Annotated in this window: 59 protein-coding genes and 1 pseudogene (2 of these 60 cut by a window edge); 35 read left to right on the forward strand and 25 right to left on the reverse strand. The window is 41.2% G+C overall.

The genetic code is table 11. The features are described from left to right. The 7 genes from HYD28_04320 to HYD28_04350 form a co-directional block, all read right to left on the reverse strand. Nucleotides 1–350, reverse strand: partial view of an RNA polymerase factor sigma-54 gene (locus HYD28_04320; protein ID QLE08247.1) — the start only. 1,147 nt of this gene lie to the left of the window's left edge; only the first 350 of its 1,497 coding nucleotides appear in the window; the start codon lies at nucleotides 348–350; the stop codon falls past the left edge of the window. A 117-nt stretch (nucleotides 351–467) separates the two neighbouring features. Then, nucleotides 468–1,193, reverse strand: a complete 726-nt coding sequence (gene lptB, locus HYD28_04325) for an LPS export ABC transporter ATP-binding protein (protein QLE08248.1) — start codon at nucleotides 1,191–1,193, stop codon at nucleotides 468–470. Beyond that, complete coding sequence (gene lptA / locus HYD28_04330; protein ID QLE08249.1) at nucleotides 1,190–1,711, reverse strand: lipopolysaccharide transport periplasmic protein LptA; 522 nt, start codon at nucleotides 1,709–1,711, stop codon at nucleotides 1,190–1,192. Before lptA ends, lptB begins: the two co-directional genes overlap by 4 nt. Further along, on the reverse strand, nucleotides 1,701–2,255 hold the full coding sequence (lptC, locus tag HYD28_04335; GenBank protein ID QLE08250.1) for an LPS export ABC transporter periplasmic protein LptC: 555 nt from the start codon (nucleotides 2,253–2,255) through the stop codon (nucleotides 1,701–1,703). Before lptC ends, lptA begins: the two co-directional genes overlap by 11 nt. Further along, nucleotides 2,252–2,803 carry a 3-deoxy-manno-octulosonate-8-phosphatase KdsC gene (kdsC, locus tag HYD28_04340; protein QLE08251.1) on the reverse strand — a complete coding sequence of 184 codons (552 nt, stop codon included), beginning with the start codon at nucleotides 2,801–2,803 and terminating at the stop codon, nucleotides 2,252–2,254. Before kdsC ends, lptC begins: the two co-directional genes overlap by 4 nt. 3 nt (nucleotides 2,804–2,806) lie before the next feature. Further along, nucleotides 2,807–3,778 carry a KpsF/GutQ family sugar-phosphate isomerase gene (locus tag HYD28_04345; GenBank protein ID QLE08252.1) on the reverse strand — a complete coding sequence of 324 codons (972 nt, stop codon included), beginning with the start codon at nucleotides 3,776–3,778 and terminating at the stop codon, nucleotides 2,807–2,809. A 3-nt stretch (nucleotides 3,779–3,781) separates the two neighbouring features. Further along, a complete protein-coding gene (locus tag HYD28_04350; protein ID QLE08253.1) occupies nucleotides 3,782–4,750 on the reverse strand; it encodes a calcium/sodium antiporter in 969 nt (322 codons plus the stop codon). 248 nt (nucleotides 4,751–4,998) lie between these two features. Between HYD28_04350 and HYD28_04355 the strand changes: the two genes are divergently transcribed. The 7 genes from HYD28_04355 to murA are packed head-to-tail and all read left to right on the forward strand — an operon-like array spanning nucleotide 4,999 to nucleotide 9,655. After that, the gene (locus HYD28_04355) at nucleotides 4,999–5,817 is read left to right on the forward strand and encodes an ATP-binding cassette domain-containing protein (GenBank protein QLE10483.1); all 819 of its coding nucleotides are present in this window, start codon (nucleotides 4,999–5,001) and stop codon (nucleotides 5,815–5,817) included. After that, a complete protein-coding gene (gene mlaE / locus HYD28_04360) occupies nucleotides 5,810–6,589 on the forward strand; it encodes a lipid asymmetry maintenance ABC transporter permease subunit MlaE (protein QLE08254.1) in 780 nt (259 codons plus the stop codon). The genes HYD28_04355 and mlaE overlap by 8 nt, the downstream gene beginning before the upstream one ends. A gap of 13 nt (nucleotides 6,590–6,602) precedes the next feature. Further along, nucleotides 6,603–7,151 (forward strand): outer membrane lipid asymmetry maintenance protein MlaD, encoded by a 549-nt coding sequence (gene mlaD / locus HYD28_04365; GenBank protein ID QLE08255.1) that lies wholly within the window; start codon nucleotides 6,603–6,605, stop codon nucleotides 7,149–7,151. 2 nt (nucleotides 7,152–7,153) lie between these two features. Continuing rightward, complete coding sequence (locus tag HYD28_04370) at nucleotides 7,154–7,831, forward strand: ABC transporter substrate-binding protein (GenBank protein QLE08256.1); 678 nt, start codon at nucleotides 7,154–7,156, stop codon at nucleotides 7,829–7,831. Beyond that, nucleotides 7,824–8,117 (forward strand): STAS domain-containing protein, encoded by a 294-nt coding sequence (locus HYD28_04375; protein QLE08257.1) that lies wholly within the window; start codon nucleotides 7,824–7,826, stop codon nucleotides 8,115–8,117. The genes HYD28_04370 and HYD28_04375 overlap by 8 nt, the downstream gene beginning before the upstream one ends. Nucleotides 8,118–8,122: 5 nt before the next feature. After that, nucleotides 8,123–8,380: a BolA family transcriptional regulator gene (locus HYD28_04380; protein QLE08258.1), complete on the forward strand. Its 258-nt coding sequence runs from the start codon at nucleotides 8,123–8,125 to the stop codon at nucleotides 8,378–8,380. A gap of 15 nt (nucleotides 8,381–8,395) precedes the next feature. Beyond that, complete coding sequence (gene murA, locus HYD28_04385) at nucleotides 8,396–9,655, forward strand: UDP-N-acetylglucosamine 1-carboxyvinyltransferase (GenBank protein QLE08259.1); 1,260 nt, start codon at nucleotides 8,396–8,398, stop codon at nucleotides 9,653–9,655. Between the two features lie 230 nt (nucleotides 9,656–9,885). Here the strand turns inward: murA and HYD28_04390 are convergent, their stop codons facing one another. The 3 genes from HYD28_04390 to HYD28_04400 all read right to left on the reverse strand — a co-directional run bounded on the left by HYD28_04390 (nucleotide 9,886) and on the right by HYD28_04400 (nucleotide 12,986). Next, complete coding sequence (locus HYD28_04390) at nucleotides 9,886–10,968, reverse strand: trypsin-like peptidase domain-containing protein (protein ID QLE08260.1); 1,083 nt, start codon at nucleotides 10,966–10,968, stop codon at nucleotides 9,886–9,888. A gap of 98 nt (nucleotides 10,969–11,066) precedes the next feature. Further along, on the reverse strand, nucleotides 11,067–12,419 hold the full coding sequence (locus HYD28_04395; protein QLE08261.1) for a DegQ family serine endoprotease: 1,353 nt from the start codon (nucleotides 12,417–12,419) through the stop codon (nucleotides 11,067–11,069). A gap of 123 nt (nucleotides 12,420–12,542) precedes the next feature. Then, nucleotides 12,543–12,986 (reverse strand): YhcB family protein, encoded by a 444-nt coding sequence (locus HYD28_04400; protein ID QLE08262.1) that lies wholly within the window; start codon nucleotides 12,984–12,986, stop codon nucleotides 12,543–12,545. A 219-nt stretch (nucleotides 12,987–13,205) separates the two neighbouring features. Between HYD28_04400 and HYD28_04405 the strand changes: the two genes are divergently transcribed. From HYD28_04405 to rpsI, 3 genes are all read left to right on the forward strand, one after another. Continuing rightward, entirely contained in the window at nucleotides 13,206–14,294 is a 1,089-nt protein-coding gene (locus HYD28_04405; protein QLE08263.1) for an AFG1 family ATPase, read from the forward strand. A 327-nt stretch (nucleotides 14,295–14,621) separates the two neighbouring features. Next, the gene (gene rplM / locus HYD28_04410; GenBank protein ID QLE08264.1) at nucleotides 14,622–15,050 is read left to right on the forward strand and encodes a 50S ribosomal protein L13; all 429 of its coding nucleotides are present in this window, start codon (nucleotides 14,622–14,624) and stop codon (nucleotides 15,048–15,050) included. 8 nt (nucleotides 15,051–15,058) lie between these two features. Then, entirely contained in the window at nucleotides 15,059–15,451 is a 393-nt protein-coding gene (gene rpsI / locus HYD28_04415; protein ID QLE10484.1) for a 30S ribosomal protein S9, read from the forward strand. A 134-nt stretch (nucleotides 15,452–15,585) separates the two neighbouring features. Here rpsI and HYD28_04420 read toward each other — a convergent pair whose 3' ends face one another. Continuing rightward, nucleotides 15,586–16,245, reverse strand: a complete 660-nt coding sequence (locus HYD28_04420; GenBank protein ID QLE08265.1) for a DUF1707 and DUF2154 domain-containing protein — start codon at nucleotides 16,243–16,245, stop codon at nucleotides 15,586–15,588. A gap of 318 nt (nucleotides 16,246–16,563) precedes the next feature. Here HYD28_04420 and HYD28_04425 point away from each other — a divergent pair, with 318 nt between their 5' ends. The 3 genes from HYD28_04425 (at nucleotide 16,564) to HYD28_04435 (ending at nucleotide 17,807) form a co-directional block, all read left to right on the forward strand. Next, nucleotides 16,564–17,130 (forward strand): BON domain-containing protein, encoded by a 567-nt coding sequence (locus HYD28_04425; protein ID QLE08266.1) that lies wholly within the window; start codon nucleotides 16,564–16,566, stop codon nucleotides 17,128–17,130. 55 nt (nucleotides 17,131–17,185) lie between these two features. Then, nucleotides 17,186–17,344 (forward strand): YqaE/Pmp3 family membrane protein, encoded by a 159-nt coding sequence (locus HYD28_04430; protein ID QLE08267.1) that lies wholly within the window; start codon nucleotides 17,186–17,188, stop codon nucleotides 17,342–17,344. 253 nt (nucleotides 17,345–17,597) lie between these two features. Further along, nucleotides 17,598–17,807, forward strand: coding sequence for a hypothetical protein (locus tag HYD28_04435; GenBank protein QLE08268.1), 210 nt, complete (start codon nucleotides 17,598–17,600; stop codon nucleotides 17,805–17,807). Here the strand turns inward: HYD28_04435 and HYD28_04440 are convergent. Next, nucleotides 17,792–19,819, reverse strand: coding sequence for a methyl-accepting chemotaxis protein (locus tag HYD28_04440; protein ID QLE08269.1), 2,028 nt, complete (start codon nucleotides 19,817–19,819; stop codon nucleotides 17,792–17,794). The two genes, HYD28_04435 and HYD28_04440, sit on opposite strands and share 16 nt — an antisense overlap. A 113-nt stretch (nucleotides 19,820–19,932) precedes the next feature. On the opposite strand from HYD28_04440, the gene HYD28_04445 reads away from it, so the two are divergent. Beyond that, complete coding sequence (locus HYD28_04445; protein ID QLE08270.1) at nucleotides 19,933–20,703, forward strand: NADP-binding protein; 771 nt, start codon at nucleotides 19,933–19,935, stop codon at nucleotides 20,701–20,703. Here the strand turns inward: HYD28_04445 and hutC are convergent, their stop codons facing one another. Next, nucleotides 20,704–21,411, reverse strand: a complete 708-nt coding sequence (gene hutC / locus HYD28_04450) for a histidine utilization repressor (protein QLE08271.1) — start codon at nucleotides 21,409–21,411, stop codon at nucleotides 20,704–20,706. A 142-nt stretch (nucleotides 21,412–21,553) separates the two neighbouring features. On the opposite strand from hutC, the gene HYD28_04455 reads away from it, so the two are divergent. After that, on the forward strand, nucleotides 21,554–22,795 hold the full coding sequence (locus HYD28_04455; GenBank protein QLE08272.1) for an imidazolonepropionase: 1,242 nt from the start codon (nucleotides 21,554–21,556) through the stop codon (nucleotides 22,793–22,795). 118 nt (nucleotides 22,796–22,913) lie between these two features. Continuing rightward, a complete protein-coding gene (locus tag HYD28_04460) occupies nucleotides 22,914–24,590 on the forward strand; it encodes an EAL domain-containing protein (GenBank protein QLE10485.1) in 1,677 nt (558 codons plus the stop codon). 233 nt (nucleotides 24,591–24,823) lie between these two features. Here HYD28_04460 and HYD28_04465 read toward each other — a convergent pair whose 3' ends face one another. After that, nucleotides 24,824–25,873, reverse strand: coding sequence for a formimidoylglutamase (locus tag HYD28_04465; GenBank protein QLE08273.1), 1,050 nt, complete (start codon nucleotides 25,871–25,873; stop codon nucleotides 24,824–24,826). A 5-nt stretch (nucleotides 25,874–25,878) separates the two neighbouring features. After that, the gene (rraA, locus tag HYD28_04470) at nucleotides 25,879–26,376 is read right to left on the reverse strand and encodes a ribonuclease E activity regulator RraA (GenBank protein QLE08274.1); all 498 of its coding nucleotides are present in this window, start codon (nucleotides 26,374–26,376) and stop codon (nucleotides 25,879–25,881) included. Nucleotides 26,377–26,588: 212 nt separating this feature from the next. On the opposite strand from rraA, the gene HYD28_04475 reads away from it, so the two are divergent. From HYD28_04475 to HYD28_04485, 3 genes are all read left to right on the forward strand, one after another. Continuing rightward, nucleotides 26,589–27,125 carry a phosphatase PAP2 family protein gene (locus HYD28_04475; protein ID QLE08275.1) on the forward strand — a complete coding sequence of 179 codons (537 nt, stop codon included), beginning with the start codon at nucleotides 26,589–26,591 and terminating at the stop codon, nucleotides 27,123–27,125. Beyond that, nucleotides 27,122–28,171: a glycosyltransferase gene (locus tag HYD28_04480; GenBank protein QLE08276.1), complete on the forward strand. Its 1,050-nt coding sequence runs from the start codon at nucleotides 27,122–27,124 to the stop codon at nucleotides 28,169–28,171. Before HYD28_04475 ends, HYD28_04480 begins: the two co-directional genes overlap by 4 nt. 105 nt (nucleotides 28,172–28,276) lie before the next feature. Beyond that, a complete protein-coding gene (locus tag HYD28_04485) occupies nucleotides 28,277–30,157 on the forward strand; it encodes a methyl-accepting chemotaxis protein (GenBank protein ID QLE08277.1) in 1,881 nt (626 codons plus the stop codon). Between the two features lie 241 nt (nucleotides 30,158–30,398). Here the strand turns inward: HYD28_04485 and HYD28_04490 are convergent, their stop codons facing one another. The 5 genes from HYD28_04490 to priA form a co-directional block, all read right to left on the reverse strand. Then, entirely contained in the window at nucleotides 30,399–30,773 is a 375-nt protein-coding gene (locus HYD28_04490; GenBank protein ID QLE08278.1) for a DUF971 domain-containing protein, read from the reverse strand. Between the two features lie 76 nt (nucleotides 30,774–30,849). Next, nucleotides 30,850–32,178 (reverse strand): HslU--HslV peptidase ATPase subunit, encoded by a 1,329-nt coding sequence (hslU, locus tag HYD28_04495; protein ID QLE08279.1) that lies wholly within the window; start codon nucleotides 32,176–32,178, stop codon nucleotides 30,850–30,852. Between the two features lie 11 nt (nucleotides 32,179–32,189). After that, nucleotides 32,190–32,708, reverse strand: coding sequence for an ATP-dependent protease subunit HslV (gene hslV / locus HYD28_04500; protein ID QLE08280.1), 519 nt, complete (start codon nucleotides 32,706–32,708; stop codon nucleotides 32,190–32,192). Nucleotides 32,709–32,788: 80 nt separating this feature from the next. Then, nucleotides 32,789–33,316, reverse strand: a complete 528-nt coding sequence (locus HYD28_04505) for an SPOR domain-containing protein (protein QLE08281.1) — start codon at nucleotides 33,314–33,316, stop codon at nucleotides 32,789–32,791. Between the two features lie 15 nt (nucleotides 33,317–33,331). Beyond that, a complete protein-coding gene (priA, locus tag HYD28_04510; GenBank protein QLE08282.1) occupies nucleotides 33,332–35,512 on the reverse strand; it encodes a primosomal protein N' in 2,181 nt (726 codons plus the stop codon). A gap of 233 nt (nucleotides 35,513–35,745) precedes the next feature. Between priA and rpmE the strand changes: the two genes are divergently transcribed. Then, nucleotides 35,746–35,961: a 50S ribosomal protein L31 gene (gene rpmE / locus HYD28_04515; protein QLE08283.1), complete on the forward strand. Its 216-nt coding sequence runs from the start codon at nucleotides 35,746–35,748 to the stop codon at nucleotides 35,959–35,961. Nucleotides 35,962–36,533: 572 nt separating this feature from the next. Next, a complete protein-coding gene (locus tag HYD28_04520; GenBank protein ID QLE08284.1) occupies nucleotides 36,534–37,775 on the forward strand; it encodes a malate dehydrogenase in 1,242 nt (413 codons plus the stop codon). Between the two features lie 99 nt (nucleotides 37,776–37,874). On the opposite strand, the gene metJ is transcribed toward HYD28_04520, so the two are convergent. After that, the gene (gene metJ / locus HYD28_04525; protein QLE08285.1) at nucleotides 37,875–38,195 is read right to left on the reverse strand and encodes a met regulon transcriptional regulator MetJ; all 321 of its coding nucleotides are present in this window, start codon (nucleotides 38,193–38,195) and stop codon (nucleotides 37,875–37,877) included. 224 nt (nucleotides 38,196–38,419) lie between these two features. On the opposite strand from metJ, the gene metB reads away from it, so the two are divergent. Next, nucleotides 38,420–39,679: a cystathionine gamma-synthase gene (gene metB / locus HYD28_04530; protein QLE08286.1), complete on the forward strand. Its 1,260-nt coding sequence runs from the start codon at nucleotides 38,420–38,422 to the stop codon at nucleotides 39,677–39,679. A gap of 5 nt (nucleotides 39,680–39,684) precedes the next feature. Then, nucleotides 39,685–42,030: a bifunctional aspartate kinase/homoserine dehydrogenase II gene (gene metL / locus HYD28_04535; protein ID QLE08287.1), complete on the forward strand. Its 2,346-nt coding sequence runs from the start codon at nucleotides 39,685–39,687 to the stop codon at nucleotides 42,028–42,030. Between the two features lie 83 nt (nucleotides 42,031–42,113). On the opposite strand, the pseudogene HYD28_04540 reads toward metL, so the two are convergent. Beyond that, nucleotides 42,114–44,625, reverse strand: a pseudogene (locus tag HYD28_04540) (PBP1A family penicillin-binding protein). Nucleotides 44,626–44,757: 132 nt separating this feature from the next. On the opposite strand from HYD28_04540, the gene HYD28_04545 reads away from it, so the two are divergent. The 9 genes from HYD28_04545 to HYD28_04585 all read left to right on the forward strand — a co-directional run bounded on the left by HYD28_04545 (nucleotide 44,758) and on the right by HYD28_04585 (nucleotide 53,715). Further along, nucleotides 44,758–45,837 (forward strand): pilus assembly protein PilM, encoded by a 1,080-nt coding sequence (locus tag HYD28_04545; GenBank protein QLE08288.1) that lies wholly within the window; start codon nucleotides 44,758–44,760, stop codon nucleotides 45,835–45,837. Further along, entirely contained in the window at nucleotides 45,825–46,397 is a 573-nt protein-coding gene (locus HYD28_04550; protein ID QLE08289.1) for a PilN domain-containing protein, read from the forward strand. The genes HYD28_04545 and HYD28_04550 overlap by 13 nt, the downstream gene beginning before the upstream one ends. Next, nucleotides 46,387–46,992, forward strand: a complete 606-nt coding sequence (locus HYD28_04555; protein ID QLE08290.1) for a type 4a pilus biogenesis protein PilO — start codon at nucleotides 46,387–46,389, stop codon at nucleotides 46,990–46,992. The genes HYD28_04550 and HYD28_04555 overlap by 11 nt, the downstream gene beginning before the upstream one ends. Continuing rightward, on the forward strand, nucleotides 46,989–47,525 hold the full coding sequence (locus HYD28_04560; GenBank protein ID QLE08291.1) for a pilus assembly protein PilP: 537 nt from the start codon (nucleotides 46,989–46,991) through the stop codon (nucleotides 47,523–47,525). The genes HYD28_04555 and HYD28_04560 overlap by 4 nt, the downstream gene beginning before the upstream one ends. Continuing rightward, entirely contained in the window at nucleotides 47,512–49,605 is a 2,094-nt protein-coding gene (locus HYD28_04565; GenBank protein QLE08292.1) for a type IV pilus secretin PilQ family protein, read from the forward strand. The genes HYD28_04560 and HYD28_04565 overlap by 14 nt, the downstream gene beginning before the upstream one ends. Before the next feature lie 179 nt (nucleotides 49,606–49,784). After that, nucleotides 49,785–50,303, forward strand: coding sequence for a shikimate kinase AroK (aroK, locus tag HYD28_04570; GenBank protein QLE08293.1), 519 nt, complete (start codon nucleotides 49,785–49,787; stop codon nucleotides 50,301–50,303). Between the two features lie 27 nt (nucleotides 50,304–50,330). Continuing rightward, nucleotides 50,331–51,401 carry a 3-dehydroquinate synthase gene (gene aroB / locus HYD28_04575; protein QLE08294.1) on the forward strand — a complete coding sequence of 357 codons (1,071 nt, stop codon included), beginning with the start codon at nucleotides 50,331–50,333 and terminating at the stop codon, nucleotides 51,399–51,401. Further along, nucleotides 51,401–52,819: an AAA family ATPase gene (locus tag HYD28_04580; GenBank protein ID QLE08295.1), complete on the forward strand. Its 1,419-nt coding sequence runs from the start codon at nucleotides 51,401–51,403 to the stop codon at nucleotides 52,817–52,819. Before aroB ends, HYD28_04580 begins: the two co-directional genes overlap by 1 nt. Before the next feature lie 53 nt (nucleotides 52,820–52,872). Beyond that, nucleotides 52,873–53,715, forward strand: coding sequence for a Dam family site-specific DNA-(adenine-N6)-methyltransferase (locus HYD28_04585; GenBank protein QLE08296.1), 843 nt, complete (start codon nucleotides 52,873–52,875; stop codon nucleotides 53,713–53,715). On the opposite strand, the gene HYD28_04590 is transcribed toward HYD28_04585, so the two are convergent. Both HYD28_04590 and HYD28_04595 read right to left on the reverse strand, forming a co-directional pair. After that, nucleotides 53,687–53,872: a DUF2970 domain-containing protein gene (locus HYD28_04590; protein QLE08297.1), complete on the reverse strand. Its 186-nt coding sequence runs from the start codon at nucleotides 53,870–53,872 to the stop codon at nucleotides 53,687–53,689. The two genes, HYD28_04585 and HYD28_04590, sit on opposite strands and share 29 nt — an antisense overlap. Nucleotides 53,873–53,877: 5 nt before the next feature. Further along, nucleotides 53,878–54,174: a hypothetical protein gene (locus HYD28_04595; GenBank protein ID QLE08298.1), complete on the reverse strand. Its 297-nt coding sequence runs from the start codon at nucleotides 54,172–54,174 to the stop codon at nucleotides 53,878–53,880. Nucleotides 54,175–54,507: 333 nt separating this feature from the next. On the opposite strand from HYD28_04595, the gene rpe reads away from it, so the two are divergent. Genes rpe through trpS form a run of 3 tightly spaced genes read left to right on the forward strand, consistent with a single transcriptional unit; the run spans nucleotide 54,508 to nucleotide 56,911 of the window. Next, on the forward strand, nucleotides 54,508–55,194 hold the full coding sequence (gene rpe / locus HYD28_04600; GenBank protein QLE08299.1) for a ribulose-phosphate 3-epimerase: 687 nt from the start codon (nucleotides 54,508–54,510) through the stop codon (nucleotides 55,192–55,194). Continuing rightward, on the forward strand, nucleotides 55,191–55,856 hold the full coding sequence (locus HYD28_04605) for a phosphoglycolate phosphatase (protein ID QLE08300.1): 666 nt from the start codon (nucleotides 55,191–55,193) through the stop codon (nucleotides 55,854–55,856). The genes rpe and HYD28_04605 overlap by 4 nt, the downstream gene beginning before the upstream one ends. A 50-nt stretch (nucleotides 55,857–55,906) precedes the next feature. Further along, nucleotides 55,907–56,911, forward strand: coding sequence for a tryptophan--tRNA ligase (gene trpS, locus HYD28_04610; GenBank protein QLE08301.1), 1,005 nt, complete (start codon nucleotides 55,907–55,909; stop codon nucleotides 56,909–56,911). Between the two features lie 127 nt (nucleotides 56,912–57,038). Here the strand turns inward: trpS and HYD28_04615 are convergent, their stop codons facing one another. Then, on the reverse strand, nucleotides 57,039–57,144 hold the 3' portion of the coding sequence (locus HYD28_04615) for a TraB/GumN family protein (GenBank protein ID QLE08302.1). 788 nt of this gene lie beyond the right edge of the window; 106 of the gene's 894 nt are visible here — the last part of the coding sequence; its start codon lies off the right edge, out of view; it ends in the stop codon at nucleotides 57,039–57,041.

Raw genomic sequence — 57,144 nt, forward strand, 5'->3', positions numbered from 1 at the left:
GTTGATGGAGCGGCACTCATGTACTCATCCCATGTAACATCCATGGCTAAATCGTCACTTACAGTGTCTTTATTTAGAGCATCACTGCTTTCTTGTTCATATTCGCTAGGTGCTTCGTCTGCAGAAGCGCTGACTTGCACATCGTCAGATTCAGCTTTTTGCTCATTTTTGCCGATGCTTTCTTCGTTGTAATCCGCTTCTTCCACTTCAAGTAAAGGGTTACTATCTAGCGCCTCTTGAATTTCTTGTTGGAGATCCAATGTACTGAGCTGCAACAAACGAATAGCTTGTTGCAGTTGTGGAGTCATTGTAAGTTGCTGGCCCATGCGCAGCTGTAATGATTGCCTCATGTATCCCTAACAATCCTTTTTTTAAGTTATCGATAACTGTGCAAAGACAGTTAAGTTATTATCGATTTATTGTCATTGTTATAAGTCTAGCAGATGCTCTAGTCGGTGGCGTAATGGTTACAGCCTAAATTGCTCGCCTAGATAAACATCGCGTACAGTTTGGTCAGCTAATACGTGCTCAGGTGTGCCTGATGCAATTAGCTCCCCATGAGAAACAATGTAGGCTTTTTCACAAACATCAAGGGTTTCTCGAACATTATGGTCAGTAATTAGTACACCAATACCACGATTTTTTAGGTGCTCAATAATTTTCTTTATATCTAACACTGAAATTGGATCAACACCAGCAAAAGGCTCATCTAAAAGGATAAATTTAGGATTAGCGGCTAATGCGCGAGCAATTTCAACGCGGCGACGTTCACCACCAGATAGCGCCATACCTTGACTATCACGGATGTGTTGGATGCTAAATTCATCTAATAAGCTATTTAGAGTTTCTTCCCGCGTGGTTTTATTTAAATCTTTACGAGTCTCTAAAATAGCCATCAAGTTTTGGTAAACTGTTAACTTTCGAAAAATCGAAGATTCTTGCGGTAGATAACCAATACCCAACCTCGCACGGCTGTGCATTGGCAAAAGGGTAATATCGTTATCATCGATGCTAATTTTACCTTTGTCGCTCGGAACTAGGCCTACAATCATGTAAAAAGTCGTGGTTTTACCAGCACCATTTGGGCCAAGCAAGCCAACAATACTGCCAGCTTCAACTTCCAGACCGACATTTTTAACCACTTGGCGGCCTTTGTAGCTCTTAGCTAAAAGCTCTGCTTTTAATGTGCTCATGGTTGGCCTTTATTGTCTTTTTTATTTTCAACAGGTACTAAAATAGTGTGTACACGATCTGATGAGTTTTCGTCTTTTTCAGCACTGATAAGCTGCTGAGCCATATCATAGGTAATGCTTTTCGCTGTTACTTTTTGACCAGCTTGGGTAACTTCAGCTTCACCGTTTAAGGTTAAGAAGCGTTTCGCAACATCATAACGAACTTCTTCAGCACTGGCGCTCATTACGGAACCATCCGTTTGTTTTTCTTCGAAGTAAGCTGGTTTGCCTGTTGCAATAATTAGCTCTACTGTACCTTCGGTATCACCGCCGTGTGCTTCAAGACGTTCTGCTGTAATACGACGATTACCATGCACGATCTCTACGTTACCTTCAAATATGCCAACGCCATCTTTTAGTTTACCAACTTGGCGATCTGAGCTAATGCTAATTTGTGCGCCAGTTTGCTCGGCAGCGGTGCCGGAAAACGCAATCAATAAGCTTGGGATCAGGAGTAATTTCTTCAGTTTATTGGTCATAGTATATGGTTCGTGTATGGTTAGTTAACTCAACAATTTCGGTTTTTAAATCGGCTTTTAAGCCTTTACCGGTAATCTTTAAATTCGGTCCTGTTAGTGTTACAGGTTGCTTTGAAAACATGGTCATTTTATTAATGTCGACATTAATGTTTTCTGCTTTTATATCTTCGATCATACCGTTATGGGTTAAGTTTTTAGCAACTACATCCCCTTCAAAAATCAGCTGATCATTTTCGTATAAAGTGGCTTCTTTGGCTTTTACTTGCCAAACCTGCTGGTCGCCATAAATAGTAAATACAGGTTGCTCAAAAAAGGTAAACCCTAATTGTTGATACAACTCCATTTTAGCCGCAGCTACTTTATGACTGATTTTTCCTTGCTCGTCATAAGCAGTTTGCTTTAACGCCACCGCAGTGTAATCAGGCGTTGCAATGATCTCGTCTTCACTAGTTATTGTGTCTGCTGATTGATTAAAGTACGGATACCACAACCACACCATGCAACAAACAAAAACAACACTCAGTAAAATACGGGCTATATTCATGCGCTGGTTCCATCGCTAGTTAACGGCTTACCGTTTTCTAACATCAGTAAATCAGTTAATTCACGCACGGCTCCAAAGCCACCTGGTAATAATGTGGTGTAATGAGCCAGCTTTTTAATTAGTGGGTGTGCGTCGTTAACAGCAACAGCAAACCCTACTTTTTCCATTACTGGTAAGTCTGGACCATCATCACCAATATAGGCAATTTGCTCATCAGTTAGCCCCAGTTTATCCTTTAACTCTTGATAAGCAATTAGCTTATCTTCTTGTCCCTGATAAATGTGCTGAACTGTTAGGCTAGTCATTCGCTGCTGAACTATTTGTGAATGGCGGCCAGTAATGACTGCCACTTCAAAACCACTATTTATGAGCGCTTTAATACCAAAGCCATCTTTTGTATTGAATGCTTTAAGTTCTTCGCCATCATTGCCTAAATAAATTCGGCCATCAGAAAAAACACCATCAATATCGCAGATTAGCAATTTTACTTTTTGTGCGCGCTGACTCACATCAGGGCTAAGAGGCTGGTAAAGCTCGGCGAATGTCATTGCTTAAAGAACTCCTGCTTTTAATAGGTCTTGCATATTAAGGGCACCAATAGGCGTATTACTATGATCTACCACAATTAAACCATTGATACGTTTACGTTCCATAATGTTCAATGCCTCAGCTGCAAGCATGTCAGGGCGCGCAGTAGTACATGAACGAGTCATCACTTGACTAATAGCAGTACTATGGATATCAATGCGCTGCTCTAAAATACGGCGTAAATCACCATCGGTGAATAATCCGGCTAACTTTTTGTCTGCACCTATTACCGCAGTCATACCAAGGCCCTTGGCTGACATTTCAATTAACGCATCTTTAATGCTTTGCGTTTCGTTAACGATTGGGGTGGCATCGCCTGCGTGCATAACATCATCTAATGTTAGTAATAAACGTTTACCTAGACTGCCACCAGGATGCGAAAGTGCAAAATCGTCAGCTGTAAAACCACGCGTTTCAAGTAACGCAACGGCTATTGCATCGCCCATAACTAATGTTGCTGTTGTACTAGCAGTTGGTGCTAGGCCTAACGGGCATGCTTCTTTACTTACTTTAATGCAAACATGGACATCAGATAGCTTTGCCATGGTTGAATCTGGATTGCCTGTTAGTGAAATCATCTTTGCGCCAATGCGCTTAATAACAGGAATTATGCTTAGTACTTCGCTGGTCTCACCAGAGTTAGAAATACACATCACTACATCATCATGAGTGATCATGCCTAAATCACCGTGGCTTGCTTCACCAGGGTGAACAAAAAATGCGGGTGTACCAGTACTTGCAAGGGTCGCCGCAATTTTATTACCAACGTGGCCTGACTTGCCCATACCGATAACAATGATACGGCCTGTACACTGGAACATTAATTGACAAGCCTTATCGAAATCTTGATTTATATATTGCTCAATTTCTTGTAAGGCTTGTGCTTCAATTTCGAGTACGCGCTTACCTTGCGCGATAAAGCTTTGTTGTGTCATTGATTATCCTATTTGGCTAAAAATATAGCCCTGATATGCAATAAATGCGACTAACAAGAAGCCACCTTCTACTCTATTGATACGACGAGCACCTTTAAAGTTCAATGACATGGCCATCAATACAACGGTTGCTGCAATCATAATAAGTGCATCGCGGTTTGCCGCAGAAGGGTCAATAATTGAAGGGTTGATAATGCCCGCAAGTGGTAATACAGCGAGTAAATTGAAGATATTTGAGCCAACGATATTACCCAGTGCTAAATCGTCTTCGTTTTTTAGAACCCCAGCAATACAGGCTGCTAGCTCAGGTAAGCTGGTACCAATGGCAATGATGGTTAAGCCAATAACGAGATCAGATAAACCAAAATATTTTGCAATATCAACCGCCGACCCAACTAAAAAATGCGAGCTAATAGGTAATAAAATCATGCCGATGACTAACCAAAATACGGCTGATTTTGTGCTCACGTCGTTCGGGACATCTTCACATGCTTCACTGACAAAAGGATCATCTTGGTTTTTCGCGCGCAGTGAGACGATCACTAAGCCACCAATGAATACAGCAAAGGCAACCATCAATGCAATGCCCTCAGTGAATGAAAAATAGTTATCTGAAAACACATACCAAGCTGCTACAGAGATTAACAGTACGAGTGGCATTTCGCGTTTAAGCGTCAAAGATGATACTGAAAGAGGACGCAATAAAGCAGTAACACCAAGTACAAGTAAGATATTGGTGATGTTAGAACCAACCGCATTACCTACTGCAGTATCTGTTTTATCAGCTAGAGCTGCTGATGCTGATACCATCATTTCAGGCGCAGATGAGCCCATAGCTACTACGGTTAAACCAATGATTAGGGTGGGGATCCCCATGTTTTTTGCGAGTGCAGCCGCCCCATAAACAAACCGATCGGCACTCCAAACGAGTGCAGCAAAACCAATAATTAAAATGACAAAAGAAGTCACCATTGTGATACGCCAACATTACTTATACAGATGACTGCAAATAGTAACAAAAGCGAAACTGAAAGTATAAGTAAAAGAATGAGCTGGCAAGCATAAAGCGTGCTGGGCGAGGAATCTAAATTTCAGGTGTGATTAAGTTCTTTGCAGCTAGCTTTAGAATTTATTGATAGGAAATATTACAAAATTTTACGATTTGTTTTTTCCATATTGACTAAAAAACCCTTAAAATGGCAAAACTAGTGAAAAAAGTTATGGAGAGCGACTTGTCGCAATCAATAGTAGAAATCAAGGATGTAACCTTTTCACGGGGCGATAGAATCATATATAAAAATATGAGTTTTAACATTCCGAAAGGCAAGATAACCGCTATCATGGGACCGAGCGGCATTGGTAAGACCACCATGTTACGCTTAATTGGCGGTCAGCTTAAGCCTGATTCTGGTGACATTTTATTTGAAGGCAACAGTATTCCTGGCATGACTCGCAAGGAACTTTATGCTGCCCGTACCAAAATGAGTATGCTGTTCCAAAGCGGTGCCTTATTTACCGATATGTCAGTGTTTGACAATATCGCCTTTCCTTTGCGCGAACATACTCAACTTAGCGAAGATTTAATTCGTCTTGTCGTTTTAATGAAATTACAAGCCGTCGGTTTACGTGGTGCACAAGATTTAATGCCGTCTGAGCTTTCTGGTGGTATGGCTCGCCGTGCAGCCCTTGCGCGTTCTATTGCTCTGGACCCTGAACTGATTATGTACGATGAACCTTTTGCTGGCCAAGACCCTATCTCAATGGGGGTGTTAGTAAAGCTAATTAAATCACTTAATGAGGTGCTAGGTTTATCATCACTTATAGTAACTCATGATGTGACTGAGGTTTTGAGCATTGCTGATCACGTTATCATCATCGCTGATCAGGGGGTGATAGGGGAAGGTTCACCTGAACAAATGCAAAATCATCAATCTGAGCTAGTGCAGCAGTTTTTAAACGGCTTGTCTGATGGGCCTGTGCCGTTCCATTATCCAGCTCCTGCTTATGATAAAGAGTTATTGGGAGTGCACAATGCTTGATCTATTTCAGAAGTTAGGTCACAAGACGCTAGGCCGGTTTGCTGCTCTTGGTCGTTCAACACAAATGTTGTTTGGCGCATTAGTGAATATGCCTAACTTCAAAAAAGGCACGCCTTTACTTGTTCGCCAATTATATATGGTGGGCTCGCAATCTCTTTTAATCATCATGGTATCAGGCCTATTCATCGGGATGGTGCTCGCTCTGCAGGGTTATACCGTTCTAGTAGGTTATGGTGCAGAAGATAGCTTAGGGCCTTTAGTGGCATTAAGTTTGTTACGCGAATTAGGTCCCGTAGTAACAGCGTTACTGTTTGCAGGGCGGGCGGGTAGTGCGCTTACTGCTGAAATAGGTTTAATGAAAGCCACTGAGCAATTATCAAGTCTAGAAATGATGGCAATCGACCCACTTAAGCGTATTATTGCGCCGCGTTTTTGGGCTGGTTTTATTAGTATGCCATTGCTTGCGCTGATTTTTTCGGCAGTTGCTATTATTGGTGCTCACTTAGTTGGTGTTGATTGGCTAGGTGTTGACTCGGGTAGCTTCTGGTCAATTATGCAAGCACAAGTGTCGTTCCAACAAGATATTGTTAACGGCATAATTAAAAGTTTTGTATTCGCCATGATTGTGACTTGGATCGCTCTTTACAAAGGCTATGACTGTGTTCCGACTTCTGAAGGTATCAGTAAAGCGACAACAGAGACCGTAGTGCACTCGTCACTGGCAGTATTAGGTTTTGACTTTATTTTAACCGCGGTAATGTTTACCAGCTAATTAGGGTATAAAGATGAATTCACGGAAATTAGAAATTTTAGTTGGCTTTTTTGTAGCCCTTGGTATCGCTGCATTTGCATTACTAGCATTGAAAGTTGCCAATGCTGGTATTAGTGGTAGCGGTGAAACTTACCAACTAAATGCAAAGTTTGAAAATATTGGCTCTTTAAAGGCCAGAGCACCTATTAAAGTAGGTGGTGTTGTTGTTGGTCGAGTTGAGTCTATTTTCATTCACCCGAAAGAGTTTGTGCCAGTCGTTAACATGGCGATTGATGCAAATTATTTATGTAAATTTTCAGACACAACATCTATCTCAATTTTAACATCAGGTATTTTAGGTGAGCAGTACTTAGGCATTAATCCTGTTATTGCAGCTGAGTCTGCTGAGCAACGCTGTATGGGTGAGGATGTAACTGCAAGTGAGCATGATTCAGATTTAGATGATTTATTTGGTGTTGAAAGCAAAGCGCTTTCAGATGGTGATTACATTACTGATACAAAATCAGCGCTTGTTTTAGAAGAGTTAATTGGTCAGTTCTTATTCAACCAAGGTGGTGAGTAATTATGTTTAAGAAGTTTTTATTGTGTATTGGTGTGTTGTTTTCGCTTAACACACATGCTGCTGAGCCTGCGGTTGATTTAAAAGACCCGTATAAAATGGTACGTACGGTGTCTGATAATACCTTTGCACGTATTACTAAAGATCAACCGATTATTGCAAAAAACAAAGAGCATTTACGTGTTATCGTTGAAGAAGAGTTGATGCCTTACATTGATTATAAATATGCTGCACTACGTGTGCTTGGTAATCATGTGTCGAAGGTGCGTGCAATCGAAGATAAAGATGAAAAAGCGAAAGCGATTAAGGAACTACAACGCTTTATCGACGTTTTCCAAAAGTATTTAATTGCCACCTACGCTGGCGTGTTTACTCAATACACTAACCAAAGTGTTGAGTTTGCTCCGGCACAACCATTTAAGGGTAAAGACGTGGTGGTCGTTAAAACCAAAATTGTTGAAGCCGGTAAACCTGATATCAGAATCGACTTTAAAGTACGTGAAGACCGCAGTGGTGACTGGGGCGCGTACGATATGATTGCAGAAGGTATTAGTTTGCTTGATGCTAAACAAAGTGAATTACAAGGTATTTTACGCCAACATGGTCTAGATTATGTTAGTGACTTACTTGAGCAGAAGAGCCAACTGCCAGTGCAATTTAGAGGTAATGGTGGCGATGAGTAAAGTCGAGATTACTCAACTTGAAGATAACCAGTTTCGAGTCAGTGGTGAACTGACTCGAAATTCAATTGGCCGTGAACGCCTTCTGAACGTCAAGCCAGATTCTAGCCATAAAACATGGTATTTTGACCTTTCTGGGTTATCTAGGGTTGACACGGCGGGCTTAGCTTGGTTAATTCACTCTTTCGCAGAATTAAAGCAGCAAGGTATTCACCTTGAACTGCAAAATAGCCCTGAACAATTGCAAAACTTGATGCAGTTGGGTCAGGTCACAAACCTATTTGAGTGAGATTTATGGAAACAAGCCAAGTCGAAACGTTATTACGCGACGAACTAAAACTAGATGAAGTGATTGTTAAAGCAAATGGTAGCCACTACGAAGTGATTGCTGTTGGTGAGTGTTTTGATGGCTTATCTCGCGTGAAGAAGCAGCAGTTGGTTTATGCTCCGTTAATGTCAACAATCTCAGACGGTACAATCCACGCTGTATCTATCAAAGCGTTTACACCGACTGAATGGAAACGCGAACAAAAATTCATTTTACCTCAATAGTCGCAGGGCCTCCTCATGGATCAATTTGTTATTCAAGGTGGCACCTCGCTGGCAGGTGAAGTCACTATTTCGGGCGCGAAAAACGCCGCTCTTCCAATTCTTTTTGCTGCACTTTTAGGACAGGGTAAAAGTACTTTTAGTAATGTTCCTCGTTTACGCGATATCGGCACCACAGAAGCCTTATTAAAAACGCTGGGCGCCAATGTTGAGTGGCAACAAGATAAGCTAATCATTGATGGCGCGACGGTTGATAAAACCCTTGCTCCGTATGAGCTGGTTAAGCAAATGCGTGCTTCAGTGTTAGCATTAGGCCCTTTGGTTGCTCGTTTTGGTGAAGCGCAGGTTTCACTGCCTGGTGGCTGTGCGATTGGTGCCCGTCCGGTTGATATCCATATTCAAGGCCTTGAGCGCATGGGCGCTATCATTAAGGTCGAAAATGGCTACATTAATGCCAAGGTGGATGGACGCTTAAAAGGTGCTGAAATCTTTATGGAGATGGTCAGTGTTGGCGCAACAGAGAACTTACTAATGGCAGCTACGCTGGCTGATGGTAAAACTGTACTTGAAAATGCAGCCCGTGAACCTGAAATAACTGATCTGGCAAATTGCTTAATTGCGATGGGGGCGAAGATCAACGGGGCAGGCACAAGCCGCATCGAAATTGAAGGTGTCGAATCACTATCGGGCTGTGAATACAGCATTCTTCCCGATCGCATTGAAACAGGCACCTTTTTGGTCGCGGCGGCAATGGCTGGCGGTGAAGTGCTTTGTAAAAACACTGATCACCATAGCCTTGATCCTGTGATTGAAAAGCTGCGTGCTACCAATGCTTTGGTTGAAGTGACTGATAACAGCATTTATCTTGATATGCGTGGCCGTGAATTAAAAGCGGTGAACATTAAGACCATGCCACACCCTGGTTTCCCTACCGATATGCAAGCGCAATTTACAGCCTTGAATGTGGTGGCTAAGGGCAGTGCAACAATCACAGAAACGATTTTCGAAAACCGTTTTATGCACGTGCCTGAATTACAGCGTATGGGCGCAAATATCCGCTTGGAAGGTAATACGGCAATTTGTGGTGATACCGAAAGCCTATCTGGCGCGCAAGTAATGGCAACTGATTTACGAGCTTCTGCAAGTCTCATCCTTACCGGTATCGTTGCTCAAGGTGAGACCATTGTTGACCGTATTTATCACGTAGATCGTGGCTATCAGCGTATCGAAGACAAGTTGCGTGCACTGGGTGCAAACATTAAACGTCGTTCTAGCTAATCGCTAAATACTTATAAAAAAGGCCTAACGAATGTTAGGCCTTTTTTATATCTGTATGTCTCTGTAATTATACCAATCCGCAATAATGCTTAATCATTTTGAGGGATTAAACCTGTCGCTACCTGCGTTAAAAATTTCTGATTTAGAACAACTAAATAACGAAACTTTTGCCTTGTTATCAACGAGGTTTTATTGCCTCAAAATAGACCACTTTATTAAGCGAATTGGTATTATTGCTCGTCTTCGAGCTCTGCTACGGTCACCATTACTTTTAAAATTTTACCATCGCGGTAAATTTCAAATTCAAGCTCTTTACCTGGTTCTGTGTTGGCAAGTTTCTCAAGTACTTGTTGTGGATTTGCTACAGGAATACCACCAATTTTAATAACAATATCCGTTTCTCTAATGCCTGCTTTCCAAGCTGGGCCAAATGGATCAAGTTGAGAAATGCGCATCCCCGCAACGGGTGTAAAATTGTCGCTTACATCCTTACCTGTACTATCGATACCTGTGCCACTAAATCCTAAATAGCCACGTACTACACGACCATGTTTGATCAGCTTATCCATAACATCTTTGGCAATAGAGTAAGGTACTGCAAAGAAAATACCTTGAATATCGAGGTTCTCGTGAGTTTTAAACTGCGCCGACGTGATACCTACTAAATCACCCCGTGAGTTGACTAACGCGCCACCTGAGTTGCCTACGTTAATCGCTGCATCCATCTGTAATAGACTACTGTAAGGGCTATCGATTAAGTTCTGTTTGCCTGTGGCACTTATAATACCTTGGGTAATCGTTTGGCCTAAATTAAGCGGGTTACCAATCGCTAATACTACATCACCAACACGCGGTTTAAATTTATCGTTCACCGGGATTTTCGGTAAGTGCTCGGCGCTGATTTTTAACAGTGCTAAATCTGTTTGCGTATCAAAGCCAATCACTTGTACATCATAAAAACGACGGCCATCAGAGAGTGTGACTATAATTAGGTCGGCATTTTTTATTACATGGTAGTTAGTCAAAATATAGCCATCTTGGGTCATGATCACGCCAGAGCCTAGAGCTTGAACTGTATTTTGTCGTTTATAGCGAGGTTGATTCGAAATACTTTCTGAAAAAATAGTGACCACAGATGGAGCTGCTTTTTGTACCGCATCAGCAAAGCTCATGTGTTCTGATGACATTGCTACTGGTAAATTCATGTCAGGTAACAACGTGCTACGAAGACTTGGGCTAAATAACACCACTAAAAAGGCAATGCCTAAACCAGTGAAAAGCGGGGGAAGGATAAATTTAAAAAGTTTTAGCACAGTATTCTTATTATCAGTGAGCAATCCCTTAATGATGGCACAAAAAAAATAACAGCGGCAAGCACCGCTGTTATTTTTTCATGATTTATCAACTAGGTTTACTGAATTAATACGAAAATAAGCTCTCTACCTCGTTTAACACCTAGTACGATGTTACCTTTGGTATTTTCGATGATTTTATTCATGTCACGGATTGTTTCTACGCGTTGACGGTTAACTTGCATAATTACGTCACCTTCTTCAAGGCCGACACGTGCCGCAGGAGAGCGTGCTTGTACGCCTGTAACTTCAACACCTTTACCATCACTCTTCTGGGTATTTTCTAAAGTTGCCCCTTGGAATGCTGGATGTGTTTCTTCGCCAGCGGCTGTGATCGCTGATGCACCATCTAGGGTGACATTAACCGTTTTGACTTTGCCATCTCGGTAAATGCCAAGCTTAACTTTTTTGCCTTCACCAAGAGTGGCTATTTTACTGCGTAGTTCATGGAAACCGCTAATTTCAGTCCCATCAACGCTAATAATTACATCACCGGCTTTGATACCAGCTTTACTTGCTGCGGTATCATCCATTACTTGCATAACGTAGGCGCCTTGTTTGACGTCGAGTTGTTGTGCTTTAGCAAGGCCAGCATCAAGTGGGCGACCCGAAATACCTAATGAGCCACGACGCACTTCGCCGTGCTCGATAATTTGGTCAACAAGGTTTTTCATCATGGTCGATGGAATCGCAAAACCAATCCCCACATTACCACCAGATGCGCCTAAGATAGCGGTGTTGATACCAATCAGCTCACCATTGAGGTTAACTAACGCGCCGCCAGAGTTACCTTGGTTGATAGCAGCATCGGTTTGAATAAAGTCTTCATAACCTTCTATATTTAAACCGCTACGGCCAAGGGCACTGACGATACCTGATGTTACTGTGTGACTTAAACCAAATGGGTTACCAATGGCAACTGCAAAATCACCTACACGTAACTTATCTGAATCAGCAATCTTAAGTGCTGTTAAATCCTCTGCATCAATTTGCAATAAGGCAATATCTGATTCTTTGTCACTACCGATTTTAGTTGCTTCATATTCGCGGCCATCTTCTAAGGTCACCACCATTTTTTCGGCATCTTCGATAACATGGTTATTGGTTACCACGTAACCTTCTTTTGCATCAATGATCACACCTGAGCCTAGGCCACTAAACTCACGCTTTTGACTGCCGCCACGAGGTACACCAAAAAAATCATCAAATGGTGTCGCACGGCGGCGGACTTCTTTTGAACCTGACACTTGAATACTGACTACGCCAGGTGTGATTTGCTCAAGCATAGGTGCTAGGGTTGGCAATTGTTGTCCATCTACAGCAACAGGAAGCTTTGCCATTGAAATAGTAGGGCTTAATAATAAGCTAGAAGATAAAATAGCAGCACTGATAACAGATAATTTCATTTTCATAGTCTGGGTTTACTCCACTTCAGAGATAAAGCAAAAACTAAAAAGGGCTGCATAAGCAGCCCTTTTCTTGGTTTAGATATAAAGCTGTTATATCTAAAGACTATGGGGTCAAAAAAAAGTTCATCAAGAGGCTTTAGAATGTTCTGAAACTTTCTCTGAACCAGTGAACAAGCCTGTTTCACCAACAACATAGTCAGCTGGCTGAGCTTCAGCACTTGAGCGATCGCCTCTGCGGTCTTGTAATGAGTTTTGTAATTGCTCCGTGGTTTCTTTAGAAAAGAACGGCTCATTTGGATGCTGTTTTTTATCAGCCAGTAACAAGTTATTTGTTTCTTCTACATGGTTTAGCAACTGGTCGTAGTTATCTTTCATTTTAGAAACTAGCTTACCAGTGCTAGCTAGGTGATCAGCCACATCTTGGCGGTATTGCTCAAGGGCATTGTTAGCTTGCTCAACTTGTTGTTCTAGTTCGTCTTGCTTAAATTGTTTTTTAGTTACAAAAGCACCAATGAAAAATGCTGAAATTGCAACGATGATTAGAATACCAATCCAGGTAATTGTGCCCATAAATCTACCCCTTTGGGAAAAAATAACAAAAACAGATGCATCATACCAATTTGCAATAATTCTTAATTAAGCGCGTTGGTATTAAAAGCATTTATAGTCCAATCATTATTAAAATATGCTTAATTTGATTGTGAAATCATACTGCGGGCTAATATACCCTGAGATACGATGCGTGTTAATATACTACGCAAATTTAACAGTGTTTTATTGTAACGACCTATGACTCCATGGCAGAAATACCAACAAGATTTACAACGTGAAGACTTTGTACATGATGCAGCACAAGAAAATGCAGTGCGTCACTTACAAAGACTCTATGATGACCTTACGGCAGACAAACCCGCCGCGAAGGGATGGTTTGCCAAACTATTCTCTAAAGATAGCACGCCGAGTATAAAAGGGCTTTATTTTTGGGGGGGAGTTGGTAGAGGTAAGACCTATTTAGTTGATACTTTCTATGAAGCTTTACCTACTGATCGTAAAATGCGTGTGCACTTTCATCGTTTTATGCATCGAGTACATGATGAGCTTAAAAAATTAAAGAACACCAGCAACCCATTAAATGTTGTAGCTGATATTTTTAAATCAGAAACAGACATTATCTGTTTTGATGAATTTTTTGTTCAAGACATCACTGACGCAATGCTGCTTGGTGGCTTGATGGAAGCATTATTTGAACGTGGCATTGTGCTCGTTGCTACATCTAATATAGTGCCAGATGAGCTGTATCGTAACGGTTTACAGCGCGCACGTTTCTTACCTGCAATTGAGCTGGTAAAAGCTAATACAGAAATCGTTAATGTTGATTCGGGTGTTGATTATCGATTGCGTACACTTGAACAGGCTGAGATTTTCCATAGCCCGCTTGATAAACAAGCTGACGATAATTTATTTGAATACTTCGATAAGTTGTCACCTGAGCCGGGGGTGCTCGACAAGGCAATTGAAATTGAAGGGCGCATGATCAAAACCCGTAAAGTATCAGACTGTATTGCCATGTTTGATTTTAGCGAGCTGTGCGAAACAGCTCGTAGTCAAGTTGATTACATGGAAATCAGTCGACTCTATAACACCGTGATTTTGTCTAATGTAAAATCGCTAGGTCAAGCTAATGATGATGCGGCACGTCGTTTTATCGCATTAGTGGATGAATTCTACGAACGTCATGTCACCTTGATTATCTCTGCAGAAAAGCCAATTACTGAGCTATATAGTGAAGGTAACTTAAACTTTGAATTTAAGCGTTGTATTAGTCGATTACAAGAAATGCAATCGCTAGAGTATTTAGCAAAAGAACACTTAGCTTAGAAGAGCCGTCAGTCTTTAGCCGAACGGTGTTGAATGTAAGGCGCGTCAAGCAAGCGTGACGCCTACGATTGATGTAGGCGTGAAATTTATTTCGCGCGCACTTATTAGCTGATTTTCTCGAATAAAAAACAACCATCATCTAGCAATGTGGTTTGAGTGCTGGTATACTCCCGCGTCTGCCACGTTGCGTTCTATTACCAATTATTAGTTTAGCCTCTAATTTTTGGTTTAAAGTCTTCAACTCGAAGGGGTTAAAGCATTCAACTTAGAGCGGTAATTAATAATAATTACCTGTGGTTTTAATTAAAAAACATTGGATTTTAATAAATGAAAACGTTTGTTGCTAAGCCAGAAACAGTAAAACGTGACTGGTACGTAGTTGACGCTGAAGGTAAAACTTTAGGTCGCATCGCTACTGAAATCGCTCATCGCCTACGCGGTAAGCATAAAGCTGAGTACACTCCTCACGTAGATACTGGTGATTACATCATCGTTATCAACGCAGAGAAAGTTACTGTTACTGGTAATAAAGCAAAAGACAAAATGTACTACGCTCATACTGGTTTCCCAGGTGGTCTTAAGTCTACTACTTTCGACAAGCTTCAAGCTGCAAAGCCTGAAATGATTATCGAAAAAGCTGTTAAAGGCATGTTGCCACGTGGTCCTTTAGGCCGCGCTATGTACCGTAAACTTAAAGTTTACGCGGGTACTGAGCACAACCATGCTGCACAACAGCCTCAGGTTCTAGACATTTAAGGAGCACTATCATGGCAAATCAATACTACGGTACAGGTCGTCGTAAAAGTTCAAGTGCTCGCGTATTCTTACGCCCAGGCACTGGTAACATCGTAATCAACAAGCGCTCTCTAGAAGAGTACTTCGGTCGTGAGACTGCTCGCATGGTTGTTCGTCAAGCATTAGAGCACGTAGAAATGACTGAAAAGTTTGACCTACACATCACTGTTTCAGGTGGTGGTACTACTGGTCAAGCTGGTGCTATCCGTCACGGTATCACTCGTGCACTTATGGAGTTTGACGAGTCTCTACGTCCTACACTTCGTAAAGCAGGTTTCGTTACACGTGATGCACGTAAAGTTGAGCGTAAGAAAGTGGGTCTTAAGAAAGCACGTAAGCGTCCACAATTCTCAAAACGTTAATATTTACGTTTATCAGAATACCAAAAACCCAGCTTCGGCTGGGTTTTTTGTATTTATAGCTCTCTCAGACGTCAGTATTGTTTAAATGAACAAACCCCTTACCACACATAATAGCTTTATAAGAGTAGACTTTTTTATTGCATCTTATTCATTTCTTTCCAACTGGCTTTTAGGCTGTTAGCAAAGCTAATGAACTTTTCTTTCATAGTGCGTTTAACTGAAATCTCGACTGAGCCTAGCCATACGTTACCTTCAATGGTGATGGTTGGACCTTGACCTTTGTTTAGAGCGACTGACTTGTTCTCAACACTGCCTATTACACTAAACAGTTTGGATACCACATTGACATGTTCTGGTACGTAGATTTCGTCGTTACCTAAAATACAGTTTACATATATAGTGACATGCTGATGCTGGAAGATCGCTTCGCTAAAGTCGAGTTCGATAGAGCCTAAACAGTTTGTCAGGTGAATTTCTTTTGGTACCACCCATTGGCCGCTGCGCTCATTTGAACCAAGAATACTACGAAGGTGTAGGCTTTCGTTATCGCTGCTGTGACTATAATGAGGCTTAAATTGAGCATGCTTATGCGATTTGTAGTCAATGTCAGCTTTTAGTTCTAAGTCAGCAACAAGCTCTACCAGAACTTCGTTGCTGGTGGCCGCCATTGCTTGATCTAGTCGGCGTTCAAATGCTTCAGCTGAAATAACAGCATGACTATAGTTATAAATGAGTTGATCGATTACTTCTTCTCTTACTTGATCAATTGGGCGGTCTTCAAGTTTAACGGCCATGGTAGTTCCCTGTTGTGATTTTATAGTTATTATTCATGAAGCAAGGCTTAGGCCAAATTTTATTTCCATATAAATCAAAAGGTTAGTTTTTATGGCTAATAATCAATTTCGTTAAATTAACCACAGATTAATAAAATTCGCAACTAAGTAGCTATTTTTGCAACATCGTGAACTTATTACCGATCAGCTTGTAAATCTTTACCGAAATAAATATAAACAGTCGCTGAATCAATGTTTAACTAATTGAAAATTAAGATATAAATAGTTGGCATCATAGTCGCATTACTTAATCTGTCTTTAATCAAAAGGAGAAAGATTATGAACACTTTTAACAAATCTATGATTGCCGCTTTAGTAATTGGTGCAACTAGCATGTCAGCTCAGGCAAGCAGCTGGGAAAATGAAAGTAAAGATGCTTGGATTGATGGTAAGGCAGAAACTGTGCTTCTTATGAACACAAACCTTAACAACTTTGACATCAACACTGATGTAACGAATGGCAAGGTTGTACTTACAGGTAAGGTTGATAGCGAATTAGATAAAGAACTTGCTGAAGAGCTGGTTCTTAGCCTAGACGGTGTTAGCTCTGTTGATAACAAATTAACTGTTGTTAAAAACATGAAAGCTAAGCACATGAAATCAGACAAAGCTGATTCAGCAGAAAGCGACTTAACCGATGCAAAGATCACTACTGTAATCACGACACGTTATTTATTTAACTCAGAAGTAGGTGGTACAGACATTGATGTGGATACTGACAACGGTGTAGTAACACTTAATGGTACTGTTGAATCTGATGCAGAAAAGCAATTAGCGGTAAGCATTGCTGAAAACGCTGAAGACGTTCATAAAGTAATCGATAAATTGAAGATTATTGCTGAATAATAGCAAGCCCTTTAGCCCAGCTTTAGCTGGGCTGATTTAATTCAAGGAGTGAGTTATGGATTTAATACGTATTATTTTATCAGTTTTAATTCCACCCTTAGGCGTATTTTTACAGGTAGGTTTAGGTGCGCAATTCTGGATTAATATTCTTTTAACCTTATTAGGATACATTCCTGGTTTGATTCATGCCGTGTATATCATCGCTAAGCGATAATTACTGCATTGATCTGCAAGGATGAGTAATGGAGCACAGCAAGGAAGGGCTGTAGGAGTAACGGATTATAAACCGCAAGGAGTTTACAGTATGGATAATGTAACTACGCTCAAAGGACAACAAGGAAGTAACAAGGCGTTATGGAGTAGCGCACAATGGCAACGCTTTATGGATAAAGTGAATGGAGATGACAGCAAGGAATAAGCTTAGGCAGGAGCCAAAAAGGATGAAGCTAGCGTAAGGAGGAGACTATATGGAAAAAGTACAAACGCAACCAACACAAGGATTGACCGACAAAGGAGTTGCTTTATGGAACAAGCAACAGTGGCACGAATTTATGGAACACGCGAAAGCGGTTGCGCCACGAATAACAGGGAAGGCTGACGATAAAAACCCGATGTCATCTTCAGGTGACATCGGGTTTTTAACTACTTCAGCAATTTATCTTTATAACTTAAATTGATTCACCGTCTTATTTAAAGCGGCTGCTAATTCATTCAAATCACGTGCTTCATCCGCCAATTCATGAGCATGATCCGCAGTGCTATTCACTAAGTGATTAATCGCTGCCAAGCTATTGTTGATATCTTCTGCAACCACAGTTTGTTGCTCTGTCGAAGTCGCAATTTGATGACTTTGATCTTGCACATTTGTCACAGATTGCGCGATATCTTGTAGAGCTTGCAATACAATTTGTGTTTGCTCAACTGAACCCTCAGCACGCTCTTGACCTTGTTGCATCATGGTTGATGCTTGTTGAGCAATTTGCTGTAAACGGCTGATCATATTGCGAATATCATCTGTTGATTCTTGCGTTCGGCTTGCCAGTGAACGAACTTCGTCAGCAACAACCGCAAAGCCTCGACCTTGCTCGCCAGCACGGGCTGCTTCAATTGCCGCGTTCAGTGCTAGTAAGTTAGTTTGCTCTGCAATTGAGTTGATAACATCAACTACCGCGCCAATATTGCCACTTTCTTGCTCAAGACCCGCAACCACTTTAGATGCTTCACCAATGTGGCTTGCAAGAGCGGTCATCACTGATTGTGCTTGAGTCGAGCGCTTAGTGCCATCTGCGGTAATAGTTTGCACTTCTTCTGCCGCATTATTGGTGTGCTGAGCGTTACGTGAAATCTCCATCACCGTAGTTGCCATTTCTGTTACTGCAGCACTCACACTGTCTACTTGTTGCTTCTCTTGCTGAATTTCATCGTTGGTTTTTTGCGAAACTGTTTTCAGCTGGCTAGCAGCTTGGCTTAGCTGCTCTGCTTGTGCAGCAGTATTAAGCATCATTGCACGTAGCTTATCGATGAAAGTATTCATGTGATGGGCAAGTTGACCCACTTCGTCATTACTTTTTATCTCGATTTTTTGTGTTAAATCGCCATCACCTGAGGCAATATCACGCATGATGTAAGTTAGTTTTGTTAGAGGCTTGGTGATCATTTGCGTCGCCCAAAAGATCATCGCAATGATAATCGCGAGAATGATGATCACAGATGTGGTCGTTGTCATCACCGCATCGTTTACCGGCTCATCAATCATGCTGGTCGGTATTAAAATACCGACATACCAATCTAGGTAAGGAGTTTCTAACTCAAGTCGGTTGTATACAACATAATATTGCTCACCTTTGAATGTAACAAAGCTGCTACCATCTTTTTGGCTTTTCATCGCGCGGTTTAATTCGCTAAAGCCTGAAGTGTCGCTAAATTGTTTTTCGAGGGCATCTAAACCTTCTTTACCATTCGGTCCTTCATCAGTTACAGACAGTTTATGACCAGTGCGTTTCGATAAGTGTACAACCTTTTGATTGCCATCTAGTAGGAAGCCAAAACCTTGGCCATTAAAACGAATGCCTTCAACCATGTCGTTGATATTATTAAGCTGTAAATCAACACCACCAAAGCCTACAAGTTTATTTTGTTTATTATAAACAGGCTGCTGTACAACTGCTGAAGCATTCCCGGTGGTCAGATCTACAGAAATAGGACCAACATAGAGTTTGTTGATTTTTAAAGCGTCTTGCCACCAACCTCGTTTGTACGCGTAATAAGGCTGGCCGTTATAATGAGAGGTGCGCTCATTTTCTTTAAAATACTCACCTGTTGTTGCAGATGCAAAAAAGGCAGATAAGATGTTGTCGTCGTTACCACTGATGCGGACAAAATCTTGGTTAACACTGTCATATCCAGGTTGGTTATCAAGGCTTTGATCACGTTCAGTCCAGTTGTCGAACCAATTAACTAAGTGCGGATTTGTCACGAAAGTTTGTACAACTTTACCGTATTTGGCAAAGTAACCTTGCATTGAGAGTCGCTCACTCTGTAAATAGCTATCTGCTTCTCGTTGAATAGCTTGGCGTGATAGCTCAGCAATATGGTTAACAAAAAAACTAGAGGCGATGATCAGTAATACACTTATCGTCCCGCCGATGAGTAGTAATATTTTTTTTCGTAAAGAGAGGTTATTTAACATAGGTGCACGTGTTTTTATTATCGGGTAGAGTTATCTATCTAATCATATTTGCACCCAAATCGCTACACTGTTAAGTGAAGGTTAATAATAAATGCTAAGGACTTATTGTATAAATGAGTATTGAAAAGAATAAATTGGTAGTTTTAGGTGCTGGTTGGCTAGGCCAAGCACTTTGTATTAATGCAAAAGAATTAGCATGGCATGTGCAGGGAACACACCGTAGTAGCGAACATGAATATGACTTTCAGCGTCAGTTTGCACTTGAAGACACAGTGCTTAAACACGATGTTTCACTTGAAAATGCATGGTGGGTGTGTGCAATCCCACCACGTAGCCGCAGTTCAAAAAGTAATTATCTAGCCACTTTGCAAGCAGGGCTTGATCTGGCCAAGCAACTAAATTGTAAAGGCTTTATTTTATGCTCCTCGACAGGTGTCTACCCAACTGACAATGGTCAATACGACGAAACTACAGAAATTAATTGTCAATCAGCGCGCCAACAACTGCTATTTGATGCCGAGCAGTTAGTGTTAAATGCCGGTGGTAAAGTATTGCGTTTGGCAGGACTAGTTGGCCCTGGGCGCGATCCGGGTAAGTTTGTTGCTGGTAAAGAGCTTTCTAGCTCAAGTCAGCAGGTAGTGAACATGGTACAACAGCAAGACGTGATAGCGGCGATTTTGGCTGTACTTGAAAATTGGTCTAACGCGAGCAGCATTTATAATGTTGTCAATCCGGCGCACCCAACAAAAGTGGATTACTACCAGCAAAAATGCTCTGAGCAAGGCAATCAATCACCCACTTTCACAAGCCATGATAAAGGCGAACGAATCATTGATGGTTCAGCGATAGAGGCACTGAATTTTCTTTATCAAACGCCTATTTAGCTACTTTTTAAAAGTAAGGTGACCGCCTAGCCGGTATTTACTACCCGGTGAGACTAAGCGTGCAAAGCTTACAATACCTTGTGATGACCAGGTTCGGCGGATCACTTGTAAGCATGGCTCTTCGTTATAAAGATTGAGCCATTCACACATTTCTGGATTTGGCATAATTGCTTCAACCGTGTGACGTGCTTCGGTTAGTGGAGCATTCTGCGATAAATATTCGTGGGGTGTTAGGCTGTGAAAGTCTTGCTGTAAGTAGTCTTTAGCAAGAGCTGGGTTCACAAAACGCTCCTCAACTTGCAAAGGTTGCTCGTTTTCATTGTGCACAATCACACTTCGATAAACATGGCTGTCGACCTCGACACCCAGAGCAATCGCAATTGGCGCTATAGCGCTAATTGATTCCATCACTAAAATAGTACAACTGTAGTTGCTGTTTCGTGCTTTAACTTCATCGGCAATGTTTTTGATTTCAAGTAGTGATGATTGTGATTTGAAGTTGGCAACAAAAGTACCTTGGCCTTGGCTGCGCGTTAAAATACCGGCATCGGTTAATTCACAGAGTGCGCGCCTAGCTGTCATGCGGCTAACTCGAAATTGACTAGTTAGTTCGTTTTCAGACGGGACACGATCGTTTTCTTGCCATTCTCCCGATTGAATATTTTCCAGAATGAATTCTTTTATTTGCGCAAACTTAGGAACGTTCATTATGAAAAGTTTATAGGTGGGTTAACAGTATGTTACAAGGTGACATAATTTCCTTGTATATACAAGATGAGTTGATAAACTTTAAACAAATTTAAATTTAGGCTCACACTGAGCCTTTAGCAAGCATCAAGATAGGTGAAAAATGCACATAACCAACAATGATCAAGCGCTCTGGGATTTAGTGATCACAGATACCAATATCGCCACAATGGATCCTGATGTTGATGCACCATACGGCGCCATTGAAAATGCAGCTATTGCTGTTAAAGATGGCAAAATTGCCTGGTTAGGTGCACAAACTGATTTACCTGAGTTTGACGCACTAGCCACGCCAACTGTGTCTGCAAAAGGGCAGTGGTTAACACCTGGATTGATTGATTGTCACACTCACTTAGTATTTGCTGGTAGCCGCGCAGAAGAATTTGAGCAGCGTTTACAAGGTGTAAGCTATGAACAAATCGCTGCAAAGGGGGGCGGTATTGCAAGTACGGTACGTGCAACCCGAGAAGCCGACCACGAAACCTTATTTGTTAGTGCAAAAGAGCGTTTAAATGCGTTATACGCAGAAGGCGTGACTACGGTAGAGATTAAATCGGGTTATGGCCTTGATTGCGAAAACGAAATTAAACTACTTGAAGTGGCTCGTTTACTCGGTGAAAATCACCCGGTTGATGTTAAAACCACCTTTTTAGGTGCTCACGCGTTACCGCCTGAATATAAAGGCCGTAGCGATGAGTATATTGACTTGGTGTGCGGTGAGATGCTTGACCGTGTTGTTGAGGCTGATTTAGCTGATGCGGTTGATGCATTTTGTGAAAACGTTGGCTTTAGTAACGAGCAAACTCGCCGTGTGTTTGAAGCGGCTAAAAAGCACAACTTACCGGTTAAGTTGCACGCTGAGCAGCTATCTAATCAACATGGTGCAGAGCTTGTTGCAGAATTTAATGGCTTATCTGCTGATCATATTGAACACTTAGATGAAGCAGGCATTCAAGCAATGGCCAAAGCAGGCACTGCTGCGGTATTGTTGCCTGGTGCATTTTACTTTTTACGCGAAACAAAGTATCCGCCAATTGAACTACTCCAGCAGTATCAAGTTCCTATCGCTATTTCAACTGACTTTAACCCAGGGACTTCACCATTATGTTCATTGCACTTAATGATGAATATGGCATGTACTATTTTCCGCATGACGCCTGAACAAGCATTAGCAGGGGTAACGCGCAACGCCGCAGGTGCTTTAGGTCTTGATGACCGTGGAGTGTTAAAAGTAGGTGCTCGGGCTGATATTGCCCACTGGCAAATATCCCATCCAGCACAATTAAGTTACCAGTTTGGCGTAAATAAACTGTTAAATCTGTGGATTTTGGGTAGACTTAGTTAGATAAGTTTTATTACGCAGTTTGGATTACATGTCATTGATTTTTAGTTTAGCGAGTAGTACTCAACTCGTAAATTTAACAAGTGATGTTGTGCCAGTGTTTTTAGCTGGTAGTGTCTTTATGGCAATGATTTGTGCCTTATGCGTAACCCATAATCCTATCTTGAGACTTAGCCTAGTCGTTAATGGCGTTCTAGGTTTAGCTATCCTAAGTTTAGGATTACCTTGGCTGGTTATATTGCTTGCTTTAAGTTTATGTTTTCATTTATGGCAAGCATTTCGTACCACAAATTGGCTTGCCATTATTTTGAGTGTGGCTAGTGCTATTTTATTTGCTGTTTTATATTCAGCCCACCTATTACTCGATATAGCTTTATATTGGCTTGTTTTCTCTGTTGTCATTTTATCTATCTCGGGCTTTTTTAATTACGAAGAGCCCGAAGATGAAGAGCTGGTTGAGGTTGAGCCCTTGTATCACGATGAGTTAGATGCGACCCCACTCACAGGCTTACCTGATCGTAATGCACTTAGAAATAGCTTTGTTGCATGGACTGAAGAGCACTCAGCGAACTGCGCACTAGTGATGATCCGCCTTGAAGGTTTTAACGATGTTAACCAGCATATTGGTCGTGACTTTGGTGATTTGTTATTAGCACAATCGGCTACACGAATTAAACAACAACTCAATGCTAATGCTGTTCTTAGTGTGGCAAGTAATACAGGTAGTGCTGAAAAGTTGGCGCATTTAGGGGGGTTAAATTTTGCGTTTATTTGCTCACTTGAAGAACAAAAACATCTTCACGAGCAGTTGATCAGCCAAATTAGGCAAGTCACACTAAAACCATTTAACGTTGCTAATTGCACCATTGAAGTGAAAGTGCGTGCTAGTTATGTGAACTGCGACGAGCCAGACTATAGCTTCGAAAATCTAATTTCATTTGCCAACCTTGCCCTTGACTCAAACCCTGAGCGAGCAATTGTGCCTTATCACCCGCAAATGATGATCGAGCAATTAGAACAACAAGCACGATTGCGCGAGTTAGCACATCTAGATTTTGCCAGCGAACTTGAATTGTATTTTCAGCCGGTTATCCGCAATAGCGACGAGCAAATTGAATTTTTAGAATTGCTGTTGCGTTGGCAACACCCTAAACAAGGCATTCTTTCAGCGAATAAATTTATTGATGATATTCGTGTCGCTGGGCTTAGCTACCCCGTTGCTGCCTACGTTATTGAGCGCGCTGCCGAACTAGCTATGGCGCTGCGTATGGAAGGTATTGAATTACCTCTTAGTATCAATGTGTTTGGCCCTGAAATGCTGCATGAAGAGTTTATTGAGTTTGTTGATCGCATTATGGCTGAGCACCGCTTAGAACCGGGTGATTTAATCATTGAATGCCCGCTCGATTTATTTATGAACTTAGATGAGCAGGGTAAAGCTATGGTTGCAAGGCTAAGTAGTATTGGCATCAAATTGTGTATTGATGGATTTGGTGACACACCTATTTGGCTTGCTAAATTACCTAACCTCAATGTTGAGTATATTAAAGTGGCTGCATCACTAACCGCTGACTTTGCCCATCAAAGCCAAGTTCGCAGTCTGGTTTCTGGCATGGTGGATATGCACAGTCAAAACAATGCGAAAGTAATTTGTGAAGGGGTAGAAACCATAGAACAGCTTAAATTTGTTAAGTCGCTGAACACCTACGCCGCACAGGGCTATTACTTTAATTACCCGCTTAGCAGCGTAGGTATGATGTCATGGTTAAAACAGTGGCGGTTAGAGCATCAGGGTTGAGTTAGCGAGTTTCAAGAGTAAAGTTAGCGAGCAGTTTGACTCGTTACATCGCGTTTTATCTCGAATCTTGCTTCCAATTTAAGTGACGCGGCATAAAGCCGCTGATACAGGTAGGCGTGAAACTTGTTTCGCGCGTCTGACCGCTGAAGGCTGAGAGCTGACCGCTTCTATGTGTTGAGTATCGCTTCGCTCGACCCGACCTCCCCAAAAATCAGCCGTTACATAGCTTCTTTCTAACTTGCCTCTCTCGCCTGCAAATACGCATTCACCAAGGCTGTGATGATTTGGCCGGCATCGTTCATTCCAGCTTCTAAACCTACTGGGTGTTGCGATGGTGCGCCTTCACATAAATGTAAGTAGTGAGCGGTTGTTTGACTGGCAGCTAAATGCACAAAATGTTCTGCATCACTAACACTGAAACCACAGTTAGTATAAGCACTTACAGGCATTAATGAGATGCTGTCTAGGTCTAATTCTACTCCAAGCGGTGCATTATCAAACTGAGCTAAAGCATGTTTACATGCTGAAGATAAATCGACTTTGCGACGGACCTGAATGTCTTGATAGCTATCAAACGTGAAGTTTGCGTTAGTCAGGGCATCCATAATCGCTTGGTTATTTTTAAATTCGTGTAAACCCATGACATGATAATCAGCAAGGTGGTTTTCGCTGTACGCATATCTAAAGCCATTGCCGCTATGACGGCCTTCACACTCTCTGAAATCAGCATGAGGGTCTAAGTTAATAGCGTTCACTGGTTTGCCATGTTGCTTACTAAGGGCACGTAATATGCCCAGGCAGTTGTTATGGCCGCCGCCAATTACAATTGGTTCAAGGCCTGCTGCAAAAATCATTGCAAGTACTTGCTCAACGCGAGTGTCGATATCGCCGCACAGTTCACGAAGTTTGGCTAAGTCTGCTTCGTTTTTATTATCAAGGTTAATAGCCTGTTGGTTTAAATCGTCAAGGTCAACTTCGCCAAGTAGCAGCACACGTTCATGATTTAAAAACTGATTATGCGTTTGGTTTAAAAAGCGCTTTAAAAAAGCCTGCCATGCTTGCCCAGAGCCACCATTGCCTAAGTTAGCTCGAGGTCCAATATCTTCACATACGCCAACTAAAACATAGCGAATACCGAATTGTTTTGCATCGATGAGGGCTTGTGGGGCATTAACTTGAGTGTCGAGAAGGGCAAGGGCTTGCCAAGCTTTAAGTTCGTTAGCGCGGCGAGCACATAAGTGCCTCACCGCCGCTTCATCATAAATTTTAAGGTAATTTGTCACCGAGATTAGTCTTCTATTATTTCTAACTCTAATTCTTCAGCAGATAATATAATACCGGTGCTATCAGCGTAAACAAAGTCGTCATCAAAGAAAGATACGCCTGCGAAGTTAACGCCAATGCCATCTTCACCTGCACCTTCACTATCTGCAGCAACAGGAATAGACGCAATTGCTTGAATGCCTAAGTCTAGCTCTTCAAGTTCATCAACATGGCGAATTGCACCGTAAACGATAATGCCTTGCCAGTTGTTTTCTAATGCGATTTCAGCCAGCTCTATATCAATAAGGGCGCGTCGGGTTGAGCCACCACCATCAATCAATAACACGCTGTCGGTACCATCGGTTGATAAAATCTCGCGGATCAGCTCGTTATTTTCAAAGCATTTAACGGTTTTGACTCGACCACTAAAGCTTGGGCGTCCACCAAAATTGATAAACATTGGTTCGAGCACATCAACCACATCTGCAAAGTGGTCGCATAAATCAGAAGTGCTGTAATCCATTTTTTCATCCTCTAAAGAGACTGTCTGTTTAGTACTCAGTATACCCTGATACAACTCAATAACAACGACTTAATAGCGGTTTATTAGTTTAAATCAAAGGAATCTCGTTATCGCAACATTAGTGTCTCAAAAGCGTCACCTAATTGTTATTTTTAGCGCCTAAGCTGAGATGAGTATAAAAATTAGACGCAAAGTATGATAAGGAGCTCACCATGGCAAACAACATACTTACTAAATTGGCAAAAGTGGATGAACAGCTGTTTTTAAGTGTGTTTAATGATGCTTCGCCAATTTGGCTCAGAAGATCAGCGCTCGGGTTTTCGAAAAGTGGCGATGGCGGACTTTACGTAATGTTGTTTTTTGGTTTTTGGTGGTTTACCGAGCAGCTGCATTTTCAGCAACTTGCGATGAGTATATTGGTGGGCTTTGCAATTGAGCGGCCTATTTACTTTTTAGCTAAAAAGCGGATTGCGCGGGTAAGGCCTTGCGATTGCTTAGTGCAAGGCGCTTATTTAGTACCAAGTGATCAGTTTAGCTTACCGTCAGGACATAGTGCAGGGGCATTTGTGGTGGCGACTATTTTGACTATGTATTTTCCTGAATTTGCTGTGCTGTGGTTGATGTGGGCATCAGGGGTGGCGGCATCAAGGGTGATTATTGGTGTGCATTACCCCGCTGATGTAGTGATTGGTGCAGTGATGGGATCAAGTTGTGCAGTATTAGCAGTGATGGTGGTGGAATCTATATGAGAATTTTGTACGGTATTCAAGGTACGGGTAATGGACATATTACTCGAGCTCGAGTGATGGCAACAACTTTTAAAGCGTTGGGAGTCGATGTTGACTATGTGTTCTCGGGCCGTAAAGAACAAGACTACTTTGATATGGACGAGTTTGCTGATTATCGAGCTTTTCGCGGCTTGTCGTTTACCAGCAAATCGGGGCAAGTTGATAGCTTTAAAACATTAAAAAATGCGCGCCCACTTCAGCTTATAAGAGATATAAAAAACCTTGATTTGCGTCACTATGATTTAGTTTTTAATGACTTTGAACCAATCACCGCGTGGGCTGCTAAACAGCAAGGTATCCCTGTTATTGGTATGAGCCACCAAGCTGCATTTTTATCTGATAAAGTACCGATGTTTGGCCGTGCCTTCTTTCGCCGTGCGCTGATCCGTAACTATGCGCCAGCCAGTGTTTATTTAGGTGTCCATTGGCAACCCTATGCAGAGAACATAATTCCGCCATTTATTGCCAATCATCATCATGATAACCCGGTTATGGTCGAAAATAAGGTATTGGTTTACCTGCCTTTTGAGAATCTAGACAGTGTAGTTGAGTACTTAAAAGACTTTCCTGAACGTGAGTTTTATTGTTATCACCCTGATGCGCAAGATTGTTCAATCGGGAATATTCATTTGCGGGCTCCCTCACGCGTTGGGTTTTTAAATGACCTAGCCAATGCTGGTGGTGTAATTGGTAACGCCGGGTTTGAACTTGCAAGTGAAGCATTGCAGCTTGGTAAAAAGTTATTGTTAAAACCGCTTGGTAAGCAATTTGAGCAGGGGATTAATGCGCAGACTTTATTGTCGATGGGAGCTGCTCATGTAATGAGCTATTTAAACCCTAATGCGATGGATGATTGGTTGCAATCTCCACAGAACAAAAAACTCAATTTTCCCAGCGATCCAGCGCCCTTGGTTGATTGGTTGCAAAAAAAACAATGGGGAAAACTGGAACAATTACATAAAAACCTATGGCAAAAGGTTGATTTAGAAGAAAAGCTGATTGTTTAAAGGTACCTTATACTGGAAAATGCACGGCAAATTTAACCACTTTTTATTAGCTGCTTTAAATAGTTTAGCTATACTTTAAATGCATGTTTCTATAAGGCACTTTGAATGAATGTATTACAAAACTTAACTATTAAGCGTCGTTTACAGTTAAACGCGCTCGTTGTTGGTCTTGCAATGATTGTGATGCTGTGTGTAATCATCTTTGAGTCGCGCATGATGCTTAAGCTCAACGAAACAATTCAAAATGCGGAGGAGCTCGACATTCATGAACTTGCGATGCGTAAGCATGAAAAAAACTTTTTGTTTTACAAAGATGTCGATAGCCTTGAGCTTTTTGAGAAAGAGTATTCGCAGCTAAAAATTAAAATGGCGAGACTAGACGAGTTAGTGAAAGATTTGTCGATGGACTCATCTAATCTAAATGAATTTAGACGTCTTGCGAAAACTTATTACGATGACTTCAATGAAGTTGTGGAACTACAAAAGAAAATTGGCTTACACCCTAAAGATGCACTTTATGGTGATTTACGTGGTGCGGTGCATCAAGTAGAAACATTATTAAGTGAGCGCGAAAACTATAAATTACTAGCTTTAATGCTACAGCTTCGCCGCGCAGAAAAAGACTTTATGTTGCGCTTTGACTTAAAATATCTGAGTAAATTTAACGATTTAGTCACAAACTTCCAATCAGAAATTAAAAATGCTGGATTCGATGCAAATTACGAAAATCAATTAATTAATTTGCTTGCGACTTATCAAAGTAAATTTAAGGCTTTAGTTGATGCACAAGTTGCCTTAGGTCTGGATTTAGATTCAGGTGCACTCGGTGAGATGAAACACAGTGTTGGACTCAGTGATGCAATTGTTACAGAGCTGACAGATCAAACAAAGGCCTTCGTCGAATCAAGTGCAGCCACTGCGCAGCTAATTGCACTCATTGTATTTATTATTGCGAGCATTTTAGTGATGGTATTAGTTTACTTTACTAGCCGCTCAATTATTCAGCCTATTGAACGTGTGTACCACACGATTAACGAGATTCGTCGTAATAACGACTTAAGCATGTCGATTACTCAATCAGGTAAAGATGAAATCACCACTATGACGATCGACTTTAATAGTTTGATTAGTGATTTCAAAAAGCTTATTTATGAGGTAAATACAGCGCTAAGTACCCTTAATGTGGCTACAGAGCATTTATCTGAAACGACAGCAGCAACCAGTTCAGGTATGCAAGAACAACTTCATGAAGCCGATATGGTTGCCACAGCGGCGACTGAAATGCAGGCGACGATTCAAGATATCTCGCACAACACTGAAGCTGCAGCGAAAAAAGCTGAGTCAACTAACTTAAGTGCGCAGCAAGGCCGTTCAGAAGTTGAATCAACAGTGGTGCAAATTAATCACTTATCCGATTCACTTGGTAATGCCTCAAGTGTGGTTTCACAGTTAGAAAAAGACGCCGAAACAATAGGCTCTGTACTTGATGTTATTCGTGGCATTGCTGAGCAAACAAATTTACTGGCACTCAATGCGGCAATTGAAGCAGCACGTGCTGGCGAGCAAGGTCGAGGCTTTGCGGTGGTTGCTGATGAAGTACGTTCACTTGCGCAGCGTACTCAAGACTCAACTCAAGAGATCGAGAGTATCATTTCAACCTTACAAGGGCGCACTCAAGAAGTGGTGAGCATTATGCAGCAATGTCGTACACAAGGTGGCGAAAGTGCAGCACAGGCAACTAAAGCCGGTGAGTTACTGCGCTCAATCACCGAAGATGTTCAAACCATTATGGATATGAGTACTCATATCGCTACAGCAATTGATGAGCAAAGCCAAGTGGCTTCTGAGGTGAACAAAAACGTGGTACGTATTCGTGATATCGCTCAAGAGGCATCAGGCCATGCGGCAACTAACGCACAAACTAGCGAAGAAGTGTCTGAGCAAGCGCGTGTACTTTATCAGGCAATAGATAAGTTTAAAGTTTAATGAGTATACCCAAGCCACCCCAAGATGCAGAATTCAGCGTTTCACAGGTGATTAATATCAAGGCGTTACTTTGCAAGAGTCAGTCCCTTTTAAGAAGTAACAAGGATGAGAGTAAGTTCCTGTGAAGCGCCCAACTGAAACTCGCATCTTGAGGTGGTTTGGGTATATAAAAAAAGCGCGGTGACGGTGTCGTCATCGCGCTTTTTTTTAGGTGTGCTTTATCGAGGCATTTTGATAGGTATTAAGGCACGAACTTGATAGGCACACTGTCCTTATTTGCTTCGTGCTCGGTGACTCTAGCTTGGTATTGCTGCCAAAGCTCGTCATGGTTAGCATGTAGCTCGCTAAGATAGTGCCAGCTAAATAAACCGCTATTATGATTGTCGCTAAATACCAGTCGAATTGCATAATGACCAACAGGCTCAATCTTGCTAATTCCTACTTGCTGCTTATCAAGCACTAGTTTCATCGGCTCATTACCATGTCCTTGTACTTCAGCTGAAGGTGAGTGAACACGCAAAAATTCAGCACTAAATTGAGCAATAGTCTGATCATCAAAATGAACATCTAATACTTTGCTAACGCTGTGATAATGCACTTTAGTGACTTCTTTCATGTGAGCCTCGTATGTACGATTTATAAACTAAAAAGCCTCCAACTGGAGGCTTTTGATTATAACGCTAAATTGTTGATTAAAGAATGAAGCGACTCAAATCTTCATCTTCAACAAGTGCACCTAAATGCTGCTCAACGTAGTTGGCATCAATTGTCAGTGTTGAACCTGCTTTTTCTGAGGCATCAAATGAAATTTCTTCCATTAGTTTTTCCATCACTGTGTGTAAGCGACGTGCACCGATGTTTTCGGTTTTTTCATTTACTTGCCAAGCCGCTTTCGCAATGCGTTCAATGGCATCATCTGTAAACTCAACCTCAACTTGTTCTGTTTTTAACAGCTCACGTTGTTGCTCTGTCAATGAAGCGTGAGGCTCAGTTAAGATACGTTTAAAGTCATCAGCACTAAGCGCTTCAAGCTCAACACGAATTGGTAAACGACCTTGCAGCTCTGGGATCATGTCTGATGGTTTAGCCATTTGGAATGCGCCTGATGCGATAAACAACATGTGGTCTGTTTTAACCATGCCGTGTTTAGTGCTTACCGTTGAGCCTTCGATTAATGGTAGTAAATCGCGTTGTACACCTTCACGGCTAACATCTGGGCCAGAAGCTTCACCACGTTTACAGATTTTATCGATTTCATCGATAAAAACGATACCGTTTTGCTCTACCGCGAAGATAGCTTGCTCTTTTAACTCTTCAGGATTAACAAGTTTTGCGGCTTCTTCTTCAACTAATAGTTTGAATGCTTCTTTGATCTTCAGCTTACGCTTGCTGCGCTTATCACCACCCATATTTTGGAACATGCTTTGTAGCTGGTTGGTCATTTCTTCCATACCAGGAGGAGCCATGATCTCAACATTTGGTTGTGCTTGTGCAACATCGATATCAATTTCTTTGTCGTCTAATTGGCCTTCACGTAATTTCTTACGGAAAGATTGACGAGTAGAAGAGTTCTCTTCTGTTTTTGACTCACCAAATGTATCGCGTGCTGGTGGTAAAAGAGCATCTAAAATGCGTTCTTCTGCCGCTTCTTCAGCGCGGTGTTTAAATTTTTTAGTTTGTTGTTCACGTGTCATTTTAATTGAAATATCAACTAAATCACGGATGATCGTTTCAACTTCCTTACCAACATAGCCCACTTCAGTGAACTTGGTTGCTTCAACTTTAATGAAAGGGGCATTAGCAAGTTTGGCTAAGCGGCGAGCAATCTCAGTTTTACCCACACCAGTAGGACCAATCATTAAAATATTTTTTGGTGTTACTTCAGCGCGTAAATCGTCGTTCAGTTGCATACGGCGCCAGCGATTACGTAGCGCGATTGAAACTGCTTTTTTAGCTTTAGCTTGGCCAATAATATGTTGATCAAGCTCGTGAACGATTTCTCTTGGCGTCATCTCAGACATGGCAGTTCCTATTACAATTCTTCAATAGTTTGGAAATTATTCGTGAATACACAGATATTGCCTGCAATTGTTAGGCTTTTCTCTACAATGTCACGTGCACTTAGGTCGGTATTTTCTAGTAGCGCTGTGGCTGCTGATTGTGCGAAGTTACCACCACTGCCAATCGCAATTAGGTCATTTTCTGGCTGCACAACATCACCGTTACCTGTGATAATTAATGAAGCAGTTTCGTCTGCGACTGCTAATAGTGCTTCGAGCTTTCTAAGTGCGCGATCACTACGCCAATCTTTGGCCATTTCTACGGCAGCCTTAGTCAGGTTACCTTGGTGCATTTCTAGTTTGCTTTCAAATCGTTCGAAAAGGGTGAAGGCATCAGCAGTACCGCCAGCGAAACCAGCGATTACTTTGCCATTATAAAGACGTCGAACTTTGCGGGCGTTGCCCTTCATTACGGTATTACCAAGTGAAACTTGGCCGTCGCCACCAATAACGACCTTGTCGTCGCGGCGTACACTTACAATAGTGGTCATGATTATTCCTCATCATCGAGCGGCGAAGCCGCTCGTAAAAAGCGATTGATGAGGTGTTTATATGGGTGAATGAACTAAAATCAAGTCCAAAGCCAAATTCCGCAGCCCATTATTTTGATGCGTTTAAGTTTATTCTTGTCACTTTCGGCTAAACGTTTGGTTTCGTAAGGGCCTAAGCGCACTTTATACCAAATACCATTACTGCCTTGTGTTTTCTTTACCTCGGCAACTAAGCCTGCAAAAGCGATTTTTGCTTTTAATGTTTGTGCTTGTGCCATGGTTCTAAAAGAGCCGCATTGCATTACATAAGGGCCTTTTTGTTCAATCTCTTTGACCTCGACTTGAACTTCATGCTCTTTAATCTCCTTAATGAACTCAGGCGTTTTAGGAGGCGGAATGATAGCTTCTTCTTTTTTAACTGGGTTTGCTTGCTGCTCTACTAACTCAGGATCGGCATTATGTTTGATATACCACAAGCCGTAACCAAACCCGCCTACTAAGATAAGCGCAATTAAAACAAGAAAAATTGGGAAGGGCTTTTTTGCCGGGGCTTGTTTTTTATTATTTCGATTTGCTGGTTTTTTATTTATGTAATCGTGTTGTGCCATGATTCTTAATTGGCCTTAAATCATATCTATAGGATCAACATCTAGGCTCCAACGCACCTTTTGCGCTAATTTACTGGTACTTATATAGTCAACCATCTGCGCTAAATATTGGTGTAAGTGAGAGCGTTCCTGCGCCTGAATATGTAATTGAAAGCGATATTTACCTGCTACACGTTCCAGTGGCGCAGGTATCGGACCAAGCAATTGTATACCAGATACGTTCTGGACAGGAACCAAATCAGTTAAAAAATCGACCACTTGATTAATGTTATGCCCTTCTGCACGAACCATGGCCATATTAGTGACAGGTGGAAGCTGCGCATCTTCTCGCTCTGTGAGTGCATAGCGGGCAAAATCTTTGTAACCATTATTTACTAAGTCTTGTAGTAGTGGATGCTCAGGAAAGTGAGTTTGCAGTAATACTTGCCCTGGCTCACCACTTCGCCCAGCACGGCCTGCCACTTGTGTAACTAGCTGTGCTAAATGCTCTGTCGCGCGAAAGTCACAGGAATATAAACCACTATCGACATCTAAGATTAAAACGAGACTCACATCGGCAAAGTGGTGGCCTTTTGCCAACATTTGCGTACCGACTAAGATACGAGCACCACCTTGATTAATATCATCAAGTGCTTTCTCTAAGCTGCCTTTACGACGGGTTGAGTCGCGGTCAATACGACTAATCGGAATATCAGCGAAGGTTTGTGTTAAAAACTCTTCAATTTGCTCAGTGCCTTTACCATTTGGAAAAATCTGCGTGCTGCCACAATCTGGACACTGATGGGGCACCTGATGTTGCTCACCACAGTGGTGACAAATCATTTGGCCAATGGCTTTATGAAAGGTTGCGCTAGTGCTACAACGTGAGCACTCACTTAGCCAACCACACTCATGACATATGAGGGTAGGTGAAAAACCTCGGCGGTTTAAAAACACCATCACTTGCTTGCCTCGCTCTAAATGTTGACGCATATAGGCAAGGCTGGCATGGGCAATACCAGCTTGTTCTGGTTGGCCTTTCATATCGATTAATTGGAACTGATTATCAGTGCTGGTTTGGGCACGTTCAGTAAGACTCAATAACTGATACTTGTTATTAATTGCTTTGTGTAAGGTTTCAAGTGCCGGTGTGGCGCTACCTAAAACCAGTGGAATATTATGCTGGTATGCTCTATAAGCGGCTAAATCTCTGGCATGGTAACGTAACGTGTCTTGCTGCTTAAACGAGCTGTCGTGCTCTTCATCAACAATGATCATCCCAAGCGATAAAAAGGGTAAGAAAATACTCGAACGTGTACCGATCACTATGGCACAACTGCCTTTTTCACAGAAACGCCAGGTTTGTAAGCGTTCATTGTCTGTTAGTGCTGAATGCCATAGCATAATTGGTGTATCAGGAAATCGGCGACGAAAACGGTTAACGGTTTGAGGTGTTAAGCCAATTTCGGGCACTAATACTAAGGCTTGTTGACCTTTTTTAAGTACTTCTTCTAGGCATTGCAAATACACTTCAGTTTTACCACTTCCGGTAACCCCTTCAAGTAAAAAGCTAGTAAAGCCGCAAGCTTGATTAATGCTGGTACAGGCAACGGCTTGCTCTTTATTAAGAATTGGTTTGTTTCCAACGGTCGGCACGCGTTGCTGCCATTGGTTATCATGTTCGATAAATTGAGTGATCAATTCTTTATCAAGTAGGCCGTCGATGGTTTTTTTTGTAAATCCGAGTGCTTTTAATTCAGTAACAGATGATTTGCCCGATTCGGCTAGCTGCTTTAATAAACTCAACTGGGTTTTTGCTTTTAGTGATGGAAGCTTTGCGCCTTTATCGGTCAGCTCAACCATATTAATACTGGTTTTATCTGGACATTCGCCTTGTCTTAAAGCAGCCGGAAGTGCCGTATGAATGGTTTCACCCAATGGGTAACAGTAGTAGCGGGCAGTAAATTTTAGCAAGGCTAGATGCTGCTCTGATAAAACTGGTGTGTCGTCTATTACATCAATAATAGCTTTAATTTTGTCTGCAGGAACTTCTGTTGATGTTTTTAGAGCGAGTACCACAGCGACCTTTTTTTGACTGCCAAATGGCACACGAACTCGCATACCTGGCTTTAAGTCAGGGCTATGCAGCAGCTGTTCAACTTTATAATCGAAGGTACGCTGTAAAGGGACTTTTATGGCAACTTCTACAAAGTGCATAACAACTCAACTGAAACAAAGATAGAAGGATAATGTACTAAAATTACTGTTAAAAACCTACCAACAAATACTGAACAACAGGCCACTTGATTATTTTTTTAGCGAAAGATGCATTTAAAGCTTGTCGCAAGGTCACTTGAGCTATAAAATACGCGGCCTATTAATTGTATTAACTGCGTATGGTGCCAGACTTCGGGTTTGGAGAGCGATACGGCCTTAACTAGAGGTTCCCTATGAAAGAAGGTATTCACCCTAAGTACGAAGCTATCACTGCAACTTGTTCATGTGGTAACAAATTCGAAACTAGCTCAACTCTTTGTAAAGACATCCACTTAGACGTATGTTCTGAGTGTCACCCGTTTTACACTGGTAAGCAAAAGATTCTAGACACTGGCGGCCGTGTTGATCGTTTCAACAAGCGCTTCGGTGCACTTAGCAGCAAGAAGTAATTTCTGCTGTTTAGTTAAAAGAAGCACCTTAGGGTGCTTTTTTTATACCTAAAATTCATTAAGTATACTTTGAACTCATCACTAACTTACCATCTTCACTTATTTCTTTTGCATAACTATTTCTGAGTGTTATGCCCACTATGTCGCTAATTGTGCAGACAAAGTGTAAACCCTTGGCTATATTCTTTTTTGTATAAATGCATACCAATCCGCAATAATACTTAATTAAGCGTATTGGTATCTAAAAGTTATTAAAAATAATAATTTTAAATAATTTCGTAATTAAATGCTGTGAACTTCGTTGAAATGGCGGTTTTAGGCTAATTTCGGCTATTTGCAGTGTTCGTGCATACAAAATACAAAAACACGTGCTTAAAAGGCCATAAATAGGTGAATTTTTATGTCTAATTAATCGCAACTATGCACAGAAATTGTGGGGAAATCCTTTAAAATTAAGCGATATAGCTTATAACAGGATAGACCTGATAATACTTGGAATTTTTATACATTACAGGTATCGTACTGATGCAAGCTCTCTCACTTTTTAACTTTTTGCAGGATACTATCGCGTTATGTCAGATTTTCGTGAACAAGCATTACATTACCACGCTCACCCCGTTCCAGGTAAAATTAGTGTTGAACTAACCAAGCCAGCCGAAACGGTTAACGATCTCGCTTTAGCTTATAGCCCAGGTGTGGCTGAACCGGTCCGCGAAATTGCTGCTGATCCAGCAAATGCCTATAAGTACACAGGTAAAGGTAACATGGTTGCGGTTATTTCAAACGGTACCGCAATTTTAGGTTTAGGTAACTTAGGTCCGCTTGCATCAAAACCTGTAATGGAAGGTAAAGCCTTATTATTCAAACGTTTTGCTGGCCTTGATTCAATTGATATTGAAGTAAAACACCGCACAACAGAAGATTTCATCAATACGGTTGCTAATATTGCTGATACCTTTGGTGGTATCAACTTAGAAGATATTAAAGCACCAGAATGTTTTGAAATCGAAAAAGCGCTTATTGAACGCTGTGATATTCCCGTTTTCCATGATGACCAGCATGGTACAGCTATTGTTACTGCTGCCGGTATGCTTAATGCCCTTGAAGTACAAGGTAAAGATATCGAAGATGCCATTATTGTATGTTTAGGTGCCGGTGCTGCCGCAGTTGCTTGTATGGAGCTTTTAATTAAATGTGGCGCACTACGTGAGCACATCTATATGCTTGACCGTAAAGGTGTGATCCATACTCGTCGTGATGACTTAAACGAGTATAAGCAACTATTCGCTAATAATACTGATAAGCGTACATTACAAGATGTTATTGCTGATGCTGATGTATTCGTTGGTGTATCAGGTCCTAACCTATTAACTGCAGATGATCTTAAGCTAATGGCTGATAAACCAGTCGTGTTTGCGTGTTCAAACCCAGATCCTGAGATTGCACCAGAAGTTGCGCACAGTGCACGTAACGATTTAATTATGGCTACGGGTCGTTCAGACTTCCCTAATCAAGTAAATAACGTGCTTTGCTTCCCGTTTATTTTCCGCGGTGCGCTTGATGTGCGTGCAACGGCAATTAATGATGAAATGAAAATTGCGGCAGTACACGCTATTCGTGGTATCGCTAAAGAGTCTGTACCAAATGAAGTACTGAAAGCGGCTGGTGTTGAGTCACTAGAGTTTGGTGCTGAGTACATCATTCCTAAGCCAATGGACCCGCGTTTATTACCTCGTATTGCACGTGCTGTTGCTGAAGCTGCAGTGGAGTCAGGTGTAGCGCAAATCGAGATGCCAGAAGATTACATGCGTTAAACTTAATTACTCAAATTGTATAACGCTAATAAAAAACTCAGCCTTGGCTGAGTTTTTTTATATCTGCGATTATCGGCGGTGATCCGATGGCCGAAATACTTATTCTGAATCAAGCACTGGGATATCTAACCCCATTTCTTGCATAATTCTTTTAACTTCTTCAGGTACCTTTTCAGGGTTGTCTTTACGAAGGTCGTCATCATTTGGTAATGGTTGACCTGTAAAAGCATGTAAGAAAGCTTCACACAATAACTCGCTGTTCGTCGCATGACGCAGGTTATTGATCTGGCGGCGTGTACGCTCGTCAGTTAATACTTTTAATACGTTAAGTGGGATTGATACGGTAATCTTTTTTACTTGTTCTGATTTTTTACCGTGTTCTGCATATGGGTGAATGTATTCACCGTTCCATTTAGCCATAAGTTGTTTCGTTGCCTCGGTTGTCAGTGATTTACGCCTTATTCACAGCGCAAGATGCGGAAATTCTATCTCTTTAAAAAAGATAGTCAAATACTAGTTATTTAGCCATCTAGTGGTGTAAATGTATAAACTTCTATGTGTGAGCGATAAATGCTTTGACTTCTCATATTTGATCATCTAACCTTTTAGACGTCTAAACATCCAATTCAGGAGTAGGTGATGAAATGAGCGATAAAAATAAAGCGACGATTACTGTTCGTCACGGCATCGAAGCCGATAAACACCATGGCGCGGTTGTACCGCCAATTTACTTATCAACCACCTATTCATTTGCTGATTTTGATACTAAGCGCCAGTATGACTATGGCCGCAGCGGTAACCCGAATCGCGATATCTTAGCTGAAACCTTAGCTGAACTTGAAGGTGGTGCTAGAGGTATTATTACTGCAACAGGTATGTCAGCAGTGCATTTAGCGACTCAGCTATTAAACAGTGACGACACCTTAGTGATCCCACATGACTGCTATGGTGGTAGTTATCGTTTATTCACTTCGCTTGAAAAGCGTGGCCTGTTAAAACTAAAAGTTTTGGATTTAACGAAATCTGAAAATCTCCAAGAAATTTTATCGATTAAACCTAAGTTGATTTGGATAGAAACGCCAAGTAATCCAATCTTGCGTTTAACAGATATTAAAGCAATCACTAGTATTGCTAAGCAGTGTGATGCTTTAGTTGCGGCTGATAACACCTTCTTATCACCTGCGCTGCAAAACCCAATTGAGTTTGGTGTTGATATTGTTGTTCACTCAACTACTAAATATATTAATGGTCACTCTGATGTGGTTGGCGGTGCGGTGATTGCTGCTACGCAAGAGCTAGGTGATGAGCTTGCTTGGTGGGCAAATAATATCGGTATTACTGGTGCACCATTTGACAGTTACTTAACGCTTCGTGGTTTACGTACTTTAAATGTGCGTTTAAAGCAGCATCAAGAAAATGCTTTTGCGATTGCGGAGTATTTAGAAAACTCTCCTTTTGTAAGCCAAGTTTATTATCCAGGCCTTGCTTCTCACCCACAACATGAGCTTGCTAAAGCACAGCAACGTGGTTTTGGTGGCATGGTGAGCTTTGATATTAAAGGCGACATTAACGATGCTGCAGCGTTTTTAACCAGTCTTAAAGACTTTAGCCTTGCAGAGTCGTTAGGTGGGGTAGAAAGCTTGATTTGTCACCCTGCAACAATGACCCACGCAGGCATGGAGCCTAAAGCGCGCCTTGAAGCCGGTGTGGGCGATACTTTGATCCGTATTTCTGTAGGCATTGAAGATGTAAAAGATCTTATCGCAGATTTAGACCGTGTTTTCAATTTAGTAAAACCAGGTCAAGGCCAGCAAGTTGCTAAAGCTGAAGTAAAACAAACACAGCAAGATACACAACAAAACGCGTCATTTAAGTTAACGCCTGCGCATACGGCATTGTGGTAGAAGAGATGGTAAATATTGTTCATAAATTTGGTGGCTCAAGCTTAAGCTCTGCAGATCGTTATCATGCGGTAGCTAACATCGTTCTAGCGAATACAGAGCAGGGTGACTGTGTGGTTGTGTCGGCATCAGGTAAAACAACCGATACTCTAGTAAAACTTTGGCAAAGTTACCAGCAGCAAGATAGGCAAGCTGTTAGCGATATTTTATTGCTTATTGATAACAATCAACGAGCCTTAATTGAGCAATTACTTACAGGCCAGAATAAACAGCAGGCGTTGGCGCAGCTAAATGATGAGCTTGCGGTTTTAAATGAATTAATTAGTCAACAGCAGTTACTTGAGGCGCCTTTACTTGCCCATGGTGAAGTATGGTCGGCGCGCTTGTTGGCCGCTTACCTAAATCAGCTCGGTGTCGCTGCGCAAGATGTTGATGCAAGGCAGTTATTTACTTTAAATGACGGGCAACTATTACATCAAAAAAATCAGCAGCAATGCACAAGTATAATTAGTAAGTCACACATAAACGTAGTAACGGGCTTTATAGCTGTGGATTGCCAAGGCAATACGGTTACATTAGGGCGCAACGGCAGTGATTACAGTGCGACGTTACTGGCCAGTTATACTTTTGCGAAACAAGTGTCTATATGGACCGATACACAAGGCGTGTTTAGTACAGATCCTCGTAAAGTTAAAAATGCGCTTAAATATGCCAAGGTTTGTCGCGAGCAAGCTAACTTATTAGCGCGTTTAGGTAATCCTGTACTGCATGCTAAGACGTTATCGCCGTTAAAAGGCACCGAGATCAAGCTAGTTGTTAGAAGTAGCTTTGATTGCGATGCAACGCCAACCGAAGTAGTAAAAGAAGGCTATAGCAAAGCAAAACGTTTTATTACTACCTTAGATAACATCGATTTATTACGGGTTGATAAACTTAGTAGTGGTGAAGTAGGTGAACTAAGCCAGTTAATCCAGCACAGCCTGCACCACTTTACTAAAGATGGCGATACTTACTTATTAGTGCCAGGCCAAAGCACTCATCAGGTTGTAGGCCACTTAGCGGGTCGCGCCAATATTGTTGAGTCTAATTTAAGTGGTTGTGCAGTGGTTGCACCAACAACTGATGTAATTACGCTTACAGATCAAGCGACAGCGCTTTTAAAAGAGCAAAGCATTCATCCTCGTTTTGTACAACAAGATGATAACTATGTGTTGATCTTAAATGACCAGGCAATTGATAGTGATGTTTTAACTCTTCTACATGACAAGTTAGTCAACAAAGGCCAAGAGCTGGCCATTATCGTTGCTGGTCTTGGTAATGTGGGTGAGGTGTTCTTATCGCAACTACAAGCTCAGTTTGCTCGTTTATCTGCTCAGTATAAAGTAAAAGTTGTTGCTCTTTTACGCTCAAAGCAAATGCTTTTTAGTGCCAGTGGTTTAAATACTGAAACATGGCAAGAGCAATGGCACAACGAAGCGCAAAGCTACAACAAAGCTGAGTTATTAGCACGTATCAATGAGCTTGATTATGAACACAAAGTAGTGATTGATATTACAGCCAGTGAGGCCTTTAGTCAGTTTTATCCTGATTTTATAGAACTTAACTGCCATTTGATCAGTGCAAACAAATATGCTGGCACCGCCGCCAGTAGTTGGTATCAAACATTACGTAATAATTTAGCCGAGCGAAATTTATTGTGGCGCTATAACACCAGTGTGGGGGCAGGTTTACCAATTAATTTTGCTTTAGCTGATTTACAAAATAGTGGTGACAGAATTAACCGTATTGAAGGGGTATTTTCAGGTACCTTGTCATGGTTATGCAGCAGCTATGATGGCAGTGTGCCGTTTTCAGATTTAGTGCTTCAAGCTCAGCAAATGGGCTATACAGAGCCAGATCCTCGTGAAGATTTATCTGGCCGCGATATGCAGCGTAAACTGCTAATTTTAGCGCGAGATCTTGGTCTTGATTTAGAGCTTGATGACATTGCTTTAACTCCACTCATGCCTGAAGCGTTAGCAATAGGTAGCTGGCAAGATTTTCTTGCAAATAAGCAGCTACTCGATGATTTTATGACTGAAAAAGCAAACTTGGCTGCAGCTGAAGATAAAGTTGTGCGCTATACCGGTGCTATTACATTAGTAGATGGTAAGGTCAAAGCACAAGTTGGCTTAGTCAATGTTGGCAAAGATGATGTACTAGCAGGTCTTAAACCGGGCGATAATATCTTTGTAATTAATTCACAGTGGTATTTAGATAATGCATTGGTGATCCAAGGCCCTGGAGCGGGCAAAGAGGTCACCGCAGCGGGGATTCACTCAGATCTTTATTGGTTAGTGAATAACCTAAAATAATTTTGCTGATCTTAGTTTAAATGGCTAAGCAAAAAGCGCCCTTTAGGCGCTTTTTTATTATCACAACTACTTATACAAATTGCTTAAAACAGCTCTTCTTCTGTGCTGAGCTTTTCTTCAAACACATCAGTAGGTTGATCAAGTACATACTTGGTTGGCGCAGTGCCTTTAATAAAGTACTCAAAGCGACTAGTGTAATCGTTTTTATGGCTTAAAAGGCCCGTCGCTAAGTCGATACGAAACCGATACTAGCCCCTCAGGAAGTTCAATAGGTGCTTCTGGCATACCATCAAGGGCTGCACGCATAAAGTCGACCCATGCCGGTTGCGCTGTTTTAGCGCCTGATTCTGCACCAGATATTTGCGATTTATCGAGGTTATTATTATAGGTCGAACGGCCAAGGGCCTTACCTGGGTTATCAAAACCAACCCATACCGAAGTCATCACATTGCGGTTAAAGCCGCTGAACCAAGTATCAACAGAGTCATTGGTGGTACCTGTTTTACCGGCTAGGTCACGACGACCAAGGGCTTGTGCACGCCAGCCTGTACCACTCCAACCCGTTTTATGAGTCCAGCTACCGCCACCCCAAATAGCACTGTGCATAGCTTGTGAAATTAAGAAAGCATTTTGCTTTGAAATGATTCGTGGTGCACAACGTGGGGCGCTAGTAACCTGAGTATTTGGAATATTTATCTGAGTATCATCCAGAGATGCAAATTCAGGGGTAATGGCTTGTTGTGGTTCATCACAGGCAAGTTCAGGCTCTGTTTTAAATAACACATTTCCGGCAGAGTCTTGAATTTCTGAAATAAAGTACGGAGTAATTAAGTGCCCACCATTAGCAAAAGTACTCATCCCCCTCGCAAGTTCAAGAGGAGTGATAGAGGCGCTGCCAAGTGCCAGCGATTCACTACGGTTAATATCACTGTTTAAAAAACCAAACTTAAGCAAATGGTCGGCTGTGCGCTCAAGACCAACACCACGTAATAAGCGCACCGAAATTACGTTTTTCGACTGGGCAAGTGCTCTACGAATACGGATAGGTCCATTATAAACCGCAGGACTGTTTTTCGGGCGCCATGCGACACCTTGACTTTTATCCCACTGATTAATTGGTGCATCATTCAGAATAGAAGCGAGTGTATATCCATTTTCAAGTGCCGCTGAATAAATAAACGGCTTAATGTTTGAACCTACTTGACGTTTTGCTTGGACTGCACGATTGTATTGGCTTTGCTCAAAACTATAACCACCAACAATCGCTTTAATACGACCATCTTGTGGATCTAGTGAAACCAATGCGCTCGAAGCTTCGGGCACTTGGCTTAATATATAGCTGTCATCTGCATTTTTACGCAGCCAAATTTGCGCTCCAGCCGTTAGGATTTCACCAGCGGTTTTTGGTGCGAAGCTTTGACGGTATCGCGTAATATATTTACGTGCCCATTTTAAGCCATCCCACTCAATAGTAACTTGTTCGCCGCTTTTTAAAAGCACATCGATTGACTGTTCTGCGACATTTGTTACAACACCAGCCAGTAACGGGCCAAATTCTTTAACATCTTTTAGTTTATTTAAGATTTCTTCTTGGCTAAGTGGGCTCTCGTTTTCACTGTCCCATAACTGTGCCGTAGCACCACGGTAGCCATGACGCATGTCGTAAGCATGTAGGTTATCAACAATGGCATCTTGTGCTGCTTGCTGAATATTTGAGTCAACGCTAGCGTAGACCTTAAAACCAGAATTATAAGCGCGCTCATGGCCATAACGTTCAACCATATCAGCACGCACCATCTCAGAGATATATGGTGCATACACTTCAATTTCTGCGCCGTGGAATTTTGCAGTAATAGGCGCCTTAGTGGCTTCTGCGTATTCACTCTGCGTAATGTACTTTTCGGTTAACATACGTCCTAAAACAACATTACGACGGCTTTTAGCACGGGTAGGGTTACGTATAGGATTTAGTGCTGAAGGTGCTTTAGGTAAACCTGCAATCATTGCCATTTGCGCCAAGGTAAGTTCATTTAATTCCTTACCGTAATAAACTTGTGCTGCAGCACCAATACCAAAAGCACGGTTACCAAGTTCAATTTTATTTAAATATAATTCGAGGATTTCGTCTTTAGTTAATATACTTTCGATATGTAAAGCGATGAAGATCTCTTTGACTTTACGGATGTATGCTTTTTCTCGGGTTAAGAAGAAGTTACGGGCAAGCTGCATAGTTATCGTACTTGCGCCTTGTTTCTTTTCACCTGTAGATATGAGTACAATGGCAGAACGAACAATACCAATTGGATCGATACCGATATGCTCGTAAAAACGGTTATCTTCTGTTGCTAAAATAGCATCGATTAATGGTTGAGGGATTTGATCTATCGTAACGGGAATGCGTCGTTTTTCACCGAATTGGTTAATCAATAAACCATCGCGTGAGAATACTTGCATAGGTGTTTGTAATTGAACGTCTTTTAGTACCTGAACGCTAGGAATGTCAGGTTTAACGTAATAGTATAGACCAACTAAAGTGATTAGCCCTAAGAATGAGCAAATGATAATAAATTGTAAAGTTCGCTTTAATAAAATCACTTATATTTTCCCTAAATGGACTCCCAATTAGAATCGGAGACTGCTAGTATATATTGATTAAAAAATGAATAATATTTTTTCAGATAAAAATTATAACTTGTTTATTATTAAAACAAAGGCAAAGTTGCAAACATGCTAAGTCAGCTATTTAAAAAGCCTTCATCTATGATGGTAGGAATTGACATCGGATCGCACTGTATAAAAGCAGTGTTGCTGCAAGAAACAGACGCAGGTATGCGGCTTGAAGCGTTAGCTATTGAACCTATGCCAAAAGGCGCTATGTCTGAGCGTTCTATTCAAGACATAGAAGCGATAGGCAATGTTATCGCTAAATTAAAAAGAAAAATTCCTAAATCAGTTCAAGCTGCAGCAGTCGCTGTTTCTGGTCAAACTGTAATAACGAAAGTGATTTTTATGGATGTATCATTAACAGATGCTGAATTAGAGTCACAAATTGCCATTGAAGCTGATAGCTTAATTCCATATCCACTTGATGAAGTAAATATCGATTTCGAAAAGCTGGCAATCAACGAAGCAGATCCAAGTAAAGTAAATGTTCTTCTTTCTGCAGCTCGTACTGAAAGTGTGCAAGCGCGAGTCGGTGCACTTGAAGCTGCAAACTTAAAGGCTGCGGTTGTTGATGTTGAAAGTTATGCACTAAGTAGAACAATGGATATTTACTACCAACAACTACCTAGTGATGCTTTCAACAAGTGTGTTGCCGTGGTTGATATTGGTGCTGTATTGATGCTTGTCAGCGTAGTACAGGAAGGTGAAACAATTTACACTCGTGACCAAGTTTTCGGTGGCGACCAATATACCAATAGTATTGTTGCTTATTACAACAAGAGCTTTGATGAAGCTGAAATAGGTAAAACAACAGGTGACTTACCACCAAATTACACGTTTGAAGTTCTTGCGCCATTCCAGACATCGTTATTGCAACAAGTAAGGCGTGCAGTACAAATGTTCTTAACTACCAGTGGTAAAGATCAAGTCGATTACATTGTGCTGACTGGCGGAACCGCCATGATTGAAGGCTTAGATAGGTTGCTAATTGAAGAGTTAGGAATCCACACCATTGTTGCTGAACCATTTGCAAATCTTGAAATTTCGCCGAAGGTTGACCGTAATATGTTACAGCGTCATCGCACTCAGTTTGCGATAGCTACAGGATTGGCTTTAAGGAGCTTTTCATCATGCCACATATAAATCTATTGCCATGGCGCGAACAACAAAGAAAAGATTCCCAGAACAAGTTCATTACAATTTTGTTCGGCGTTGTTGTTGTTAGCTTCTTGAGTATGTATTTATTAAGCTCTTTTTACAGCGGCTTACGTGAAGGGCAGAATGTAAAGAACAACTTCTTAAATACTGAAATAGCATTATTAAACCAACGTATTCGTGAAATTAATGAGCTAGATAAGAAAAAAGAGAACTTACAACAACGTATGCGCTTAATTGAAGAGTTACAAAGTAACCGTAATTTGGGAACACAAATTATGGATGAAGTGGCCAATATAGTCCCTGCCGGTGTTTATTTAACTAAACTAGAGCGACATGATAATCGCATTCATGTTATCGGTCGCAGTGAATCCAATAATCGCTTATCGACTATGTTGCGCCAAGTGCAAGGTTCTTACTTATTAGAACGACCGATTATGCAAGGCATTGTAGCTGGTGAGCAAACGTCGCGATTGTTGAGTGACTTTAATATGGATTTTTATGTTAAGCCTTTTGATCAGATAGGTGAGGCACGTAATGAACCTTGATATCAAAGCGTTAACAGAAATAGATTGGAATGAAATAGAACTTGAAAATATGGGCGATTGGCCCATAGCAGTGAAAGCGCTATGTTGTGCGTTTGTGGCTGCAATTGTTTTGTATTTTAGCTATAGCTTATTAGTTTCAGATGAAATTGCTAGCTACCACAGTGCAGTAGCTAAAGAAACTGAACTGCGCCAAACATACAAAGCAAAATATGCGATTGCGAGTAACTTGGAAATATATCGTCAACAAATGGTTGAAATGGAAGATAAGTTTTCGCAGCTCTTAAAACGCTTACCAACCTCCAATGAGACTCCTGGTTTACTAGATGATTTATCTTATGTTGGTACAACTAGTGGCTTAACTTTTTTGAAAATTGGCTGGTTACCAGAAATTGAAAAAGAGTTTTATACAGAACTACCAATTAAAATAGAAGTGGTAGGAACGTATCATGAATTTGGTGAGTTTGTTGGTAAAGTTGCTCAGTTACCGCGTATTGTTAGTTTACATGACTTTACGATTCAAACACTCGGTAATGGCGAACTAACTTTTAGTGTTGTTGCAAAGACTTATCGTTATGAAGGGGGGACTAAAAAATGAAGAAGCTTCCCTTAGTTATTGCAATGGCTATTGTGCTTACTGCTTGTAATGATGATACTTCTGAACAAAAAGAGTTTATTGATCAAGTAAAAGCGAGTACGACGCCTAAAGTTGAACCGATACCTGAAATCACAAAATTTGAGCATTTTGAATATAGTGCTGGTAAGTTACGCAGCCCGTTTGTGGCACCTAAGCCAGAAATAATCCAAAACAATTTAGTACAAGTTAAAAATTGCTTACATCCAGACCCTAATAGGGTTCGTCAACCACTTGAGAAATACCCATTGGATAATTTAGTTATGCAAGGGACTATCGGTCGTGCTGACAATACTTGGGCACTGATCAAAGCGACTGATGACACGCTTTATCGAGTGACAGTGGGTAATTATATTGGCTTGTATCACGGTGAAATAAAACAAGTGCACGACAATTATATTGAATTATTAGAATTAATCCCAGATGGGGCTGGTTGCTGGAAAGAGCGCCTGACCAAGCTAGAAATGTCAGAGGCAAGTACAAATGGTGCAGGTTAATCATATGAAAGGTGAAAAGAAAATGCATAAAGGAATGGCTTGGTTAAAGCACATAAATAAATGCGTGTTAGCTGCGTTAGCCTTAATTGTGGCTCAGACGGCAATCGCTGCCCCTTTATTGTACGACGTTCGTTATAACCCATTAATGCAAGGCGAAACACAATTACAACTTGTGTTTGATGAAGCTCTTACGTTTGAACCTAAAATCCAGGTATATAACTCGCCAGCTCGTATCGAAATGCTTTTTAGTAATGTAGGTGTAGATAATGAAGTACGTGATGTACCAGTTAATCAAGCAGGTATTCAGCATGTAACCAGCACTATGACCGAAGATGGTTTAAAAGTAATTGTTAGCTTAGATAAATTAAAAATTTATAAAACAACAGCGAAAGACAACATTGTTACTTTGCATGTTTCAGACAATCCGATTACAACAGATGACTCAAAGGATGGATTAACCGCTTCTAATAACTATATTAACACAGTACAGTCGATTGATTTTCGTCGTGGTGAAAAAGGTGAAGCGCGTCTATTAGTCTTTTTACAAAATACGCAAGCGGCAATTAATGTGTATGAAAGCGGTGGCAAAATCATTGCTGAGTTTCACCACACAGATATTTTAGACGATTTATTATATCAATTAGATGTGATTGATTTTGGAACGGTCGTAAGCAACATTGAAACCTTCAAAGAAGGCAACATAACACGCATTGAGGTTGAACCAAATGCGGCATTTAAGTTTACGCACCAACAAATTGAAAACATCTTTACCCTCACAGTTGAAAAAGACGATACTCAGCGCGCATACCTTGATGGTGGAATTGAATATCAAGGCCGCCCTATGAGTCTTAATTTTCAAGATATTCCTATTCGTTCTGTATTACAGATTATTGCTGGTTATAACGAATTTAACCTTGTCACAAGTGACTCTGTAACAGGCAATATTACATTACGTTTAAGCGGTGTTCCTTGGGATCAGGCACTTGATGTGGTGCTGAAGATTAAAGGCTTAGATAAGCGTATGGATGGCACTATCTTGATGGTGGCTCCTGCAGAGGAGTTAGCCGCTCGTGAAGCAAAGGAGCTTCAAGCTAAGCAGCAAGTTGAAGACTTGGAGCCGCTTTACAGTGAATATATTCGCCTTAACTATGCAAAAGCTGAAGAATTTGCTGATCTTTTAAAAACAGACACCAATAGCATAATCTCTTCACGAGGCAGTGTTTCTGTTGATAAACGTACCAATACTTTACTCATCAAAGATACAGCCAAAAGCATTGAAAGCGTGCGCCGTATGGTGGAAACCTTAGATATTCCTGTTAAACAAGTGGTAATTGAATCACGTATGGTGACAGTGAATGATAATGTCCAAGAAGACTTAGGTGTTCGTTGGGGGATCAGCGATGTAGGTAGTGATGGCGCTATTTCTGGCACATTAGATGGTGCCGGTGGTATGTTTGGTGCTGGCTCTTACGATAATATTCCAAGTATTTCTGACCGCTTAAATGTTAACTTACCTGTTTCAAGTCCTGCTGGTAGCATTGGTGTACAAATAGCTAAGTTAGCCAACGGTACAATATTAGATTTAGAGCTAAGTGCTCTTGAAGAAGAAAACCGTGGTGAGATTATCGCAAGTCCACGTATTACTACGGCGAACCAACAAAAAGCTCGCATTGAGCAAGGTACAGAGATCCCGTACGTTGAAGCAGCATCAAGTGGTGCAACTACGGTAACTTTCAAAAAAGCGGTGTTGAGCTTAGAAGTAACGCCACATATCACGCCTGACAATAAGGTCATTTTGGACCTAGTTATTACACAAGATACCCGCGGTGATACAGTGCAAACTCCAACAGGTTCTGCTGTGGCAATTAATACCCAAGAGATCCAAACGCAGGTATTAGTAGAAAATGGTCAAACTGTGGTGCTTGGTGGTATCTTCCAACAGCAAATCGTTAACTCAACTAAGAAAGTACCTCTGTTAGGTGATATTCCATACCTTGGTGCGTTGTTTAAAAGTACGAGTGAATTTAACGAGAAAAAAGAGCTGTTAATCTTTGTAACACCAAAAATCCAAATTGAATAAGTGATTTTTTCTTAAGCAACGAGCAATTAGCATGTTTAATTGCTCGTTATCTGGCTTTTTATGCTAATTGACTTGAAATACCCAAGCAATTACTGAGATAATCCCCTCCTTAATTTTGGGGCCAGGTCGTTAGGCGGGGTTTTATTTCAAATTTTAGAGTTCGTTTGTACTAAAAAGATATGGCTGAGAAACGTAATATATTTCTAGTGGGCCCTATGGGGGCTGGCAAAAGCACAATTGGTCGTCACATTGCTGATCAATTACACCTTGAATTTTTCGATTCAGATCAAGAGATCGAGCGTCGCACTGGAGCAGATATTGCTTGGGTGTTCGATCTTGAGGGTGAAGAGGGCTTTCGACTTCGTGAAGAAACTGTAATTTCAGACCTAACAGAGATGCAAGGTATTGTGCTTGCTACTGGTGGTGGTTCTGTGATCAGTAAAGAAGTGCGTAACAAGCTATCTGCTCGCGGTATCGTTGTATACCTAGAGACACCAATCGAAAAGCAAGTTGCACGCACGCAGCGCGACAAGCGTCGCCCATTATTGCAAACAGAAGAAGCACCGCGTGATGTATTAGAACGCTTAGCTGAAGAACGCGAACCGTTATACAAAGAAGTTGCTGATTTTGTTGTCCGCACTGATGAGCAAAGCGCGAAAGTTGTTGCTAATCAAATCATCGAGAAATTAGATTTTTAAAAACCAATAATAAAAAGGGAACTAGCTATGCTTGAATTAACAGTTAATTTGGACGAGCGAAGTTATCCTATTTATATTGGTCAATCTGCTCTTAAAGAGACTGGTCGGCTACGCGAGCACATCGGCGATTGTCGACCTATCATTATCACCAACGACACCATTGCACCTTTATATCTTGATGATGTAATGACGTCGTTGGCTGATCTTAACCCGTTATCTTTTACCATCCCTGATGGCGAACAATACAAATCACTTGAGTGGTTTGAAAAGATTTCGGCGTTCTTACTTGAACATAACTGTGGTCGCGATACTTGTCTTATTGCCTTAGGTGGTGGTGTTGTTGGCGACTTAACCGGCTTTGTTGCTGCATGTTATCAACGTGGTGTGCCTTTTATTCAGGTGCCAACTACTTTGCTTTCGCAAGTTGATTCGTCTGTAGGTGGTAAAACGGCAGTAAATCATCCTCTTGGTAAAAACATGATTGGCGCGTTTTACCAACCACAAGCTGTATTCATCGATACTCAATCGCTGCATACTTTGCCCGAGCGTGAATTTGCTGCAGGTATGGCTGAGGTTATTAAGTACGGCCTCATTTACGACACTGAATTATTTGCTTACCTAGAGCAAAATATTAACAACCTTAAATCACTTGACGAGCAAACTTTGCAGCATGTGATTTACCGTTGTTGTGAAATTAAAGCTTTGATTGTTGCACAAGATGAAAAAGAAGCTGGCTTACGTGCACTGCTAAACTTAGGACACACCTTTGGGCACGCGATTGAAGCACAAATGGGTTATGGCAATTGGTTACACGGCGAAGCCGTTGCGGCAGGTATGGTGCTCGCAGCTCGTTTAGCGCAAACCCGTGGTGATTTAACTGCTATTGAAGTTGAACGCATTGTTAAATTGATTGCTGAGTATGATTTACCTGTTGATATTCCAAGAGATATGACTGGTGAGCAATTTTTAACACATATGCGTAAAGATAAGAAAAATAAGAAAGGTACTATTCGCTTTATTCTTCCAACCCAATTTGGTCAATGTGCGCTGGTAAGTGATGTTACTGATCAGCAGGTTTGTGATTTAATAGCGCGCTAATGCAATCACAAATATTGCCTAGCCGTGCTGCGCTAGTTGATCGAATCGCTCTGCAGTTTGAATATGGGCAAAACCTAATTTGCTTACTTGGTCCATCGGGGCTAGGCAAAAGTTATTTACTAGAAACCTTTATTACAGATAAATACCTCGACTTTAACAAGGCGTTTGTTCAATTGTCGGGAAAAATGACCGACCAGCAGTTTATGACCGAACTGCTTGAACAAAGCTTTAGTAACCCACTGATAGACCACTCTTTGAGTTTGTCTGAAAACTTCTATCAACTTTATAAACAACAGCCTTGTGGTGATTGCTTATGGGTGATTGATGGAGGGCGTCATTTATCTGAAGAGTTAATCCAGCAACTAGAAATTTTAGCAAAGCAAAGCCCGAGCACACTATACATTTTAATAGCATCCCAGTCGGTAGGGCAATTTAGTCAAGCTGTTGAAATTCATCTAGAAGCGCTGAATTTGAGCGAAAGCAAACAGCTTATGCGTTGGTTTTTCGATAACCTGCCGGTTGAAGAAGATCCTGTTTTTCGCACCTTTTTACAAGAGGCTCATGGTAATCCAGCTTTATTACTTGCATGGCAGCCCGAGCAACAAAGCGCAGACATTCGAGTACCAGAAAAAAGCTACAAATTGCTTTATATAATTTTGTTGTTACTCACAACAATGTTGTTAATTATTGGCTTTTTGTATAAAGCGGATATGACCGAGTGGTGGAAAGCGCATTATCAGCAAGATACAGTGAGCGCTGTGGCAACAGCGCTGCCCGCAGAGACGATAGTCAATAGGCAAGTAGAAAGTGACGAGCGAGTATCAGAACAAGCGTTAGATAAGCTAACAAAACCAGAGCAAGCCATTACTGAACATGCTGTAAATACCACCCCAGTTGCTCAACCGCCAGTAGAAACTTCAGAAAAAGAAAGTCATGAGAACGAAATCCATGACAATAATGTTGCTGCGATTGTCGATAGCCTTTTTCCTGCTGAGCAACAACATGCAGCACAAGATAGCGAGCAGCAAAGCACAGAGGAAATAGCGACAGCGATAAATACTAATACTAAGCCGGTAGTAGCTGCGCTCGAGCAAACTACTGAATCTGAGCTAACGCTTGAAGGTAATGCTTGGTATTTAACTCAGCCAGACGATCATTATGTCATCCAATTACTTGCGGTTACTAAACCAGAAATTAGCGATAAATTTATTAGTGAAAATGATTTGCTAGGGCAGGTTAATACATACCGAAGTCTACGCAGTGGTAAGCCTTGGTGGATTGTAACTTATGGCAGTTATGCCACACTGAATGAAGCTAAGAAAGGTGTAACAACACTTTCTGATAATGTGCGTAAAAATCAGCCATTTTATAAAAAAATAAGTAAAATTAAACAAGAAATCGCTTCACTTAATCAGTAAATTAAAACTGATTAGTGTAAAATCGCGCAACACAGAATTGAAGTTAAGAGCAGATGCAGCAAAAGACCAGAGCCTTCCTTAAATGGGCAGGTGGAAAATACAGCCTAGTTGAAGATATTCGTACCCGCTTGAAGCAAGCGAGTATGGATGCTGACACCTTAGTTGAACCTTTCGTTGGTGCTGGCTCTGTATTCCTTAATACGGACTTTAAGCATTATATTTTAAACGATATCAATGCGGATCTGATCAACCTTTACACTGAGCTAAAGCGAACACCTGATGAATTTATTAGCGATGCAAAGAAGTTGTTTGTAGAGCTTAATAACCACCCTGAAGCCTATTATGAGTATCGTGTTCAGTTTAATCAAAGCAGTGATGTGTATGAGCGTGCAATTTTATTTTTATACATGAATCGCCATGGCTATAACGGTTTGTGTCGCTACAACCTTAAAGGTATTTTTAATGTCCCTTTTGGTAAATATAAGCGCCCTTATTTTCCTGAAAAAGAAATGCACTTTTTTGCTGAAAAAGCGCAGCAAGCAACCTTTACTTGTTTAGGTTATGACGAGGTATTTAAGCTTATTCCTAATAATGCAGTTGTGTATTGCGATCCACCATATGTGCCTTTGAGTAAAACTGCATCATTTACTTCTTACGCTAAAGGTGGCTTCAATTTAGATGATCAGGCTAACTTGGCTAATTTGGCTGAGCAAACTGCATTCGAAAATAACACACCAGTGCTCATATCTAATCACGATACAGTATGGACTCGTAAAATCTATAGCCAAGCTTCACTTGATGAAATTCAGGTGAAGCGAACTATTAGTCCGAAGGGCGGTTCACGTAATAAAGTGAATGAGTTAATGGCTATGTATTTAGCACCAAAGAAACGGTGAAATAAATCGCTGCTACAAACACGCTAAATAAGATGAGCGCGATGATGATGATAGTACTGAGTGAATGCTCTTTGAAGTCAGCTTGACGTTTGTCTTCTGATTGCACACCAAAAAATGCCGCGAAGACACTTTGCAATGCACTAATGAATTTGTTCATGCGATTTAGAACTTAGAACCTAAACTGCTAACTTTCTTTGACTCTTCACTACTTGTTAATAACTCAAGTAAATCAAGATAATGGAATTGAGCGCTGCGGCTATCACCAGTTAACCAAGAAAACCATCCTGTTTCTTGTTCTGCTTTCATACATTGAGCAGATGATGACGATGCGCTTAGTGTATTGCATGAGCAACTAGACGCCGCTGCTAAAAAGTCGTCTTCATCGGCAGATGAAAAAGATACAAACGTAGCAACCGTAAGTGCGGACGCGATTAAGATCCCTATTTTAAAAGCACGCATGAGAATAACCCTTGTTTGTGTTATTTAGACAAGCATACATAATAATTGCTCAAATAACAAACTTAATTAAGGCTGAATTAAATAAAAATATAATAAAATTAGTTCTTTAAAGTAAATTTTATGTTTATTTTTTGTTTTATTTGGGGTTGTCAATGCAAGTAGCTGAATAGAGTTATTGTTCAATTTTTGATTAAATTCACTTTAATTCAATAAGCTAAAAGGACTAGCCTTAAGTAATAGCCTCTTAACAGTCAGCTGTGGTGTTTTAATCAGCTGTCGATTGGGTTACATTATGCGCTCTTCTTGCAGTCGCAAATTATGATGGAATCTTTTATGTTGGAAACATTACAAAAGTATTTAATTGCCCCTTCTATTTTATCAGCTGACTTCGCCCGTTTAGGTGAAGATGTTGATCGTGTAATTGCAAGCGGGGCTGACGTTGTACATTTCGATGTAATGGATAACCACTATGTGCCAAACTTAACCTTTGGCCCAATGATTTGTAAAGCACTGCGCGATTACGGCATCACAGCTCCTATTGATGTGCACCTTATGGTGAAGCCTGTCGATCGCTTAATTCCCGACTTTGCTGATGCAGGCGCATCTATTATTAGCTTCCACCCAGAGGCGAGTGAGCATATTGACCGTACTTTACAACTAATAAAGGATAGTGGCTGCCAAGCAGGACTCGTGTTTAATCCAGCTACGAGTCTTAGTTATCTTGAACATGTGCTTGATAAAGTAGATGTGGTGTTATTAATGTCGGTTAACCCAGGTTTTGGCGGGCAAAGTTTTATTCCACATACTCTCGAAAAGCTTCGCCAAGCGCGTAAAATTATTGATGATTCAGGTCGCAATATTCGTTTAGAAGTTGATGGTGGTGTGGGTGTTGATAACATTGCTAAAATAGCAGAAGCAGGAGCTGATATGTTTGTATCTGGTTCTGCGATTTTCAATCAACCAGATTACAAAGTGGTCATTGATGCAATGCGTAGTGAACTTGCAAAGGTTGAGTCATGAAATACGATGCGGCTTTTTTCGATTTAGATGGCACCTTAGTTGATAGTGTTTATGATTTATACATTGCGATGAACCTGACTCTAACTGACCTAGCATTTCCGGTTGTTACACAGAAGCTAGTTGAAAGCTGGGTAGGTAATGGTATAGAAACGCTCGTTAAACGCGGTTTGAGTGGCGATATGCAAGTCAGTGAGCATTTAGATGAAGCTCTTACTGAGCGAGCTATTAATTTGTTTTATCAGCACTATGACCAAGTTGTGGGTGACTATAGTGCGCTTTATCAACATGTAGAAACAGGGCTTGCTGCACTTGCTGGTATTCCTAAAGTGGTGATCACCAATAAAGCACGTCGTTTTACCGAGAAGCTACTTGATAAACTCTCACTGACCAGTCATTTTCAATTGATTGTGTGTGGTGATGATATGGCAAAGAAACCATCACCTGAGGCTTTACAATTTGCTTGTCAGCAACTCGATGTCAGCCCTGCCAAAGCGGTTATGATAGGCGACTCAAAAAGTGATATTTTGGCAGCAAAAGCTGCTAATGTTGACGTTGTCGCGCTCGGTTATGGCTATAACCAAGGTGAAAACCTTGCTGATTTCAATCCAGAGTACCTCTGCGAGAATTTCTTAGATATAATACCCGTTCTTACTCAAAGGTAAGAGCATTTTAAATTCGTCTTTTTAGTTTAGTAAAAATATAAAGGAACATCATGAGTAAACCAGTAGTGTTAAGTGGCATTCAGCCAACCGGTGGTATGACAATAGGCAACTATGTTGGCGCTATTAACCAGTGGCTTAAGCTACAGGAAGACCACGAAAGTTTCTTTATGTTAGTAGATTTGCACGCCATTACGGTTCGCCAAGATCCAGAGCAACTACGCTCGCGCGTACTTGACGGTATTGCGCTATATGCTGCATGCGGTATCGACCCAGAGAAAGCTGCGTTATTCGTACAGTCTCAAGTGCCAGAACATGCACAGCTAAGCTGGGTATTAAACTGTTATGCTCAAATGGGTGAGCTTAATCGTATGACGCAGTTTAAAGATAAATCATCTAAGCATGCTAATAACGTAAACGTGGGATTATTCTCTTACCCTGTACTGCAAGCTGCTGATATTTTGTTATACCAAGCAGATCAAGTACCAGTAGGTGAAGATCAAAAGCAACACCTTGAGTTAACTCGTGATATCGCAACACGTTTTAACAACCTATACGGTGATGTGTTCAAACTGCCTGAGCCGTACATTCCTGAGTTTGGCGCACGTGTAATGAGCTTACAAGATCCTCTTAAGAAAATGTCTAAGTCTGATGAAAATCCAAACGGTTACATTATGTTATTAGATGAGCCGAAGAAGATTGAAAAGAAACTGAAAAAAGCAGTAACCGATTCAGACGAACAAGCACGTATCTACTTTGATCGTGAAGAAAAGCCAGGTGTATCTAACTTACTAACTTTATTATCTGTGGCTACTAAGCGCTCAATTGAAGACTTAGTACCTGAGTACGAAGATAAAATGTATGGTCACCTGAAAAAAGACACAGCAGCAGCTGTTGTTAGTATGATTGAGCCGATCCAGACACGTTTTAAAGAAATTCGCGAAGATCAGTCACTGCTTGATAGTATTATGAAATCAGGTGCTGAAAAGGCGAGTATTCGCGCTGAAAAAACATTAAAAGCAGTATATGACGCTGTTGGTTTTATCCCGCGTCCGTAAGCTATTACTTAAGTCACATATAAAAATACCGCTTTTAAGCGGTATTTTTTATTAAAAGCTAAGCACAATTAAAACAGTAAACAAACAGATAAGTGCTGCGGCGGTTTTGTCGGTTTTTTCCATTTTCTTATTCCTCATCTGTATTCAACTGCTTAATTTCATAACCTTTATTTTTTAACAAGGCTAATAGGCTATCTTCTCCGGCCAAGTGAGCTACGCCAACGACTACCAGC

Source organism: Pseudoalteromonas shioyasakiensis (genome assembly GCA_013391845.1).
Classification (GTDB): Bacteria; Pseudomonadota; Gammaproteobacteria; order Enterobacterales; family Alteromonadaceae; genus Pseudoalteromonas; species Pseudoalteromonas apostichopi.

Bases quoted from the DNA above. Each gene is read 5' to 3' on its own strand.
- lptB (QLE08248.1), bottom strand. From the start codon at position 1,193: ATGAGCACATTAAAAGCAGAGCTTTTAGCTAAGAGCTACAAAGGCCGC.
- lptA (QLE08249.1), bottom strand. From the start codon at position 1,711: ATGACCAATAAACTGAAGAAATTACTCCTGATCCCAAGCTTATTGATT.
- lptC (QLE08250.1), bottom strand. From the start codon at position 2,255: ATGAATATAGCCCGTATTTTACTGAGTGTTGTTTTTGTTTGTTGCATG.
- kdsC (QLE08251.1), bottom strand. From the start codon at position 2,803: ATGACATTCGCCGAGCTTTACCAGCCTCTTAGCCCTGATGTGAGTCAG.
- HYD28_04345 (QLE08252.1), bottom strand. From the start codon at position 3,778: ATGACACAACAAAGCTTTATCGCGCAAGGTAAGCGCGTACTCGAAATT.
- HYD28_04350 (QLE08253.1), bottom strand. From the start codon at position 4,750: ATGGTGACTTCTTTTGTCATTTTAATTATTGGTTTTGCTGCACTCGTT.
- HYD28_04355 (QLE10483.1), top strand. From the start codon at position 4,999: ATGGAGAGCGACTTGTCGCAATCAATAGTAGAAATCAAGGATGTAACC.
- mlaE (QLE08254.1), top strand. From the start codon at position 5,810: ATGCTTGATCTATTTCAGAAGTTAGGTCACAAGACGCTAGGCCGGTTT.
- mlaD (QLE08255.1), top strand. From the start codon at position 6,603: ATGAATTCACGGAAATTAGAAATTTTAGTTGGCTTTTTTGTAGCCCTT.
- HYD28_04370 (QLE08256.1), top strand. From the start codon at position 7,154: ATGTTTAAGAAGTTTTTATTGTGTATTGGTGTGTTGTTTTCGCTTAAC.
- HYD28_04375 (QLE08257.1), top strand. From the start codon at position 7,824: ATGAGTAAAGTCGAGATTACTCAACTTGAAGATAACCAGTTTCGAGTC.
- HYD28_04380 (QLE08258.1), top strand. From the start codon at position 8,123: ATGGAAACAAGCCAAGTCGAAACGTTATTACGCGACGAACTAAAACTA.
- murA (QLE08259.1), top strand. From the start codon at position 8,396: ATGGATCAATTTGTTATTCAAGGTGGCACCTCGCTGGCAGGTGAAGTC.
- HYD28_04395 (QLE08261.1), bottom strand. From the start codon at position 12,419: ATGAAAATGAAATTATCTGTTATCAGTGCTGCTATTTTATCTTCTAGC.
- HYD28_04400 (QLE08262.1), bottom strand. From the start codon at position 12,986: ATGGGCACAATTACCTGGATTGGTATTCTAATCATCGTTGCAATTTCA.
- HYD28_04405 (QLE08263.1), top strand. From the start codon at position 13,206: ATGACTCCATGGCAGAAATACCAACAAGATTTACAACGTGAAGACTTT.
- rplM (QLE08264.1), top strand. From the start codon at position 14,622: ATGAAAACGTTTGTTGCTAAGCCAGAAACAGTAAAACGTGACTGGTAC.
- HYD28_04420 (QLE08265.1), bottom strand. From the start codon at position 16,245: ATGGCCGTTAAACTTGAAGACCGCCCAATTGATCAAGTAAGAGAAGAA.
- HYD28_04425 (QLE08266.1), top strand. From the start codon at position 16,564: ATGAACACTTTTAACAAATCTATGATTGCCGCTTTAGTAATTGGTGCA.
- HYD28_04430 (QLE08267.1), top strand. From the start codon at position 17,186: ATGGATTTAATACGTATTATTTTATCAGTTTTAATTCCACCCTTAGGC.
- HYD28_04435 (QLE08268.1), top strand. From the start codon at position 17,598: ATGGAAAAAGTACAAACGCAACCAACACAAGGATTGACCGACAAAGGA.
- HYD28_04440 (QLE08269.1), bottom strand. From the start codon at position 19,819: ATGTTAAATAACCTCTCTTTACGAAAAAAAATATTACTACTCATCGGC.
- HYD28_04445 (QLE08270.1), top strand. From the start codon at position 19,933: ATGAGTATTGAAAAGAATAAATTGGTAGTTTTAGGTGCTGGTTGGCTA.
- hutC (QLE08271.1), bottom strand. From the start codon at position 21,411: ATGAACGTTCCTAAGTTTGCGCAAATAAAAGAATTCATTCTGGAAAAT.
- HYD28_04455 (QLE08272.1), top strand. From the start codon at position 21,554: ATGCACATAACCAACAATGATCAAGCGCTCTGGGATTTAGTGATCACA.
- HYD28_04460 (QLE10485.1), top strand. From the start codon at position 22,914: ATGGCAATGATTTGTGCCTTATGCGTAACCCATAATCCTATCTTGAGA.
- rraA (QLE08274.1), bottom strand. From the start codon at position 26,376: ATGGATTACAGCACTTCTGATTTATGCGACCACTTTGCAGATGTGGTT.
- HYD28_04475 (QLE08275.1), top strand. From the start codon at position 26,589: ATGGCAAACAACATACTTACTAAATTGGCAAAAGTGGATGAACAGCTG.
- HYD28_04480 (QLE08276.1), top strand. From the start codon at position 27,122: ATGAGAATTTTGTACGGTATTCAAGGTACGGGTAATGGACATATTACT.
- HYD28_04485 (QLE08277.1), top strand. From the start codon at position 28,277: ATGAATGTATTACAAAACTTAACTATTAAGCGTCGTTTACAGTTAAAC.
- HYD28_04490 (QLE08278.1), bottom strand. From the start codon at position 30,773: ATGAAAGAAGTCACTAAAGTGCATTATCACAGCGTTAGCAAAGTATTA.
- hslU (QLE08279.1), bottom strand. From the start codon at position 32,178: ATGTCTGAGATGACGCCAAGAGAAATCGTTCACGAGCTTGATCAACAT.
- hslV (QLE08280.1), bottom strand. From the start codon at position 32,708: ATGACCACTATTGTAAGTGTACGCCGCGACGACAAGGTCGTTATTGGT.
- HYD28_04505 (QLE08281.1), bottom strand. From the start codon at position 33,316: ATGGCACAACACGATTACATAAATAAAAAACCAGCAAATCGAAATAAT.
- priA (QLE08282.1), bottom strand. From the start codon at position 35,512: ATGCACTTTGTAGAAGTTGCCATAAAAGTCCCTTTACAGCGTACCTTC.
- rpmE (QLE08283.1), top strand. From the start codon at position 35,746: ATGAAAGAAGGTATTCACCCTAAGTACGAAGCTATCACTGCAACTTGT.
- HYD28_04520 (QLE08284.1), top strand. From the start codon at position 36,534: ATGTCAGATTTTCGTGAACAAGCATTACATTACCACGCTCACCCCGTT.
- metJ (QLE08285.1), bottom strand. From the start codon at position 38,195: ATGGCTAAATGGAACGGTGAATACATTCACCCATATGCAGAACACGGT.
- metB (QLE08286.1), top strand. From the start codon at position 38,420: ATGAGCGATAAAAATAAAGCGACGATTACTGTTCGTCACGGCATCGAA.
- metL (QLE08287.1), top strand. From the start codon at position 39,685: ATGGTAAATATTGTTCATAAATTTGGTGGCTCAAGCTTAAGCTCTGCA.
- HYD28_04545 (QLE08288.1), top strand. From the start codon at position 44,758: ATGCTAAGTCAGCTATTTAAAAAGCCTTCATCTATGATGGTAGGAATT.
- HYD28_04550 (QLE08289.1), top strand. From the start codon at position 45,825: ATGCCACATATAAATCTATTGCCATGGCGCGAACAACAAAGAAAAGAT.
- HYD28_04555 (QLE08290.1), top strand. From the start codon at position 46,387: ATGAACCTTGATATCAAAGCGTTAACAGAAATAGATTGGAATGAAATA.
- HYD28_04560 (QLE08291.1), top strand. From the start codon at position 46,989: ATGAAGAAGCTTCCCTTAGTTATTGCAATGGCTATTGTGCTTACTGCT.
- HYD28_04565 (QLE08292.1), top strand. From the start codon at position 47,512: ATGGTGCAGGTTAATCATATGAAAGGTGAAAAGAAAATGCATAAAGGA.
- aroK (QLE08293.1), top strand. From the start codon at position 49,785: ATGGCTGAGAAACGTAATATATTTCTAGTGGGCCCTATGGGGGCTGGC.
- aroB (QLE08294.1), top strand. From the start codon at position 50,331: ATGCTTGAATTAACAGTTAATTTGGACGAGCGAAGTTATCCTATTTAT.
- HYD28_04580 (QLE08295.1), top strand. From the start codon at position 51,401: ATGCAATCACAAATATTGCCTAGCCGTGCTGCGCTAGTTGATCGAATC.
- HYD28_04585 (QLE08296.1), top strand. From the start codon at position 52,873: ATGCAGCAAAAGACCAGAGCCTTCCTTAAATGGGCAGGTGGAAAATAC.
- HYD28_04590 (QLE08297.1), bottom strand. From the start codon at position 53,872: ATGAACAAATTCATTAGTGCATTGCAAAGTGTCTTCGCGGCATTTTTT.
- HYD28_04595 (QLE08298.1), bottom strand. From the start codon at position 54,174: ATGCGTGCTTTTAAAATAGGGATCTTAATCGCGTCCGCACTTACGGTT.
- rpe (QLE08299.1), top strand. From the start codon at position 54,508: ATGTTGGAAACATTACAAAAGTATTTAATTGCCCCTTCTATTTTATCA.
- HYD28_04605 (QLE08300.1), top strand. From the start codon at position 55,191: ATGAAATACGATGCGGCTTTTTTCGATTTAGATGGCACCTTAGTTGAT.
- trpS (QLE08301.1), top strand. From the start codon at position 55,907: ATGAGTAAACCAGTAGTGTTAAGTGGCATTCAGCCAACCGGTGGTATG.